48 protein-coding genes and 2 pseudogenes (1 of these 50 running past the window's edge) are annotated in these 57,671 nt (G+C 70.3%); 22 read left to right on the top strand and 28 right to left on the bottom strand.

The features are described from left to right. Nucleotides 1-340: 340 nt before the first annotated feature. Both ACIRQP_RS20950 and ACIRQP_RS20955 read right to left on the bottom strand, forming a co-directional pair. A complete protein-coding gene (locus tag ACIRQP_RS20950; protein WP_403892157.1) occupies nt 341-1,237 on the bottom strand; it encodes a DUF5655 domain-containing protein in 897 nt (298 codons plus the stop codon). A 368-nt stretch (nt 1,238-1,605) separates the two neighbouring features. Further along, the gene (locus ACIRQP_RS20955; protein WP_403892160.1) at nt 1,606-2,436 is read right to left on the bottom strand and encodes an SDR family NAD(P)-dependent oxidoreductase; all 831 of its coding nucleotides are present in this window, start codon (nt 2,434-2,436) and stop codon (nt 1,606-1,608) included. A 129-nt stretch (nt 2,437-2,565) separates the two neighbouring features. Here ACIRQP_RS20955 and ACIRQP_RS20960 point away from each other — a divergent pair, with 129 nt between their 5' ends. Then, on the top strand, nt 2,566-3,228 hold the full coding sequence (locus ACIRQP_RS20960) for a TetR family transcriptional regulator (RefSeq protein WP_403892163.1): 663 nt from the start codon (nt 2,566-2,568) through the stop codon (nt 3,226-3,228). 557 nt (nt 3,229-3,785) lie between these two features. On the opposite strand, the pseudogene ACIRQP_RS20965 reads toward ACIRQP_RS20960, so the two are convergent. The 5 genes and pseudogenes from ACIRQP_RS20965 to ACIRQP_RS20985 all read right to left on the bottom strand — a co-directional run. Next, nucleotides 3,786-3,988 (bottom strand): annotated as a pseudogene (locus ACIRQP_RS20965) (transporter); the annotation flags it as partial. A gap of 406 nt (nt 3,989-4,394) precedes the next feature. Continuing rightward, nucleotides 4,395-4,802: a peptide-methionine (R)-S-oxide reductase MsrB gene (msrB, locus tag ACIRQP_RS20970; protein WP_403892166.1), complete on the bottom strand. Its 408-nt coding sequence runs from the start codon at nt 4,800-4,802 to the stop codon at nt 4,395-4,397. Nucleotides 4,803-4,847: 45 nt separating this feature from the next. Then, on the bottom strand, nt 4,848-6,251 hold the full coding sequence (murC, locus tag ACIRQP_RS20975) for a UDP-N-acetylmuramate--L-alanine ligase (protein WP_403892169.1): 1,404 nt from the start codon (nt 6,249-6,251) through the stop codon (nt 4,848-4,850). A gap of 58 nt (nt 6,252-6,309) precedes the next feature. Beyond that, a complete protein-coding gene (locus ACIRQP_RS20980; RefSeq protein ID WP_403892172.1) occupies nt 6,310-6,780 on the bottom strand; it encodes an indole-3-glycerol phosphate synthase in 471 nt (156 codons plus the stop codon). 153 nt (nt 6,781-6,933) lie between these two features. Then, complete coding sequence (locus ACIRQP_RS20985; protein ID WP_403892174.1) at nt 6,934-7,764, bottom strand: pyrimidine reductase family protein; 831 nt, start codon at nt 7,762-7,764, stop codon at nt 6,934-6,936. Between the two features lie 37 nt (nt 7,765-7,801). On the opposite strand from ACIRQP_RS20985, the gene zapE reads away from it, so the two are divergent. The 4 genes from zapE to ACIRQP_RS21005 all read left to right on the top strand — a co-directional run bounded on the left by zapE (nt 7,802) and on the right by ACIRQP_RS21005 (nt 11,533). Next, a complete protein-coding gene (zapE, locus tag ACIRQP_RS20990) occupies nt 7,802-8,899 on the top strand; it encodes a cell division protein ZapE (RefSeq protein WP_403892177.1) in 1,098 nt (365 codons plus the stop codon). Nucleotides 8,900-9,079: 180 nt separating this feature from the next. Continuing rightward, nucleotides 9,080-9,505 (top strand): OsmC family protein, encoded by a 426-nt coding sequence (locus ACIRQP_RS20995; RefSeq protein ID WP_403892180.1) that lies wholly within the window; start codon nt 9,080-9,082, stop codon nt 9,503-9,505. A gap of 194 nt (nt 9,506-9,699) precedes the next feature. Beyond that, nucleotides 9,700-10,584, top strand: a complete 885-nt coding sequence (locus tag ACIRQP_RS21000; protein WP_403892183.1) for a PPK2 family polyphosphate kinase — start codon at nt 9,700-9,702, stop codon at nt 10,582-10,584. A 103-nt stretch (nt 10,585-10,687) separates the two neighbouring features. Then, the gene (locus ACIRQP_RS21005) at nt 10,688-11,533 is read left to right on the top strand and encodes a polysaccharide deacetylase family protein (protein WP_403892186.1); all 846 of its coding nucleotides are present in this window, start codon (nt 10,688-10,690) and stop codon (nt 11,531-11,533) included. 84 nt (nt 11,534-11,617) lie between these two features. Here the strand turns inward: ACIRQP_RS21005 and ACIRQP_RS21010 are convergent, their stop codons facing one another. Genes ACIRQP_RS21010 through ACIRQP_RS21020 form a run of 3 tightly spaced genes read right to left on the bottom strand, consistent with a single transcriptional unit; the run spans nt 11,618 to nt 13,457 of the window. Next, nucleotides 11,618-11,812: a hypothetical protein gene (locus tag ACIRQP_RS21010; RefSeq protein ID WP_403892557.1), complete on the bottom strand. Its 195-nt coding sequence runs from the start codon at nt 11,810-11,812 to the stop codon at nt 11,618-11,620. Nucleotides 11,813-11,826: 14 nt separating this feature from the next. Beyond that, the gene (locus ACIRQP_RS21015) at nt 11,827-12,756 is read right to left on the bottom strand and encodes an ATP-binding cassette domain-containing protein (RefSeq protein ID WP_403892541.1); all 930 of its coding nucleotides are present in this window, start codon (nt 12,754-12,756) and stop codon (nt 11,827-11,829) included. Between the two features lie 23 nt (nt 12,757-12,779). Then, complete coding sequence (locus ACIRQP_RS21020) at nt 12,780-13,457, bottom strand: AIM24 family protein (protein ID WP_403892190.1); 678 nt, start codon at nt 13,455-13,457, stop codon at nt 12,780-12,782. 87 nt (nt 13,458-13,544) lie between these two features. Between ACIRQP_RS21020 and ACIRQP_RS21025 the strand changes: the two genes are divergently transcribed. Next, nucleotides 13,545-14,291 (top strand): peptidyl-tRNA hydrolase, encoded by a 747-nt coding sequence (locus ACIRQP_RS21025; protein ID WP_403892193.1) that lies wholly within the window; start codon nt 13,545-13,547, stop codon nt 14,289-14,291. Between the two features lie 46 nt (nt 14,292-14,337). After that, the gene (locus ACIRQP_RS21030; protein ID WP_403892196.1) at nt 14,338-15,120 is read left to right on the top strand and encodes a hypothetical protein; all 783 of its coding nucleotides are present in this window, start codon (nt 14,338-14,340) and stop codon (nt 15,118-15,120) included. 144 nt (nt 15,121-15,264) lie between these two features. Here the strand turns inward: ACIRQP_RS21030 and ACIRQP_RS21035 are convergent, their stop codons facing one another. Continuing rightward, complete coding sequence (locus tag ACIRQP_RS21035; protein WP_403892199.1) at nt 15,265-15,843, bottom strand: hypothetical protein; 579 nt, start codon at nt 15,841-15,843, stop codon at nt 15,265-15,267. Nucleotides 15,844-16,098: 255 nt separating this feature from the next. Between ACIRQP_RS21035 and ACIRQP_RS21040 the strand changes: the two genes are divergently transcribed. Next, on the top strand, nt 16,099-17,187 hold the full coding sequence (locus ACIRQP_RS21040; protein WP_403892202.1) for a TRM11 family SAM-dependent methyltransferase: 1,089 nt from the start codon (nt 16,099-16,101) through the stop codon (nt 17,185-17,187). Between the two features lie 65 nt (nt 17,188-17,252). On the opposite strand, the gene ACIRQP_RS21045 is transcribed toward ACIRQP_RS21040, so the two are convergent. After that, nucleotides 17,253-17,804, bottom strand: coding sequence for an EF-hand domain-containing protein (locus ACIRQP_RS21045; protein ID WP_403892205.1), 552 nt, complete (start codon nt 17,802-17,804; stop codon nt 17,253-17,255). Nucleotides 17,805-18,063: 259 nt separating this feature from the next. Next, nucleotides 18,064-19,254, bottom strand: a complete 1,191-nt coding sequence (locus ACIRQP_RS21050) for a cytochrome P450 (RefSeq protein ID WP_403892208.1) — start codon at nt 19,252-19,254, stop codon at nt 18,064-18,066. 198 nt (nt 19,255-19,452) lie between these two features. On the opposite strand from ACIRQP_RS21050, the gene ACIRQP_RS21055 reads away from it, so the two are divergent. The 5 genes from ACIRQP_RS21055 (at nt 19,453) to ACIRQP_RS21075 (ending at nt 25,602) form a co-directional block, all read left to right on the top strand. Then, nucleotides 19,453-20,112: a MarR family transcriptional regulator gene (locus ACIRQP_RS21055; protein ID WP_403892211.1), complete on the top strand. Its 660-nt coding sequence runs from the start codon at nt 19,453-19,455 to the stop codon at nt 20,110-20,112. Between the two features lie 286 nt (nt 20,113-20,398). Further along, nucleotides 20,399-21,178, top strand: coding sequence for a DUF4142 domain-containing protein (locus ACIRQP_RS21060; RefSeq protein ID WP_403892214.1), 780 nt, complete (start codon nt 20,399-20,401; stop codon nt 21,176-21,178). A gap of 280 nt (nt 21,179-21,458) precedes the next feature. Next, entirely contained in the window at nt 21,459-22,814 is a 1,356-nt protein-coding gene (locus tag ACIRQP_RS21065) for a DUF692 domain-containing protein (RefSeq protein WP_403892217.1), read from the top strand. A 6-nt stretch (nt 22,815-22,820) separates the two neighbouring features. Continuing rightward, entirely contained in the window at nt 22,821-23,777 is a 957-nt protein-coding gene (locus ACIRQP_RS21070) for a TIGR04222 domain-containing membrane protein (protein ID WP_403892220.1), read from the top strand. A 190-nt stretch (nt 23,778-23,967) separates the two neighbouring features. Next, complete coding sequence (locus tag ACIRQP_RS21075; protein ID WP_403892223.1) at nt 23,968-25,602, top strand: alpha/beta hydrolase; 1,635 nt, start codon at nt 23,968-23,970, stop codon at nt 25,600-25,602. A gap of 141 nt (nt 25,603-25,743) precedes the next feature. On the opposite strand, the gene ACIRQP_RS21080 is transcribed toward ACIRQP_RS21075, so the two are convergent. Then, nucleotides 25,744-26,136, bottom strand: coding sequence for a hypothetical protein (locus ACIRQP_RS21080; RefSeq protein WP_403892226.1), 393 nt, complete (start codon nt 26,134-26,136; stop codon nt 25,744-25,746). 47 nt (nt 26,137-26,183) lie between these two features. Beyond that, nucleotides 26,184-26,390 (bottom strand): hypothetical protein, encoded by a 207-nt coding sequence (locus ACIRQP_RS21085; RefSeq protein WP_403892229.1) that lies wholly within the window; start codon nt 26,388-26,390, stop codon nt 26,184-26,186. Between the two features lie 323 nt (nt 26,391-26,713). On the opposite strand from ACIRQP_RS21085, the gene ACIRQP_RS21090 reads away from it, so the two are divergent. Then, entirely contained in the window at nt 26,714-30,193 is a 3,480-nt protein-coding gene (locus tag ACIRQP_RS21090) for a phosphodiester glycosidase family protein (protein ID WP_403892232.1), read from the top strand. A 98-nt stretch (nt 30,194-30,291) separates the two neighbouring features. On the opposite strand, the gene ACIRQP_RS21095 is transcribed toward ACIRQP_RS21090, so the two are convergent. From ACIRQP_RS21095 to hemG, 3 genes are all read right to left on the bottom strand, one after another. Continuing rightward, a complete protein-coding gene (locus tag ACIRQP_RS21095) occupies nt 30,292-31,344 on the bottom strand; it encodes a sodium:calcium antiporter (RefSeq protein WP_403892235.1) in 1,053 nt (350 codons plus the stop codon). A gap of 426 nt (nt 31,345-31,770) precedes the next feature. Beyond that, entirely contained in the window at nt 31,771-32,487 is a 717-nt protein-coding gene (gene hemQ, locus ACIRQP_RS21100) for a hydrogen peroxide-dependent heme synthase (RefSeq protein WP_403892238.1), read from the bottom strand. Between the two features lie 4 nt (nt 32,488-32,491). Continuing rightward, nucleotides 32,492-33,946 (bottom strand): protoporphyrinogen oxidase, encoded by a 1,455-nt coding sequence (gene hemG / locus ACIRQP_RS21105; RefSeq protein ID WP_403892241.1) that lies wholly within the window; start codon nt 33,944-33,946, stop codon nt 32,492-32,494. A gap of 151 nt (nt 33,947-34,097) precedes the next feature. On the opposite strand from hemG, the gene ACIRQP_RS21110 reads away from it, so the two are divergent. Beyond that, a complete protein-coding gene (locus tag ACIRQP_RS21110; RefSeq protein WP_403892244.1) occupies nt 34,098-35,093 on the top strand; it encodes a DUF4349 domain-containing protein in 996 nt (331 codons plus the stop codon). Nucleotides 35,094-35,149: 56 nt separating this feature from the next. Then, complete coding sequence (locus ACIRQP_RS21115) at nt 35,150-36,529, top strand: FAD-dependent oxidoreductase (protein ID WP_403892247.1); 1,380 nt, start codon at nt 35,150-35,152, stop codon at nt 36,527-36,529. Between the two features lie 86 nt (nt 36,530-36,615). Here ACIRQP_RS21115 and hemE read toward each other — a convergent pair whose 3' ends face one another. Beyond that, nucleotides 36,616-37,680 (bottom strand): uroporphyrinogen decarboxylase, encoded by a 1,065-nt coding sequence (gene hemE, locus ACIRQP_RS21120; RefSeq protein ID WP_403892250.1) that lies wholly within the window; start codon nt 37,678-37,680, stop codon nt 36,616-36,618. Between the two features lie 91 nt (nt 37,681-37,771). On the opposite strand from hemE, the gene ACIRQP_RS21125 reads away from it, so the two are divergent. From ACIRQP_RS21125 to ACIRQP_RS21145, 5 genes are all read left to right on the top strand, one after another. Beyond that, nucleotides 37,772-38,461 carry a DUF3000 domain-containing protein gene (locus ACIRQP_RS21125; protein ID WP_403892253.1) on the top strand — a complete coding sequence of 230 codons (690 nt, stop codon included), beginning with the start codon at nt 37,772-37,774 and terminating at the stop codon, nt 38,459-38,461. A 322-nt stretch (nt 38,462-38,783) separates the two neighbouring features. Next, on the top strand, nt 38,784-39,443 hold the full coding sequence (locus tag ACIRQP_RS21130) for a response regulator transcription factor (RefSeq protein ID WP_030350743.1): 660 nt from the start codon (nt 38,784-38,786) through the stop codon (nt 39,441-39,443). Between the two features lie 76 nt (nt 39,444-39,519). Continuing rightward, nucleotides 39,520-40,818 (top strand): HRDC domain-containing protein, encoded by a 1,299-nt coding sequence (locus ACIRQP_RS21135; RefSeq protein ID WP_403892256.1) that lies wholly within the window; start codon nt 39,520-39,522, stop codon nt 40,816-40,818. Between the two features lie 337 nt (nt 40,819-41,155). After that, nucleotides 41,156-42,376: a thiolase family protein gene (locus ACIRQP_RS21140; protein WP_403892259.1), complete on the top strand. Its 1,221-nt coding sequence runs from the start codon at nt 41,156-41,158 to the stop codon at nt 42,374-42,376. Next, nucleotides 42,373-44,514, top strand: a complete 2,142-nt coding sequence (locus tag ACIRQP_RS21145; protein WP_403892262.1) for a 3-hydroxyacyl-CoA dehydrogenase NAD-binding domain-containing protein — start codon at nt 42,373-42,375, stop codon at nt 44,512-44,514. Before ACIRQP_RS21140 ends, ACIRQP_RS21145 begins: the two co-directional genes overlap by 4 nt. A 123-nt stretch (nt 44,515-44,637) precedes the next feature. Here ACIRQP_RS21145 and ACIRQP_RS21150 read toward each other — a convergent pair whose 3' ends face one another. After that, nucleotides 44,638-45,798: a hypothetical protein gene (locus ACIRQP_RS21150; RefSeq protein WP_403892265.1), complete on the bottom strand. Its 1,161-nt coding sequence runs from the start codon at nt 45,796-45,798 to the stop codon at nt 44,638-44,640. 117 nt (nt 45,799-45,915) lie between these two features. Here ACIRQP_RS21150 and ACIRQP_RS21155 point away from each other — a divergent pair. Continuing rightward, nucleotides 45,916-46,287 (top strand): annotated as a pseudogene (locus ACIRQP_RS21155) (NTP pyrophosphohydrolase); the annotation flags it as partial. Nucleotides 46,288-46,322: 35 nt separating this feature from the next. On the opposite strand, the gene ACIRQP_RS21160 reads toward ACIRQP_RS21155, so the two are convergent. The 8 genes from ACIRQP_RS21160 to ACIRQP_RS21195 all read right to left on the bottom strand — a co-directional run. Beyond that, nucleotides 46,323-47,963: a glycosyltransferase family 39 protein gene (locus tag ACIRQP_RS21160; RefSeq protein WP_403892268.1), complete on the bottom strand. Its 1,641-nt coding sequence runs from the start codon at nt 47,961-47,963 to the stop codon at nt 46,323-46,325. A 92-nt stretch (nt 47,964-48,055) separates the two neighbouring features. Next, complete coding sequence (locus ACIRQP_RS21165) at nt 48,056-49,555, bottom strand: amino acid permease (protein WP_403892271.1); 1,500 nt, start codon at nt 49,553-49,555, stop codon at nt 48,056-48,058. 184 nt (nt 49,556-49,739) lie between these two features. Then, the gene (gene dxs / locus ACIRQP_RS21170; protein WP_403892274.1) at nt 49,740-51,653 is read right to left on the bottom strand and encodes a 1-deoxy-D-xylulose-5-phosphate synthase; all 1,914 of its coding nucleotides are present in this window, start codon (nt 51,651-51,653) and stop codon (nt 49,740-49,742) included. A gap of 198 nt (nt 51,654-51,851) precedes the next feature. Continuing rightward, on the bottom strand, nt 51,852-53,177 hold the full coding sequence (locus ACIRQP_RS21175; protein WP_403892277.1) for a sugar ABC transporter permease: 1,326 nt from the start codon (nt 53,175-53,177) through the stop codon (nt 51,852-51,854). Beyond that, complete coding sequence (locus ACIRQP_RS21180; protein ID WP_030350753.1) at nt 53,174-53,962, bottom strand: ATP-binding cassette domain-containing protein; 789 nt, start codon at nt 53,960-53,962, stop codon at nt 53,174-53,176. Before ACIRQP_RS21180 ends, ACIRQP_RS21175 begins: the two co-directional genes overlap by 4 nt. Before the next feature lie 244 nt (nt 53,963-54,206). Further along, nucleotides 54,207-55,319: a substrate-binding domain-containing protein gene (locus tag ACIRQP_RS21185; RefSeq protein ID WP_403892280.1), complete on the bottom strand. Its 1,113-nt coding sequence runs from the start codon at nt 55,317-55,319 to the stop codon at nt 54,207-54,209. A gap of 121 nt (nt 55,320-55,440) precedes the next feature. Further along, complete coding sequence (locus tag ACIRQP_RS21190; protein WP_403892283.1) at nt 55,441-56,640, bottom strand: ROK family protein; 1,200 nt, start codon at nt 56,638-56,640, stop codon at nt 55,441-55,443. Between the two features lie 215 nt (nt 56,641-56,855). Next, nucleotides 56,856-57,671, bottom strand: partial view of a carbohydrate ABC transporter permease gene (locus ACIRQP_RS21195; RefSeq protein WP_403892286.1) — the 3' portion only. The gene runs 120 nt beyond the window's last position; 816 of the gene's 936 nt are visible here — the last part of the coding sequence; its start codon lies beyond the right edge, outside the window — the gene reads right to left on this strand; the stop codon is at nt 56,856-56,858.

Genomic DNA, 57,671 nt, shown 5'->3' on the forward strand with positions numbered 1-57,671 from the left:
CGTGCTCAGCGCCTGCGACCGGCCCAGTCGAGTGCCGCTGGGAGAGTTCCGCAGCACCTTCCCGAAGTACACGTCCGCGTCAGCGGGCTCCATGTACGGGCTGCGCAGAGGCTCGATCACCAGCCAGCGACCACGGTGTGCAGCCAACGCTCCCGCCGGTGCACGAGCGCGAGCGGCGTCGCGCCGGGCAACATAGCGTGGGATCGCCGGTTCACCAAACCGGCGATCCCGCGCATCATTGATAGTCCACCGCCACGACCTGCCCGTACGTCGAAAGGCACCACCCGACGACCACAGACCAACCGCGAGACGCCCACGGCCGAAGAGTGCCATCGAGCGATCAGGCCGCCGCGTAGCTCGCCCGGAACAGACCCTGCGCCCGCTCCACGTCCCTCGACGTGCGGAGCTGCACCTCCAGGTCGCCCGTCCCGTGGTGGCCGAGCCCGGACACGTCCCGGGTGAACCCGGGAACGAGTTCGACCTCCTTGGGATCGGCCTTCAGGTAGACCAGGAGCTTGCTCCGCTGCGGCGGGCAGACGCAGGCGAAGTTCCGCAGCCGCTGATACGCCCGGTACTGCTTGCGCTCGACGCGGTTCACGCCGTCCCCGAGACCGAGCAACGCCTCGTCGACAGCGCCCGCAAGTTCGGCCAATGGCGCGCCCTGCGCGGCGGCTGCCGACCGTGCGACCGCCAGTCGGCGTACACGCCGCGGTGCCTGCGTCCCGCCGCTCACGGACGCCACGGTCTCCAGGCCGAGCAGGTCTTCGCCGAAGAACCGGTAGCGGACCAGATCGATCGACCTCCGGCGCTCGCGTACGGCGTGCACGTCGTAGCGCGTGAAGTCGTCGGCGATACAGATCAGACACGGTCCGCTCCACAGCACCTGGGACGCCGCCGTACCCCCGAGCCGGTCGCGGACCAGATGCTCGAACTCGACCCGGTGGTCCATCAGCCACGCCAGGTAGAACAAGCCCTGGTTGATGACCCCGGCGTCGACGCCCCGCTTGTACTCAACGATGACCGGCGACCCGTTCTCGTCCAACCCGAGCGAGTCGATCCGGCCCCCGTGAACCGGCCCCGTGCCGTACTCGCCCGCAAGGAAACGCACACCCAGCAGCCTCTCCATGTGCGCCTCGACAAGACCCTGCACATCCGCCTCGAACTCAGCAAGACGCGGCACGACCTCGACCACGCCGCTTTTCGTTGTGTCCGTACGGAACAGCTTCAAGCCGACCACCCCCGTCATCGCATCGGAAATCAACAACGTCGGGCGGGCAGCGATTTGTTTCCGCAACGGTCGTTAAGTCCGTGAAGAACATGTGCCGAAGGGGCGACTGTCCGGGTCAGTGGCCCCCTGCGCGCGACCACGACCCCCCACCGGTTGGCGCGCGGCGTCGGCATCCAGCACGAATCCGCCTGCAAACGCAGACGCACAGTCGGTGGTCTCGGCACCGTAACAGTATCGGAGATTTCCAACGCCGAGGCGCCTTGCTGATTGCGCGTGCTGGAGGCGTCAGAACTCCCAACACCGCAGGTCAGCACGCACCCCTTCCTGATTCCTGGTAAACAGAGCGCCGGTCGGTCGGTGGATCAAGGCTCAGGGGTTCAGGAGAAGTCGACAGAGCGGCCAAGGCCGGCCCAGCGGGCGTCGGCCGCAGTGCGTTCCCGCATGTCGTCGGCGACCATGTCCACCGCGTCGCCACCCAGGACCAGGTGGAGGGGAGGCTCCTGCATACGGGCGATGTCCAGGAAGACGCGGGCGACCTTGTCCGGGTCGATGGGCTCCCGGCCAAGGGTCGACCGCAGCAGCGTGGCGACCTCGCCGACGCTGTCCGCGTAGTACGCGGCGTGGGCCGGGATGTTCATGGACGATCCGGCGTAGTCGGTGCGCATCGAGCCGGGCTCGGCGATGGTCACCTTCACTCCCAGGCTCGCGGTTTCCTTGGCCAGGACCTTGGAGAAGCCCTCCACCGCGAACTTCGCCGAGTGGTAGGCACTGGCTCCGGGGAAGGCCACCCTGCCTCCGAGAGAGGTGACCTGAATGAAGTGTCCCGCTCCCTGTCGGCGGAAGACGGGCAGAGCTGCCTTGGTGACGTGAACGGTGCCGAAGAAGACCGTCTCGACCTGGGCACGGAAGTCGTCCGGGTCGATCTCCTCGATGGGAACGAGGTTCGCGTAACCCGCGTTGTTGACGACCACGTCGAGGCGGCCGAAGGCGTCCAGGCCGGCCTGGACCGTGTGCGCGGCCTGCCCGGCATCCGACACGTCCAGTGCGAGCGCGCACACCCGGTCGCCGTACTTCTCCTCCAGATCGGCCAGCGCCTCGCGGCGCCGGGCTGTCGCCACCACCCGGTGCCCCGCCGCCAGGGCCTCCTCCGCTACCGCACGCCCCAGACCACGTGAACTGCCCGTGACAAACCACACCTGCTCAGACATGACTCTCCACTCCTCCATGACTACGACAAACTCCATGCCACCGATCGGCCACCGGCAACACAACCGAAGCTAACGCAATGCCCTTGCGTTGTCCAACGCAAGGGCATTGCGTTGCGGTATGGTGGGGACATGCTAGAAGCGAACACGTTCCAGCGCGCCTACACCCCGCAGCACAAGGAGCAGCGGGCTGCCGATCTCATGGAGGCGGCACGGACCCTCGCCTCCCGGGACGGGGTTCGCGGCGTGACCTTGACCGCCATAGCCACCCAGGCCGGCGTCCACGCCTCGGCCGTGCGCCGCTACTACGCCTCACGCGAGGAGATCCTGCTCACCCTCGCCGAGGAGGGCTACCGCGACTGGTCGCACGCCGTCACCACGCTGCTGGACGGCCCCGGCACCACCGCCTCCGCGGAACTGGCGCACGCCCTGGCCGACACCCTCGCCGAGCGCCCGCTCTTCTGCGACCTGCTGACCCACGTCACCCTCAACCTCGAACGCGAGGTCACCTACGACCGCGTCCGCGCCTTCAAGACCGCCGCTGTCGGCGCCATGGACGACCTCGCGCGCTCCATCGTCGCCGCCGGCGTCCTGGACCGGGCCCAGGCGTGGGACCTCATCACCGCCGTCATCGCGATGACCGCGCCGCTGTGGCAGGCCGCCCACCCAGCCGAAACCCTCACCCGCCTCTACGCGGAAGAACCAGCCATGGCCCATGTCAGCGTCGACTTCGCACCCACCCTCACCCGCCTACTCACCGCCCTTGTCGACGGCATGACCGCCTCACGCACCTGAGAGTGCGGTACGTGACAGGCTGGAAGTTCACCGGCGTCTGAACCACCACAAGCTGGCGCAGCCCCTCTCTGGGAGTCCTCGGGCCCCGGTGACCCGCCGTCCGGAAGCCCGCAGATCCCACATACGTCCCACAAAACCCCCGACGTCCCGTCAGGAAGGCGCATAAACAAAGACCAGAGGCACTGCCAAGCAAATACACCAGGCGCCTTCTTAAGCGCTCATTCCAGACGGCAATCCCTCAGCAACCGAACACCCGGGGCATTCCCTGACGGTGACTCATGGTTGTTCTCCCGCAGAAACGTGCGACCACCCAAGAGTGGCCGCGGAAGGACTTCCGCTGAGTATGTGAACCGCAAGAGTGGTCCCCTTGACGCCAACGGCAAAGACCCAGGTGATCGCATGGCATACCGATTCGAAACGACGCTGACGGCGGGTGCGCTGAGTTGCAGTAGCCCCGAAAGGTGACCGCCACCGTCGGTCATGGGGAACCGCTGCACGCTCCACGAGTTGCGATCCTCGGCCGCCCCGGAGGCCGACCGCCACAGCAGGTCGCCGTGCCCGACCTCGGCCGGGTCGAGCGAGTCGATCCGGCCCCCTGGACCGGCCTCGTGCCGTACTCGCTCGCCAGGAACCGGACGCCCAGCAGCGTCTCCATGTGCGCCTCGACCATGCCCTGCACATCCGCCTCGACCTCAGCAAGACGCGGCAAGACCTCGGTCACGCCGCTTTTCGTCCTGTGGAACAGCTTCAGGCCCGGCACCTTCCCCTCCTCGGCTCAGAGATCATCGACGCCGAGTGGGCACGGATTTGTTTCCGTGAACCGGCTTCGGAGCCGTTAAAGAAGTGTGTGAATGGGCTCGACCGCGCCCACTTGCCCTTCCATAGGACGGCCCGCCGCAGGGCTCCGCCGGGGCCTCGCCGGTATCCAGCACAAATCCAGCACGGTGCGGGTGACGAGGGGTGATGACAGGTGACGTGGGATCAGGTTATCCAGCACCTATCCAGCACGGGAAAATACTAGGGGCCCGATCCCGGAGGATCGGACCCCTATTTACCTGCATGTTTGCCAGATCAGTGACGTGGTGCTAAGTCACCCGCTACACGTTGAAGCGGAACTCGACGACTTCGCGAGTCGACGGATTCGCAGGGGCGCCATGCACCACGTTTCAGCTCTCGTCCGGGGCCAGCCGCAGCGAGACGCTGTTGATGCAGTACCGCTGGTCCGTCGGGGTCGGGTACCCCTCGCCCTCGAAGACATGGCCGAGGTGCGAGCCGCAGCGTGCGCAGCGGACCTCGACCCGGACCATGCCGTGGGAGCGGTCCTCGATGAGTTCGACCGCGTCCGAGTCCTTCGGGTCGTAGAAGGACGGCCAGCCGCAGTGCGACTCGAACTTCGTGTCGGAACGGAAGAGATCGGCGCCGCACGCGCGGCAGGAGTAGACGCCGGTCGTCTTGGTGTCCGTGTATTCGCCGGTGAAGGCGGGCTCGGTGCCGGCCTTGCGGAGTACCTGGTACTCGGCGTCGGTCAGCTCCGCGCGCCACTGCTCGTCCGGCTTGTCGATGTCGTACGGCATGCGCTCTCCTCAGTCGGTCGGGAGGGCCCGGCCCGCCCGGCGGGCTCAGTCCCCCAGCCGGGTCAGAATGTCAGGACCGAGGTCCGTGACATCGCCCGCGCCCATGGTAAGAACGAGATCACCGGGGTGCGCCATTCCCGCGACCGCCTCCGGGACGGCTCCCTTGTCGTGAACGGCCGCGACATCGGCGCCCGCCTCCTCGGCCGCGTCGATGATCAGAGCGCTCGTCACGCCGGGCAGCGGGTCCTCGCGGGCCGGATAGATGTCCAGCACCAGCGAGGCGTCGGCGAGGGCCAGGGCCTGGCCCATCTCCGTGGCCAGCTGCTGCGTACGGGAGAACAGATGCGGCTGGAACACCACCAGCAGCCGGGAGCCGGGAGCCGCCGCGGCCCGCATCGCCTCCAGGTCGGCGGTCATCTCGGTGGGGTGGTGCGCGTACGAGTCGATCACCTGCACGCCCGCTGCCTCGCCCTTGAGCTGGAGGCGGCGCTTGACCCCGGTGTACGCGCCGAGGGCCGAGGCCAGATTGTGCGCCGGAATACCGAGGGCGATACCGGCGGCGAGGGCGGCGACCGCGTTGTGGGCGTAGTGCCGGCCGGGGACCGAGACGGTGAAGGTCAGGAAGCGGCCGTCGAGCAGTACGGTGACCTCGCTGGTCAGACCGCGTGCGGTGACCTTGTGGACGCGTACGTCGGCGCCCTCGGCCTCCCCGTAGGTGACAACCTTGAGCGTACGGAGACCCCGGACCCGGGAGGCCAGCTCGACGGCGCCGGGCTGGTCGGCGGCGATCACCAGCGTGCCACCGGGGACGATCTTGGCGGTGAACGCCTCGAACGACTCGTAGATCTCGTCCATCGACGCGTAGTTCGCGTGGTGGTCCAGCTCGACATTGAGGACGATCGCGACCTCGGGGTCGTACTTCTGGAAGCTGCGGTCGCTCTCGTCGGCCTCGGCGACGAAGATCCCGCCCGCGCCGTGCCGGGCGTTCGTGCCGGGCCCCGCGAGGTCGCCGCCGATGGCGTACGAGGGGTCGAGGCCCAGTTCGGTGAGGGCCACGGCCAGCATGGAGGTCGTGGTGGTCTTGCCGTGGGTGCCCGCGACGGCGATCGCGCGCAGCCCGCCCATCAGCGAGGCCAGCGCGTCGGAGCGGTGCACGACGGGTACGGAGAGCTCGGCGGCTCGTGCCAGCTCGGGGTTGTCGGCCCGGATCGCGCTGGAGACGACCACGCACGAGGCGTCGTCCGCGAGGTGCTCCGTGGCATGGCCGATATGCACGGTGGCCCCCAGCGCCCGCAGCGCCTCGGCGGTCTCCGACTCCTTCGCGTCGCTGCCCGTGACCTTGGCGCCGCGCTGGGCGAGGATCTTGGCGATACCCGACATTCCGGCGCCGCCGATACCGATGAAGTGCGGCCGTTCCATGGCCGCGGGGATACCGGGTGCCGGTGCCATACGTGTTCTCTCCCAAAGTGCGGGCGGGGTACAGCGTGCAGCTGTAGGGAACCCCAGCTTATTCGCTGTGCGCGAAGAGTTTGAGCACCGGTACGCCGACCTTGTGGCGCGCCCGGGACGCCCAGTCCCGGTGGAAGAACTCCTCCACGTAGTGCGGCTCGGTGAGCACGATCACCTCATCGGCCGCGGCTTCGTCCACGACCGCCTTGAGCCGGTCGAGCGGATGCTCCTCCACGACCTGGCCGGTGGCGGCGGATCCCTGGGAGCGCAGCGCCGCCAGTGAGTGTTCGAGAGCGAGTTCGGCGGGCTGTCTGGCTTCCTTGCCCTCCGGCACCTCGTCCTCCCTGGCCGCGTCCCGCAGTTCGCCGATCGCGATGTCGTCGATGGCGCGCAGCAGCAGATCCGCCTGGTCGCCACGCGGCTGCATGAGCACCACGAACGAGATCTCCTCGTCGCCGTGGAGGGTGGTGACGAACTCCACGTCCTCCCGCGACAAGGGCTTCTCGATCATCAATACGCTTGTGAACACGACAGGCGCCCTTCTTCTTCCAGGGCCGTGCGGCCCACTGCTGAAACCATCCTTCCCCGTACCCGCACGGGGTCTGTGACAGTAAGTCTGCCCAGCGGAAGCTAACCGGAACGACAAATTCCGCTGATTGTCGGATACGCGGACCCGGGTGGATCAGACGCGCCGGTACCGGGTGAAAAGGAACCCGTCCTGCTCCAGCAGCGACGCCAGCGCGAACCGTTCGGGCACGGCGGGAGCCGGCCCGTCCGCGATGCGCTGCGCGTACCCGGAAGTGAGCATCGGAGACACGGTCAGACAGAGTTCGTCCAGAACTCCCGCCGCCACGAACTGCCCGAGCAGCCGCGGACCGCCCTCGGTGAGCAGCCGGACCAGTCCGCGGTCCGCCAGAGCCTGTACGACCCGCTCCGGGTCCGCCCCGGGGCCGTCCCCGGCGATCACCACTCGCACGCCCGCCTTCTCCGCGGCGAGGATCCGCTCCCGAGGCGCCGTGGCGCCGGTCAGAACGAGGGTGGGGACGAGGGGGGCGGTGAACAGCGGCAGCGTGAAGTCCAGCTCCAGACTCGCGCTGACCACGGCGATCACCGGCGCGGGCGCCTGACCGGCCGCCGCCCGGCGCGCGGCGAAGGCGTCGCGGGCGCGGGCCGGGCGGTACCGCTCAAGGCGAACCGTTTCCGCACCCACCACCACCGCGTCGGCGAGCGCCCGCAGGGTGCCGAAGACGCGCATGTCGGCGGCGGAGGAGATGGACTGCGAACGGCCCTCGTGGTGGGCGGCGCCGTCCAGCGTGGACACCATGTTGGCGCGCAGCCAGGGCCGTGCGGTGCCCCCCGCGCCGGTGCCACGGGGGTACGCGTAGGCGTCCGCCAGTTCGTCGAGCGTCCAGTCACGGTCGACGCCGGGCCCCACCCCGGAATCAGCTCCGGAATCCGTTCCGGAATCAGCGGCGGAGTGTGTCTGATCGGTCACAGGGAACAGGCGTCGCATGCGAAGCAGTCTGGCATGGCGCATAGAGTTACGAACTGTGTCGTCCTCCACCGCGGCGTCCGGCCGTCAGTCGATAACCGAAGCGGCCCCGCTCTCCCTTTGCGCACGTGAGCCACGTGTCCCCGCCGACCGGCTGGTCGCGGAGATGGTGCCGCCGCCGCGCTTCGACTCCGTACGGTTCGCCACGTACGTACCCGACCCCCAGCAGCCCGGCCAGACCGAGGCGGTCTCGGTCCTGAGCGCGTTCGCGGAGGGGCTGGGCGGAGCGCATCTTGCCGACGGCGGGCACGGCAAGCGGCGCTGGTTCGCCAGAAAGCCCACTGCGCCCACGGGTCCGCGCGGTGTCTATCTGGACGGCGGTTACGGCGTCGGCAAGACACATCTGCTGGCGTCGCTCTGGCACGCCACTCCGGCCGCGCCGGGACAGAAAGCTTTCGGCACATTCGTGGAGCTGACGAACCTGGTCGGCGCGCTGGGCTTCCAGGAGACCGTGCGGACGCTCAGTGGCCATCGGCTGCTCTGCATCGACGAGTTCGAGCTGGACGATCCGGGCGACACCGTCCTCGTCTCCACCCTGCTCGGCAAGCTGGTCGACGCGGGGGTGGCACTGGCCGCGACCTCGAACACCCTGCCGGGCAAGCTCGGCGAGGGCCGGTTCGCCGCCGCCGACTTCCTCCGCGAGATCCAGGGCCTGTCGGCGCGCTTCCGCCCGCTGCGCATCGACGGTGAGGACTACCGGCACCGCGGACTGCCCGCGGCTCCCGCTCCTTACTCCGAGGAACAGGTGACCCGGGCCGCGTACGCGACCGAGGGCGCCAGCCTGGACGACTTCCCCGGGCTGCTCGACCATCTCTCCCGGGTCCATCCGAGCCGGTACGGAGCGCTCACGGACGGGGTGCGGGCCGTCTGTCTCACGGATGTCGCGCCGGTGCCCGACCAGTCGACCGCGCTGCGGCTGGTCGTCCTCGCGGACCGGCTGTACGACCGGGAGGTGCCCGTGCTCGCCTCCGGGCTCCCCTTCGACCGTCTGTTCAGCGAAGAGATGCTGAACGGCGGCTACCGGAAGAAATACTTCCGGGCAATCTCGCGGCTGACGGCCCTGGCGCGGGACGCGAAGGGGCTGGTCCCCGAGTAGGTTCGGTGCCGTAACTCCCGCAACTCCGTTAACTCCGTAACTCCGTAGCAGCGCAACGCCGTAGGCACCGTAGGGCCGCTACAGCTCGAAGCCGTAACACCCCGACGCGGTAACACCCGCGTCATCGCATCTGCTGTACTCACACCCGTATCACCAAGAACCAAGCAGAAGGGTTCCACCATGGCCACCACGCGCCAGGCGCACACGGTCTGGGAGGGCAACCTCCTCCAGGGCACGGGCACCGTCACCTTCGACTCCTCCGGCATCGCCGACCAGGCGGTCTCCTGGCCCTCCCGCGCGGAGGCGGCGAACGGCAAGACCAGCCCGGAGGAGCTGATCGCCGCGGCCCACTCCAGTTGCTTCTCGATGGCGCTCTCCAACGGTCTCGCGAAGGGCGGCACGCCGCCGACCAGGCTGACCACCCAGGCCGACGTCACCTTCCAGCCCGGCACCGGCATCACCGGTATCCACCTCACCGTTCAGGGCGAGGTCCCGGGCATGGACGCGGCGGACTTCGAGAAGGCGGCCGAGGACGCCAAGGCGAACTGCCCGGTCAGCCAGGCGCTCACCGGCACGACCATCACGCTCAGCGCGTCGCTGGTCTGACGCGACACCTGAGGCCAGACCCTGTCCTGGGGCGTGTTGCGAAAGTCCGGCCCGGCCCGCGATGTCCTTCGGGCGGACGGCGCCACTTTCGCGGCACGCCCCAGGTCCTGTCCGGCCCCTGGCAGGAGTAGTCAGCGGTCGCGGAACGCGCCGATCCGACGCACCCTCTAAGGAGCCGACTCAAGGGGTGCGCAGTGGCCAAGAAAGACAGAAAAGCCGGAAAGCGGAACCAGCCACCACCGGCGCTCCGTGAACTGCTCCGCATCCCGGAGGACGAGCCCGTCGACCTCTCCTCGTACGACTCCCGGGCCACCCCGGGCGGCCCGCCGGACAAGGCGGCCGCGCTCGCCGCCGTCCCTCCGCTGGCGCAGCGCCTGGCCGGTCTCCAGGAGCGGCTGTACGCGGCCAGCACGGCGGGCGACCGGCGCCGGGTGCTGCTGATCCTCCAGGGCATGGACACCAGCGGCAAGGGCGGCACGATCAAGCATGTGATCGGTCATTTCAACCCGGCGGGCTGCCGGATCAGGGCCTTCAAGACCCCGACCGCGGAGGAGCGGAGCCACCCCTTCCTGTGGCGCGTCAGACAAGCGCTCCCCGAGCCGGGCGAGGTCGGGATCTTCGACCGTTCGCAGTACGAGGACATCTTGATCGCCCGCGTACGGGAACTGGTCCCCCGCCGCGATCTGAGCCGTCGCTACGGCCAGATCAACCGCTTCGAACAGGGCCTCGCCGACAACGGCGTGACGATCGTGAAGGTCTACCTCCACCTCGGCCACGACGAGCAGCGCGACCGTCTTCTGGCCCGGCTCGACAACCCGGACAAACACTGGAAGTTCAGCCCGTCCGACATCGAGGACCGCGAGCTGTGGCCCGCCTACCAGGAGGCCTACGAGCTGGCCCTGCACCGCTGCTCGACGGCGGCCGCCCCCTGGTACCTCGTCCCGGCAGACCGCAAGTGGTACCGCAACTGGGCGATCAGCACACTGCTGCTCGAACATCTGGAAGCGCTGGATCCGGCCTATCCGGAGGCCGACTTCGACGTCGAGGAGAGCCGCCGGGAGCTGCTGGCGGCGGACTGATCCCGGGCGTGACCGTGATCCCGGACGTGACCGTACGGGGCGACTTCGGCGCGGGCGAGTGCCGTGCGACTGTTCCGGGCGGATCATCATATATTTTCCGTGAGTGACCACATATGTACGCATTCTCGCCACCGTCGCCGTTCTGGGCGCCGCGCTCGCCGGCTGCGCCGACGGCGCCGGCAAGGCCGTGACCTCCGGCTCCGCCGGCGCGCGCGCCGCCGCGACGTCCAGTGCCGCGGCGGTGAAGGGGCCGCCGACCCTGGCCCCCGGCCCCGGCGGGCTGACCCCCGTCTTCAAGCGCGGGAACCCGGCCGCGGGCAAGACCGTGGCACTCACCTTCGACGCCGATATGACGGCCGATCAGGGAACCCGCGCGGCGCGCGGCGAGCGGTTCGACAACCCTTCGCTGATCGCCCTGCTGCGCCGGCTGGAGGTGCCCTCGACGGTCTTCATGACGGGCCGCTGGGCCGAGGAGTACCCGACGCAGGCGAAGGCGATCGGCGAGGACCCGCTCTTCGAGATCGCCAACCACTCCTACAGCCACTACGCCTTCACGGCCGACTGCTACGGGCTGCCGCCGGTCGGCGAGACGAAGATGAACGACGACGTGCAGCGGGCGTTCACCGCGTTCCGCGACGCCGGGGCGCGCAATGTGGTGCCGTACTTCCGCTTCCCGGGCGGCTGCTACGACGACGCGGCGCTCCGGGCGCTGGCGCCCTCCAAGGTGACCGCGGTCCAGTGGGATGTCGTCAGCGGCGACGCCTTCGCCACGGACGCGGAGGCGGTCGCGCAGCAGGTGCTGGAGGGTGTGAAGCCCGGGTCGCTGGTGGTGATGCACTGCACGCGCAGCGCGGCGCCGGTGACGGAGGACGCCGTGGAGCAGATCGTCCCCGAGCTACGGAAGCAGGGCTACCGGTTCGTCAAGGTCTCCGAGCTGATGAGCCACTGACCGGGCGCGATCCGGGGGCGGCGGAAAGGCGGGACGACGGGAGGGCTGGCGGAAAGGCGGGACGAAGGGAGGCCGGGAAGGCGGTCAGCCCGAGCACGCCGTCCGCTGGGCTTCCTGCCACTCACAGACGGGACAGAGCGTCGCGCCCTTGACCGTTTCCGGGTACTCGGTGGGCTTCGCGCACAGCACGCAGTCGGCGTACGCGACCTCTACCGCCGTCTCCCGGGCTTCCGCCATGTCCGCGACGTCCGCCACGTCTGCCACCGCTTCTTCCGCCATACCCACGAGCGTACTCAGCTCCGCCGCGTCGCGACCGCACAGGCCACCGCGCCCGCCGCCGCGGCCATCAGCGCGGCGGCGGCCAAGGGCAGCCCCGGCACCTGCACGACGCCCGTCCGCGAGCCCGTCACCAGCCCGGTGATCGCGTATTTCGCCGGTGATCCATTGCCGACCAGGGCCGGCAGGACGACCAGCAGCGTGGCGATCAGCGGCCAGCCCCGGCCGCGCAGCAGCGGTCTCCCGCACGGCGCCCCCACGGCCGCCCCGAGCAGCAGACAGACCGCTGCGGCGACCAGCCCGGCGACACGAGCGGCGAGCAGGGACCCCTCGACCGTGTGGTCCGTGTTCCTCGGCTCGCTGATCACCGTGACGGCCAGCGTGCCCGCCGTCCCGAGCACCCCCGCGAAGACCACGGCGGCCAGCAGCGCGGCGAGATGGGCCCGGGATGTGCCCTTCGCGGCGGCGACGGTACGGGCGGCCGGCGGTTCCTGGGTGACGCAGATCTGGTCGAGCACCAGCAGTTCGGGACCGGCGAGCAGCGCCTGCGCGACCGCGACCTTCTGGCTGGTCCCTTTGGACAGTTCGGACATGGGCGTACGGGAGTGGCCGGCCGCCCCGAACCGCTCCAGCCATTCGGCGGCGCGGGCCTCGGCGACCGTGCGCCGCAGCACGTGGATCCGGCCCAGATGCACCAGATAGCCGCCGGCCGTGAAGGGCAGCGAGACCGGGAAGCGCTCGGGAACACTGGCGGTCCGGGGGCGGCCGGTGAGCCGGCCCTCGGTCGGTCTGTCGATGCCGGCGAGCAGCCGCAGCAGGGTCGACTTCCCGCTGCCGTTGGCGCCTTCGACACGGACCAGGGTGCGCGCTGCCAGATCGAGATCGACCCCACGCACCACCCAGGGTCCGCGGAAGCCGTAACGGCGGCCCACGCCCCGGAGATTCATCATCGTGGAGGGGCCTGTCCCGGTCAGTGCGCGGCGGCCTTCTGCGGGGTGGCCTCGCTCGGCCGGACGATGACGAAGCCCTCGCCCTGGAGCATCAGCTGGACGGCCTCGCCCGAGCCGCCGCGGATCATCGAGCCGACGGACTGCGAGCGGTGCAGCGAGGTGGAGAGGTGCGCGCTCCATCCGACGACCGCGTCGGTGTCGACGTACACCGGGGCCTGGCCCGTGACGGGGATCACGATGGGGTTGCCCTCGCATATGACGCCGAGCTTCCCGTAGCCGGTGAAGAGGCTGTTGAAGAGCCCGCCACCGGTCATCCCCGCGCCCTTCACGGTCTTGATCTCGTAGGAGAGGGTCGGGTCGAAACAGAGCACGTTGCGGCCGTTGATGGTGAGCGCGTCGCCCTGCTCGATATCGACGATGAAGCAGTTGGCGGCCTCCTGCGCGAACCATGCCTCGCCCTGGCCCCTGACGGTCATCAGCGGCAGGCCCTCGCCCGTGACGGCCCGCTTGAGCATGCCGCCGATGCCCTGGCCCTTGCGTTCGAACTGGAGACTGCCTCGGAAGGCGATCATGGATCCCTGCCGCGCGTACATCTCGCCATTGACGGCGTACTTGATCGATTTGGCGTTCTGCAGTGTCATCCCGGGGGCGGTGGCCGGCTGCGCCAGGTATTCGGCGGAGAACAGATCACTCTTCATGCCGTGCATACTCGCCCGGACGCACCCATTCCGCCAAGAAGGGTTTGCCCGGGAAAGCGGGACCGGCGCTGCTGGCAGACTGGACCCGTGAGCAGTGACATAAGCGACCGCGTAGCCGACCGGACCTCGCGCGACGAGGCTCCCCAGTTCGTACTGCCACTGGTGGTCCGGATCGAGAAGGCCGCGCCGCCCGCCCGCACCGACGCCCTGGAGACGGCCGCCCGCGCGGTGCTCGTCATCCTCTCCGACGAGCGGTCGGCAGGAGAGGGCGAGTGGGCGAGGGCCATGCGGGACTGGCAGGACGCCCGCATCCGCAAGGTGGTACGGAGGGCGCGCGGCGCGGAGTGGCGCCGCGCCTCCGCGCTCCCCGGGATCACGGTCCTGGGCGCGGGACCCACGACGGAGACGGCGTCCGCCGCCGAGGTACGGGTCTTCCCGCCCATCCCGCTCGACGGCTGGCCCAAGGAACTGGCCAAGCTCCAGGTCTCCGGCACCGAGCTGGACGACACCGAGGCACCGCCCGCACCGGACCCGGCCCTGCCCGTTCTCTGGCTCAACCCCGATCTGGACATGTCGGCGGGCAAGGCCATGGCCCAGGCCGGGCACGGCGCCCAACTCGCCTGGTGGGAGCTGTCGGACACGGAGCGCAAGGCATGGCGCGAGGCCGGCTTCCCGCTCGCCGTACGTACGCCCGACGCCGCGCGCTGGCGCGAACTCACCGCCAGTGGGCTGCCGGTGGTCCATGACGCCGGATTCACCGAGATCGCCCCCGGGAAAACCGTCGTAGCCGAGGGGGGTAGTCGCTTCTGCCCCCTCCAGCGCGGACTCGGGTGACCGAAAGGCCGGGAAGCCGGACGCGAATGCCTGTCAGGATCGGTGCATGCACACCTCTCTTGAGCCCGCCGTCGGACGAGCGGGCGAACTCGCTACGAGACTTTTCACCACGGCCGAGATTGAGCTCCAGATATTGCAGGCGGGGCTCAGCCGCTTCCAACCGGCACCGCAGGCCGGAAAACAGCGGTACGCGAAGACATCGTTGGTGGCGAGCACCCTGCACACTGCCCAGAAGGCGGTGGCCAGCGGCGACAGCGAGGCCGAGGAGGGGCTCAGGCAGTTCCTGCGCCTGGTGGCCGTGCGCGCCATGGACCAGGATTTCACGTGGTTGCGGGAGGCCGTGCGCGCGGCGGGCTTCGATCTCGTCGCCGATCCAGGTCCGGTGCGTCTGCTCCCCCTTGAGGACCCGAGGGCGCCTCTCAGCGAGGCGGCGACCGCTCTCGAAGCCGACTTCGATCGACTCGGTTGGGTCACGGCCAAGGCGCTGTACCAGCAGGCGCTGCGGAACCTCGTGGACCAGCGCTATGAGACGGCCAACGGGGGCATGCGCTCCATGTTCGAGGAAGTGATCGCCCAAGTCGCCGTGCGGCACGGGTTCGTTCGTCCCCAGCAGGGAGCCGCAGGTCCGGCACTCAACTACCTCATCGAGCGGCAAGAGCTGCTGCCCATGGATGATGGCGGCGGCTACGTTCGCGGCTTGTGGAAGATCGTTCAGACGAACGGCCCCCATCCCGGAACGTCCACCGCGGGCGAGGCGCGCTTCCGGGTCCAAGCCATGACAGCGAGTGCCCGCTATCTCATCGACCGCTTCGCGCCCGCTGCTCCGTAGGAAGAGCGGGGCGGCGGCTCGGGCGTAGGTGGCCGCCTCGTGGACGTCCAGCCCGGGTTACCCGCGGTGAGACGGGAGGCCGCGGTCGTTGCCGTCGACGTCCTTCGCCGGACTGGTCCGCCCCGGCGTCGGGCGCCCGTGCTGTCAGCCGGACACGATGTGGAGGAGTGCCGTACCGTCCTCGCCCGTCGCCGCCTGGATCACCACGACATGGGCCTGGGGACGCGGCCGGGCGGCGTCCCCCAGACGACCGCAGGAGTTGCCGCTACCGTTGCCGCGCAGGACCGTGATGCACCCTTGTCCCGGGCCGGTCGCCCCGCCCTTGGACTGGCCGTTGTCCGACTTCACCGTGTATGCGACCTTGTTCGGGCCGACCTCGGTCACGGACAGGGTCGCCGGACCGGCCGGGCCCTTGAAAGGGAACGTCACCGGCTCGGTCACCGCGATCTCGCAGTTGCCGTCCGCACAGGCGCCGACGTCATGCCCGTCCGCCGCCGACACGGACGGCTTCACCGACGGCTGCGCGGAAGAGGGCTGCGCGGAGGAGGGCTGCACGGAAGGGGACTTCGAGGTCCGCCCATGGGGTGAGGGCACCCCGTCGGTTTGGTCCGAACCGCCGCAGCCGGCCACCGTCAGGGTGGCCAGCGCGGCGAGTACGACGCCCGTCCCCCACCGATACGCACGTCCTGCTCGCAGCCGGCGTGCCGATGCCGTCGTGGCCATGGTGTCCCCTCGTTCTCCCGCGCCTCCAAGGGCGCGGTGTTCGGCAGCCAGTCTTCCCCCTTGTCACCGTCGTCACGCGCTACGTGCGTCCTCATGCGGGTGTGAGCCGGGGACCTCGTCGTGAGAGTATCGACGCATGTTTACGTTCTTCCGTCTCGGCTAGCACTCCGCTAGCCAGTTCGCGGCTGTGCCCGTGGCTAGCGCTGCGGGAGTCGGCCAGTTGGCCGCTCCCGACCGCTACCGGGAGAAACAAACATGCCCTCTGCGCGCCCCGGCGCGGCAGAGTCGATCACTCACGCGCTCACCACCGGTGCCCGGCCGCGCGTGCTGGTACGCACCGTTACCGGCCTGGAGCACCTGGCCGCTGCCCCACTGGCAGCGGCCGGTCACCACGTGATCGACATGTCCAAACGCCAGCTCATCGTCGAACCCACCTCGGCGAGCATCGTCACCGACCCGCCGCGGCTGGCCGACGATCTCTTCCTCATCGGTGCCACGCTCGCCGATCCCGGCCGAACCAAGGCCGACCTGACAGCACTGGCCCGAGCAGCCCGCCACCGGCTCACCGTCCCTCTGCGTCATCACCCCGGCGAGGGGTTCGCGGTGAGCGCGTCGTTCCTCGGCAGGCGCACCTACAGCCGGTTCGACATCGAAGACGTCATCGGCACCGTCATCGCCGAGCGCACCGGCGCGACCTACCATTCCCGCCGCGGCGCCCCACCACCACAGCCAAGGCTCGATTGGCGCGTCGTCCTCGACGGCACGACGGCGCACATCGCGCTGCGGCCCTTCGACGCGCCGCTGCACCGCCGCGACTGGCGACACAGCACCGTGACGGGGAGCCTGCACCCGCCGGTGGCCGCCGCGATCGCGCGACTGGCTCGCGTCGAACCCGGGCATCGGGTGCTCGACCCCTTCTGTGGGTCCGGGACGATCCTGCTCGAAACCGCGCAGATCGAGCCCGATGCCGTCTACACAGGTATCGACCGCGACCCCGGCGCGATCGCCGCGGCCCGAACGAACACGCCCGGAGGCGCACTCGTCGAGTGGCGTGTCGACGACGGCGCACATCTCGATCTGCTGCGCACCCCGGTGGACCGGATCGTCACCAACCCGCCATGGGGGGTGCGGCTCGACATCGGCGACATCGCGGTCCACCTGGACCGGTGGCGACGGGTGTTGCGTCGGGACGGGCTGGCGGTGGCGATCGTGAACCACCGTCAGGCGAACGCCCTGATCGAGGACCCGTGGTGGAGAACCATCGATGTCCGCGAGGTGAGTGTCGCCGGCCGGCACCCTCGTATCGTGGTGGCCCAGCCGGTCACCCGGCGTCACAACCCGTAGACCCCACGGCAGTCGGCAGCGGAGCGGATGCGGAGGACGCCGCCTGGGCGTCCTCCGCGACCGTGTCACTTGGTGAGGTGCCCGAAGAGCAGGCTGCCCGCGGCGTCGAGGTCCGGGGAGTAGAAGAACTCCCGGACCGCGCGGATGAACTCGTGGCGGCTGATGACTCCGTCGCCGTCGGTGTCCAGCCGCATGAACGTGTCCATGGCGTCCGGGTCGCTGACGCCCCACACGTCCAGGTACTTCTGGAACTCCGCCTTGTTGATGGTGTTGTCACCGTCGACGTCCATGACGTCGAAGACGGCGTGCGGGACGCCCTCGACCATGTTGAAGCGGCTCGTGTCGACGCTCGTCGCTCGGTTCGCGTGGTGGTACTGCTCCTTGTTCAGCCGGTCGTTGCCGTCCGCGTGGCGCAGCAACTCCATCCAGTACATCTGGTACGCGGCCGTCAGCGCGTGCGCCCGGCGGTCCTTCCTGTCGATCTTGTAGGCGCTGAGGTAGCGGTCGATGAGCCGCTGGTAGTCGGTCCAGTCCACGTAACCGTCGGTGTCGGTGTCGGTGGCATCGAACATCTGCTCAAGCTTTGCGGTGATCGGATCGATGGTGGCGGTAGCCATAGCCGTCCCCTCCGGGGAGTTACGGTTGGTTCACTGCGGCAGGCCGAGCGTAGCCATGAGATCACCATTAAATGCGATAAATGGTGCGCGGCGCCGACATGATCACTCGATGCAATGAACTGCCCCGGCCGAAGTGTTTCAGGGCGGATCGGGCGCGGATGGGACCGCCCGCCAAGGCTGCGTTGTGTATGGGGCGTCGGTCAGATGAACGCGATCCACTCGGGCGACCGTACGCGACCTCACCGTCACTGGCTCGCGGTCACACGTCCCAGGTGACCGGGAGGCTCTTCACCCCGTAGATGTCCGCGGTCTCCGCACGCAGGTCGACTTCTTCGGCCGGTACGGCCAGGCGCAGCGTGGGGAAGCGGTTGACCAGCGCGGGGAACGCGACCCGCATCTCGACGCGGGCCAGCTGCTGGCCCAGGCACTGGTGGATGCCGTGGCCGAAGGCCACGTGCCCGCCGTGCTGCCTCCGGAGGTCGAGCACGTGAGGATCGGCGAAGCGCTCGGGGTCGCGGTTGGCCATGTTGTACGACAGGACGACCGTCGTACCTGCCTCGATGGTCTGGCCGCCCAACTCGACGTCCACCAGCGCCGTCCTCATGAACGACTTGGCGACGCTCAGATACCGCAGCAGCTCCTCCACAGCCTGGTCGGCGAGCGCGGGATCGGCGCGCAGCGCGGCCAGTTGCGCCGGGTTCTGCAGCAGCGCGAAGGTGCCCAGGGCCAGCGTGTTCGCGGTGGTGTCGAACCCGGCCGAGAGCAGGATCAGGGCGACCCCCTGCAGTTCCTCGGCGGTCAGATCGCTGTCGGTGAGGTCGCTGAGTACGTCGTCGGTGGGGTTCGCGCGCTTGGCGGCCACCAGCTGTGCGAGGTATTCCTGGGTCGCGGTGTAGGCCGCCATCAGCTCCTCTTCGTCTGTCTCCCCGTTCAGGAACGTCTCGATCTGTGCCTGGAAGGAGCCCCGCTCCTCGTACGGAACCCCCAGCAGCTCGCAGATGATGATGGCGGGGATGGGTTTGGCGAACGCGGTCACCAGGTCCGCCGACGGCCCGGCCTGATCCATGGCGTCCAGACAATCGGCGGTGACCTGCTCGACGCGCTCGGTGAGCAGCCGCATCCGCCGTGCGGTGAACCTGCCCACCAGCGGCTTGCGGTAGCGCCCGTGCTGCGGCTCGTCCATGAGCAGGAACTCGCCGGGTGGCGCCGGAGGCAGCTCGAAGTCGACCACGTTCATCAGCTCCTTGCGCGAGCTGAACCGCGAGTCGGCCAGGACCGACCTGACCAGGTCGTATCCGGTGATCAGCCAGCCGGGCTTTCCGCCGAGGTGGGTGAAGCGGCTGATGGGGCCGTGCCGGCGGGCGTCGATCAGCCCTGCCGGCGGGTCGAAGGGGCAGCCGGGCCGACGGGCCGTCGGCAGCGTCGTGACGGTGTGCGGGGACTCACCCATGACTCTTCCTCATCTCGCGATAGTACGCGTTTGAATATGCTCGAAAGCTACGTTGCACGCATGCCGGCGTCAATCGGCGAGAATGCGTTTTCCCAGGTAGACGGCGGTAAATTGATGCAATGACGCTGTGCTCGAATGCAATGTCGCGTTGCAATGAATGGCGTCGAAGGCAATACTGACGACATGCCAGGAGGACGCTTGACCCAGCAGGACCGCCAGCGCGTCGCGGCCGGACTCGCCGACGGGCTCTCCTACGCCGAGATCGCCAGGCGGCTGGAGAGGCCGACCTCGACGATCAGCCGGGAGATCGCACGCAACGGCGGCCCCGCCAACTACCGGCCCCAGCAGGCGCACCAGGCGACGTCCCGGCGGGCGCGGCGCGGCACACCGGCACCCCCCCGCGAGGCCACACCGCCCGTCGACGCGATGGCGGAGGAGGTCATCGAGATGGCGGTCAGGACGGGGCTGCCGAGAATGACAGCGCGCGTGCGTGTCGACCTGTTGCTGTCCGAGGACGGCCGGCGCACCGCGGCCGAGCTGACCCGCAGGCTGCAGGTCAGCCCGGCCTCCGTCTCCGTGGCCGTGAACTACCTGGTCCAGAACGGGTATGTCCGCCGCGAGCGCGATCCGCAGCGGCGCCGCGACGTCTATGTGCTCGACGACGAGGCCTTGTACCGCTCGATCGTGATCGGCTCGCAGCCGACGCTGGAGATGGCGAAGGCCGCGACGGCGGAGGCGGAGGCCTTCGGGCCCGAAAGCCCCGTGGGGCAACGGCTGGCCAAGGCGGGCATGTTCCTGGAGCGGGTCATCCAGGACACGATCGAGTCGGCCGACCGCTGGCGCGCCCTCCTGGCGTGATGGGTCTCGTGGCCCTTCTCCTGGAGCGCCTTCGTCGCGCCGGCGCTCGGCGCTACTGAGCCGCTGTCCCCGCGCCCCCGGTGGTCGGCGGTCGCGGCGGCGACGATGGCGGCGACGATGCTCCCGCCGGGCTCCTGCGCCGTGGCCGCTGATCATCCGGCGCCGCGGAGCTGAACACTCCGGCCGGGCCGTACGTATCTCCCGGTACCGCGAAGCGGGTTGAACAGCCGATCGGTCGGCGGTTGGTTCAAGGGTGTCGGCATTCGGTTCGGGAGGCAGCACATTGTTGCGACGCATCAACGGTACGGCGCTCATCATCGCGGCGCTGGTCGTCACGGTCGGGGCCCTGGCCTTCCCCGTCTGGTCGTATGCCGACCGCTCCGGCACCGGTCAGGCGAACCTCAACGCGTCCAGTGTGGCCACCCAGTGGGGCCCGCTCTCCGCGACCGATCGCGACCTCCTGGTGAAGGTGCGGCTCGCGGGACTCTGGGAGCTGCCGGCCGGACAGCAGGCCATCGAACGCGCCCCCAGCCAGGCGATCAAGGAGTGCGGTGACCATCTGGTCGTCGGCCACACCGATCTCGACAAGCGCGCCCGCGATGTGGCCGCGAAGCTCGGGGTCGAGCTGCCGAACCAGCCGAACGAGCAGCAGCAGGGCTGGCTCAGGGAGTTGTCGGCGGCCACCGGCCAGGAGTACGAGCGCAAGTTCGCCAATCTGCTGCGCAATGCCCACGGCAAGGTCTTCTCGCTGATCGCGCAGGTCCGGCACACCACCAGAAACACGCTGATACGGCAGCTGGCGAGTGACGCCAACCAGACAGTCCTGGACCACATCACCATGCTGGAGGCCACCGGCATGGTCGACTTCGACGCTCTCGCCAACGAGGCGGCGGGCACCCTGACGGCCAGCCCGACCGGACCGCCGCCCCCGAACGGGAATCTGCCGCCCGCGCCGGACGCCGTGGCGCCCACTGGCAACGACACCTTCACCTCCCGGCCCTCCACCCAGCCGGGCGCTCCGACGGCGATCAACACCGACCGGCCCGCGCCGGGGATCGACCCGTAGAGACCCGCCCCATGGGGGCCCGCCCCATGGGGGCCCGACCCATGGGGGCCCGACCCATGGGGGCCCGACCCATGGGGGCCCGACCCATGGGGGCCCGACCCATGGGGGCGCGTGGGTGGCGTTCCGTTCCCTACCCGGGAAACCCGGCGCCGCCGTGGAACCTCAAATCATCCTCTGAACGTCCCCCTCTGCGGATTCACGGGCGCGCCGCGGGGTCATTACCTCTGCACCGCGCCCGTCGCGGACGGGGGAAGACCTCGGGCACCGAGGAGGGGGAGCCGTGAACGACACACCACAGCTGGGGATCGGCATAGGCTGGCGCCCGGAGATCGCGGACACGGTCGAGGCGCTGTCCGGTGTCGACTGGGTCGAGGCCGTCGCGGAGAATCTCTGCCCCGGCCATCTGCCCGACTCGCTGGTACGCCTGCGGGAACGCGGCGTCACCGTCGTACCGCACGGGGTCTCGCTCGGCCTCGGCGGAGCGGACCGTCCGGACGCGCGGCGGCTCGCGGATCTCGCGGAGCGCGCCGAGGCCCTCGGCTCCCCTCTGGTCACCGAACACATCGCGTTCGTACGGGCCGGCGGGGCGCTCACCGCGTCCCCGGTCCTGGAAGCCGGTCATCTGCTGCCGGTCCCGCGCACCCGGGACGCCCTGCGTGTGCTGTGCGAGAACATACGCGTCGCCCAGGACTCGCTGCCCGTGCCGCTCGCCGTGGAGAACATCGCCGCGCTGATCTGCTGGCCCGACGAGGAGATGAGCGAGGGGCAGTTCCTCGCGGAGCTGGTCGAGCGCACAGGCGTGCGGCTGCTGATCGACGTCGCCAATCTGCACACCAACCAGGTGAACCGGGGCGAGGACCCCGCGAAGGCCCTGGACGAACTGCCGGTCGAGGCCATCGCGTACGTCCATGTCGCGGGCGGGATCGAGCGCGACGGCGTCTGGCACGACACACACGCGCACCCGGTCACCGCGCCGGTACTGGACGTACTGGCCGAGCTGCGCGCCCGGGTCGCCCCGCCGGGCGTCCTGCTGGAACGGGACGACGACTTCCCGCCCGCGGCGGAGCTGGCCGGTGAACTCACCACGATCCGGGAGACCATCACGGCCGCGGCGGCCATCGCCTCGCCGCGCCCGGCAACGCGCCCGGCAACGCGTGCGGGGGCGGGCGCCGGGACGCAGGCGAGAGAAGGCGTTACGGAGGAGGAGCGGGAGGCGAGCGACACCGACGCCGCCCGCGGCCGGCTCGCGCTCAGTGAGGCCGCCCTGCTCTCCTCGCTGGTCGCCGGTACGCCCGTACCCGAGGGGTTCGATCCGCGGCGGCTGCGCGTCCAGAGCCGCGCCCTCGCCGCCAAACGCGCCGGGGTCGTCGCCAAGATCGCCCCCGAACTGCCGGAGATCCTCGGCAAGGGCTTCCGCCCGGCGTTCCTCGCGTACGCCGCGCACACGCCCATGCGCGCCGGATACCGCCGCGACGCGCTCGACTTTGCCGAGAAGCTGCTGGTCGAGGGGCGCCCCGAGGACTCCGCCGCCCGGCGGCGGCTGACCCTCTGGTGGCGCGAGCGGGCCTCCGCGCGGCCACCGCGCCGGGCGACCCGTCTCCTCCGCGTGGCCCGCGCCGCACTGGCCGGGAGGTGAGGCGCGGTGACGACGTTCCTCCTCACCGCGGTCCATCTCGCGGTCGCCGTCTCCTCGGTCCTGCTGATCGCCGGGGTGATCCGCTCGCGCGGCGGGGTGACGGGCGCACCCGCCGTCCATGACGTGTGGGAGGCCGCGTTCCTCGGCGGCGGTCCGGGCAGGGTCGTGGACGCCGCGCTCGCCGGGATGCGGGCGGACGGCCGACTGGCCATCGGCGGCCCCGGCATCGTCGCCGTGCTCCAGCCTGTCGCCCGTCACCCGGTGGAGCAGGCCGTGCTCCAGGAACACGCGATGGCGCCCAGCGGCGCCCTGCACGCGCTGCGCCTCGCGGTGATGCGCGCCCCGGCCGTACAGCTGGTGGGCGACGCACTCGCGGCGCGCGGGCTGGTGGTGCCCCGCGCGCGGACGCGCCCGTGGCGGACCTGGGGCGTCACCCAGGGGGCGCTCTGCTTCGCCGCCCTGCCTGTGTCGTTCATCGCGGGCGCGCTGGTGACCTTCGGTTCCCTGGAGTTCGGTCCCAGCGGGATGTGGGCGTTCTCGCTGCTGCCGGTCCTGTTCGGGGGCATGATCACGGGGTTCGTCTGCGCGGCCTTCGCCGGGCGGCGGATCACCGGAGCGGGACGGCGGGCGCTGCGCGACTTCGTCGCGGGGCTCACTTACTCGGCGGCGGACCAGGTCGCAGCGCACGGGGTGACGGGGGTGCCGGACCCGGAGTTGCGGGGGCAGTTGCGCACCGCCGCGCGGATGCGCCCGGGGCATGACTTCGCACCGGCCGAGCATCTGTCCGCGGCCGTGGTGGCCTGGTGCTACGGCGCCGAGCCCGGCTCGGGGACGGGATGCGGCGGTTCGGGGTCGGGCTGTGGCGCGAGCTCCTGCGGAGGCGGCGGTTCCGACGGGGGCGGAGGAGGCGGCAGCAGTTGTGGTGGGGGCGGGGGCTGCGGGGGTGGCGGCGGGGGCACGTAAGAGGGTTCCTGAGTTCCGCGCGGCACATCCCGTACCGTACGGCCACTCCGCAGACCCTTCGGAGTGGCCGTACGACGCATCGGGGTCATCGCGACCGACACCGCGCGCGGATACTTGTCCGGCTCCGCCGCGCTGCTGACTCTCTGTTCTGCGGATCATCCTCCGATCCGCACGCACGGAAGGGAACGCGATGAGAGCAGTAGCGAAATACGGGGCTCTGGCCACCCTCGGCTCCGTGGTCCTGTCGGCCCTCGTCGCCGCCCCCGCGGACGGCGCCGACGCCACCGGCGCTCACGCCACCACCGGCGCGGCCCGTGGTGTCGTCCGCGCCGCCCAGCGCGCCGCCACCACCGGTATCACGTTCGGCGCCTGTCCCGAGGCCGAGCGGCTGCCCGACCCCATCGTCTGCGGCACGGTCGAGGTCCCGCTCGACTACGCCGAGCCCGACGGCCGGACGATCAGCCTCACCGTCAGCCGTGTGCCCGCGAGCGGGAGTCCGGAGCGGCGGCAGGGCGCGCTCGTCTTCAACCCCGGCGGCCCCGGCGCCTCCGGCATGTACTTCCCGATGGCCGCCGAGGTGCCCCACTGGAAGCGGATCGCCGAGGCGTACGACCTCATCGGCTACGCGCCTCGCGGAGTGGGCCGCTCCGCCCCGCTCTCCTGCGAGGATCCGGCGGACTTCGTCAAGGCCCCGACGCAGTCCCCGGTCCACCCCTCCGAGTCGTACAAGCGGGAGCGGATCGCCGAGGCCAAGGCGCACGCGCAGGGCTGCGCACGCGCCGCCGGCCCCGCGCTCCGCCACTACAACTCGCTGAACAACGCGCGCGATCTGGATGTGCTGCGCGCGGCGCTCGGCGAGCAGAAGCTGACCTTCATGGGCGCCTCGTACGGGACCTACTTCGGCGCGCTCTACGCGACCCTCTTCCCCTCGCACGTGGGCCGGATGGTCTTCGACTCCGCCGTGAACCCGGCCCCCGAGCAGGTCTGGTACCGCAACAACCTCGACCAGTCGGTCGCGTTCGAGCGGCGCTGGGAGGACTTTCGTACCTGGGTGGCCAAACATGACGCGACGTACCACCTGGGCACCAACGCCGAGGAGGTGCGGCAGAGTTACGAGAAAGTACGCGCCGGGGTCGCGCACAAGCCGGCCGGCGGGAAGGTCGGGCCGGGACAGCTCCAGGCGGCGATGCTCGGGGCGGGCTACTACGACGACTACTGGCCGACGCGCGCCTCGGCCCTCTCCGAGTATCTGAAGGGCAATCCGCGGCCGCTGATCGCACAGGCCGCGCCCCGTCCGGCCGGCGCCGCGGAGAGCGAGAACGCCAACGCGGTCTATTCCGCGGTCGAGTGCAATGACGCGCCCTGGCCCACGGACTTCGCGGTGTGGGACCGCGACAACACCGCGCTGGCACAGCGCGCGCCGTTCGAGACCTGGGACAACGCCTGGATGAATCTGCCGTGCGCCTACTGGTCGGCGCCCCGGCAGCGGCCGGCCGACGTCCGCGCTCGGCCCGGCCAGTTGCCCCCGACGCTCATCCTGGCAGCGGAGCGGGACGCGGCGACGCCGTACGAGGGTGCGGTGGAGTTGCACAAGCGGCTGGCCGGTTCGGCCCTGGTGACCGAACGGGACGCCGGTACGCACGGGGTGGCGGGCGGTGGCAACGCCTGCGTCACCGCGATTGTCGAGGACTACCTGCTGCGTGGAAGAGCGCCGGCGCGAAGCGCTGAGTGCGCGCCCCACGCGGAGCCGGACCCGACGTCGCCGAGACCGACCGACAGGCTTGTCGACCCGCACGGGAGGCACAGTCCGGGTGCTCGATTCTGAGCGCGCGGAAGCGCCACGGGCGCACGGGGCCGTCATTCCTTTTCCTGGCATACATCGCGTGAAAGGAACAATCCCGCCGGTACCGCGACCAGTTACCAGGTGACGTGGCGCCCCGCGCGCCGGCCCAGGACGTTCAGGCGCTCAGGTCTGGCATTGCTTCGTGGACGCGGAGGACCAGCCGCTCCAGGCAGCGCCGTCGGCCCGAGCATGTACGCGGATCTCGACCTTCACGGGGGCGCATACTCGGGTCGTGCTTCCCACTTCGACCGGGCCAATGGTCTCGCCCGCCCTGACATAGGCGCGACCGGTGCCCACCTTCTCCCAGGAACCGCCATCGGGGCGGGAAAACGCCTCGTAGGAGATATTCAGCGCCTTTGTCCCCGTGTTGCGCGCCTTGATGTGCGCCGTGATCTCCCGGGACGGGAAGGGGCCGGCGGTCCCCCGCTGGGCGCTGATGCAGCCATTGACGGCCACACGGCCGGTCGACACACCGCCGCCACAGGCGATCGCCGCGGCATGAGCGTTGGCCGGCATTGTCAGCATGGTGAGCGCGGCTGCGCCCAGAATCGTTCCGATACGCCTCAAACGCACTGTCCCGTTCCCTTCTTGAGCTTCTGTTCCCTGAAGAGACCATGGCTCGCCTTTGAGGCGTTACGAGCAGTCTCATCGAGTTTTTCACCCAAATAGGTGCAGGCGACCCGTAATAGGACGGTCACGTTCGCGCTCGACGACGGCACGCCGCTTGCCACCGACTCCACTGACCGGTTGTCAGCCGCCGTGTCGATCACGGTCGCCGACCGTACCGGGTGGCCGTTCCCCCGTCCGTCGGGTCACCACGCGGGCATCGGACGTCGGCCTGCCTGATGGATACGTGCTGAACAGAGGGCGGCACTCCCGTCTCGTGATCTCCTGGCCGACCGCGCCGACCGCGCCGACCGCGCCGACCGCCAAGTGGTCCGCCTCTTCAGCCAGGGTTCACCGCTTCCTCGTGTTGGCGCCTTCCACGCTTCTTGGTTGATCCCCTTAATCGGGTGCGCGCCTCGATCGAATTGGGCGTAAGGGAGGCGTTTGCCTCCGTGTCATCTCTTGAGCGAAGGTTCCAATGAAATTGATGGTCTTGAACCATCGGTGTACGAGACCACTGCTGGTCGGGCTTGTGGCGGCGAGCACGCTGGCGGTCGTACCTGCCGCCGCGTACGCGGACAGCGGTCAGCCCGCGCCGGTCACCGGCGGAATACCCTTGATCAACACGGCCGAGAAGATCGGTCCGGGGATCAACCTGCAGCACGTGAAGGCGCTCGACCAGAAGGGCTGGTACGACGCGCAGTACTTGACCGTGGACCTGTCCAACAGCGCGGTCGGCACGGACCTGCTGACCTCCGGACCGGTGGCATCCGGCGGGCCGCTCAGCGAGGCCGCCAACAAGGCCGGCGCCGTCGCGGGCATCAATGGCGAGTTCTTCGACATCGGCAACTCCAACGCGGCGCTCGGTGGCGAGCTCCAGGACGGGAAGCTCGTCAAGACCGCCGACATCAATGGCCGACAGCACGTCGGCGTCAGCAAAGATGGCATCGCCCAGCTTGTGGACCTCACGGTCAACTCGACCGCGAAGTTCGCGGGCGCGGACCACAAGGTCCTGTCGATCAACGCCGCGAACGGCGGCGGCATCCCGGCGGACGGCCTCGTCGCGTTCACGTCCGCCTGGGGCGACTACAGCCGCAACCGCGGCCTGACGGGCGTGGCCAACGACCAGATCGCCGAGGTCCTGGTCGAGAACGGCAAGGTCGTGTCGGTCACGCCGAACGGTCCCGCGGGCTCGGGGACGATCCCGGACGACGGCTTCGTGCTCGTCGGGCGCGGCGCCGCGGCGACCGCGATCCGCGCGCTGCAGCCCGGCGACCCGGCGGCGCTCAGCTACGCGCTCGCTGACAACGTTGCCAAGACGATGAAGTTCGCGCTCGGCCACGGCGGCACCGTCGTCTCCGGGGGCCAGGTCGTCAAGGGCCTCGACACCTCGATAGCCCCGCGTACCGCGCTCGGCTTCAAGGACAGCGGCAAGACGCTCGTGCTCGCCACCTGGGACGGCCCGGGCGGCACCGGCTCGGGCGGCGTCGGCATCGACAAGGAGGCGCGCGACCTCGCCGCGATGGGTGTGGAGACCGCGGTCAACCTCGACGGCGGCGGCTCGACCACGATGGTCGCCCGCGCGCTCGGCGAGGACGAGGCGACCGTCCGCAACGTCCCGTCCGACGGCCACGAGCGCGACGACCCGAACGGCGTCGGGGTGTTCGTCGCGAAGGGCGACGGCAAGCTGCATCAGCTCCTCATCAAGCCCGCGCCGGGTGCGGCGTCGGCCGACGGCGGGCTGAAGGTCTTCCCGGGGCTGCACCGTAAGCTCGTCACGGAGGGCGTCGACGACCATGAGACGCCGGTGGCGGTCGCCTCGAAGTCGGTGCACTGGAACGCGCCCGGAGGGCCCGTCAAGGACGGTACGCTCACGGCCTCGTCCAAGAAGGCGCACAGCACGATCACGGTCACGGCGCATGCGGGTCCCCGGAAGGCGCAGGAGAAGGTCGCCGTCCTCGGCCCGCTCAACAGCGTGGAGCTGTCGTCCCAGCTCCTGTCGATCCCCGACGCGAAGCCCGACGCCGCGGCCACCGTCTCCGTGACCGGCCGCGACGCCCAGGGCTACACGGCCCCGATCGACCCGCAGGACGTCTCACTGGACTACGACCACAGCGTCGTCGACATCCAGCCCGTGGACGGCGAGCTGAAGATCACCCCGCTCGCCAACTCGAGCACGACCCTCAAGGTCTCGGTCGGCGGCACGTCGGTTCAGCTCCCGATCACGGTCGGCGTCCAGACCAAAACGGTCTACGACTTCGACGACGACGTGCTGGCCCGCTGGCGCAACAACAGCACCGCGGCCACGACGTTCTCGGCGGACCCCGACGGTCTGAAGATCGACTTCAACGCCATGCGCAACGTGGGCATCTCGGCGACGTCGTCGGCGCAGCGCATCCAGGTGTCCGGCCAGCCGCTGCGCGTGCGGGTGCGGATCAAGTCCAGCATCAGCGTGCCGGAGGGTCTGACCTACCTGGGCTACGTCGACGGGGCCGGCCAGAGCGGCGGCATCTACGGCACCAGCCTGACCGCGAGCGACGACTGGCAGTACGCGACGTTCACACTGCCGGCGAACACGGCGTTCCCGATAGCGATCTCGGGCTTCCAGGGCATCAACACGAACGTCGCCGCTCAGAAGGCGGGCACGTTCGTCCTGGACCGCGTCGAGGCCGACATCCCGACGCCGATCGATCTGCCTGCCGAGCCCGCCCCGCAGCCCGATGCGCTCGTCTCCGACGACGGCTCGCTGCCCCAGGGCCGCGACACATGGCGGTTCGCCACGCTGTCGGACGTGCAGTTCACGGCCGACAACCCGGCGCTGTCCCAGGTCGCGACGGCCGCCATCGAGCGGATCCGCACGACCAAGCCGGACCTGATCGTCCTCAACGGTGACATCACCGACCGTGGCCTGCCGCAGGACCTCGCGTTTGCCCGCCAGGTGCTCACCGACGCCGGGTGCGACCTCATCCCGGTCGGCCAGGAGCCGTCGGAGAACAGCACGCCGAACCCGAAGGCCGACTCGATCCCGTGCTACTACGTGCCGGGCAACCACGAGTCGTACGGCCTCAACAACGTCCAGTCCGACATGACGAACTTCAGTAAGGAGTTCGGCCGACCGTACCGGACGTTCGACCACAAGGGCACGCGGTTCATCCTCCTCGCCAGCTCCCTCGGGTCGCTGCGCGGAACCGCGTGGGACCAGCTCCCGATGATGCAGAAGGCGCTCGCCGACGCCAAGAAGGACCGGTCGGTGCAGAACGTCATGGTGTTCGCCCACCACCCGGTGGACGACCCGGCCGACACGAAGTCCAGCCAGCTCGGTGACCGCGACGAGGTCTCGCTCGTCGAGAACATGCTCACGGACTTCCGGGACTCCACGGGCAAGGGCGCCGCGATGGTCGGATCCCACGCCCAGATCGCAGACGTCCACCGCGTCGAGGGCGTTCCGTACATGGTGCTGCCGTCCTCGGGCAAGGACCCGTACGGCACACCGGACCGCGGCGGTTTCACCGGGTGGGTCAACTGGTCTGTCGACTCGCGGCAGAAGGCGGACCAGCAGTGGCTGGAGGCCGACGTGCGCGCCTTCGCGCAGTCCGTCACGCTCAACACCCCGGACTCGCTCGAGGTGAGCGGGACGGCGCAGCTCTCGGGCAGCATCGTGCAGCCGCAGGGCGTGTCGACGGGCACGCGTGTGGTGCCGCTCCGGTACCCGATGTCGGTCGACTGGAGCGGCTCGTCCAGCCTGGCGATCGGCAGCGGGAAGGCGGCGATCGACGCCGCCCGCCACAAGGGCAAGGTCGCGATCCTCGACCCGGGGACCCGGACGCTCACCGCGCTGCGCGCCGGCTCGGTGAGCGTATCGGTGACGAACGACTCGATGCGCGCCTACACCGACGACAGCTCGCTCGCGCCGATCACGACCTCGAAGACCATCAAGGTCGTGCCGTCCACGGGCGGAAAGAAGTAACCGTCACCAACACCGGCACGCGGCCGCTGTGGACCGGCTCCTGAGCGGTCCGACGCGCGGGGCGGCCTGACTGAGGGCGAGCACGTACGTGCTCGCCCTCAGTGCTGCCAGAGGATCGGGACGAGTCCGATGGCGAAGACGAGATAGAAGCCGGCCGCGACGGTGAGGCGGGCCGGTGTGAGTCTGTGGGCGCGCATGGTCAGCAGGAGGTAGACGATCGCGGCCATGGTGATCAGACCGGACCACAACAGCGCGCTGTCGAATTTCCAGGTGGTGAACAGCAGGCCCAGGCCGCTCGGTACGGTCGCCTGGATCATCATGGCACCGGAGATATTGGCCAGCGCGAGCTGTGTCTTCCCCTGCCGTACCCAGATGACCGCGTTCATGATTTCCGGGAGTTCCGTCGCGATGGGCGAGAGCAGGAGCGCGGTCACCGCGGACGACAGTCCGAGCATCGGGCCGATGGCGTCCAGTTGCTTCACGAACAGCTGCGACGCGAAGAAGATCACGGCGAGCGTGGCCAGGGTCTGGGCCACCACCGCCCAGGTGGCCGGGGAGGCGGCCTTGGGCTGGAACTTCAGCGGTTCCAGTTCCTCGTGCTCTCCGTCCGCCTCCCGTCCGCCGCGCATCTCGCGCCAGAAGTACACGGCGTACGCGGCGAAGAACACAAGGCCCAGGGTGGGCTTGAAGGCGAAGGCGACCAGACCGAGCGCGACCTTCACGATGAAGATCGGCAGGAACCACTTCTGGTCCTTGGCCAGCCGCTTCATGTCCTTCGCATCGCCCAGCGCCTCGGTGTCCGGGCCACTGGGCGGCATGCCGGTGTCGGCCAGGACCTGCCGGCGTTCCCGGCGGCGCTTGAGGAGCAGCATTCCGCCGGTGACGCCGTAGGCGACGGTGGCCAGCGCGAGGGGGCCGCCCATCGCCGCCCCGACACCGATGTTCTTGGCTTCCTCGGTGGCGCCGGTGGTCACCGCGACCAGCGTGACGACGGATTCGGGCAGTGCGGTACCGAAGGCGGCCAGAATCGTGCCGACCGCCATCTTCCCGACGTTCAGGCGTGCGCCCAGCCACTCCACCGCGTTGACGAACCACTCACAGGAGAGATAGATCGCCACCGCGCACACAATGAGCAGTACGAAATGGATCACAGGTATCGTCCGGCTTCCCCGCACCGGCGGGGGCCTTCGAGGACGATCGGCGCGGGGAGCGGCGGAACGGCTTCGACCCCGCCGACGCGCTGTTGTACGTCGTCGACATTGGGCCGAAGGTCTCGCCCGCCCGCATCCTCACGGATACGGGCCCGGCCACCGGGAACCCGAAGGTTCCAGTGTGTCGACGACCGGTTCGCGGGGCTACTCCCCTTCGCAACAATCCACTGTAGCCCAACGCTCTCCCGGACTGGATCGACCCCGAGCCGTCCACGATCCGAGTGCCTCCACGGCCCGAGTGCCTCCACGGCGTCCCGCCGGGATGGTCGACCGGTGCGGAGGCGATCAACCCCCGGAGGGCGGCCGGCCGGCCCGACAGCGTGCCGGGCCGGCCACCACATCCAACATCGCTTCCGGAGGCCGGAGTTACGCGAGTCCCGCCACGAGGTCCGCGACCGACTTGCGGCGGCCCGTGTAGAACGGGACCTCTTCCCGGACGTGCATCCTGGCCTCGGAGCCGCGCAGATGACGCATCAGGTCGACGATCCGGTAGAGCTCATCGGCCTCGAAGGCCAGCACCCACTCGTAGTCGCCGAGCGAGAACGAGGCGACCGTGTTGGCGCGCACGTCGGGGTAGCCGCGGGCCATCTTCCCGTGGTCGGCGAGCATCCTGCGGCGGTCCTCGTCGGGCAGCAGGTACCAGTCGTAGGACCGTACGAAGGGGTAGACGCTCACATAGTCGCGGGGCGTCTCGTCGGCCAGGAAGGCCGGGACGTGCGACTTGTTGAACTCGGCGGGGCGGTGCAGCGCCATGTTCGACCAGACCGGCTCCAGCTGCCGTCCGAGCCGGGTGCGGCGGAAGCGGTTGTACGCGTCCTGGAGTTCGTCCGAGGTCTCCGCGTGCCACCAGATCATGACATCGGCGTCCGCGCGCAGCCCGGACACGTCGTAGGTGCCGCGTACGGTGACGTCCTTGGCACCGAGCTGGTCGAACAGCTCCTGGACCTCGTCCGCGAGACCGGTCCGGTCCTCGGGCAGCACGTCGCGCAGTTTGAAGACGGACCACAGCGTGTAGCGGATGACCTCGTTGAGGTCCTTGGCCTTCTTGCCCGCGTTCGGGGTCTTCTCTGGTGCAGCAGTCATGCGGCTATTCTCCCGCGCCCCGCCCCGTGCCCCGCGCCAGGGTCGACGTGGCGATGATCTCGTCGGCGGCGCGCCGGGCGGACGCGACGCACGCGGGGATGCCGACACCGTCGTACGCCGCGCCGCACAGCCGCAGCCCCGGGAGCTTGGCGACGGCCTCGCGGATCCGGGCGGTCCTGGCCTGGTGGCCTACGGGGTACTGCGGCAGGCCGCCGGTCCAGCGGGTCACTTCGGTGGCCACCGGCTTCGCGGTGAGCCCGACCGCGTCGCCGAGGTCATGCAGCGAGACGTTGACGAGTTCGGGGTCCTCGCGCTCCAGCTGCTCCTCCTCGCCGTACCGTCCGATGGAGGTGCGCAGGACGAAGAGGCCGGGCGCGGCGTCCGCGACCCACCCCCATTTCCGGGTGGAGAAGGTGGACGCCTTGATCGTGCGGCCGTCCACGGGCGGTACGAGAAAGCCGCTGCCGGACGGCATCGAGCCGAGATCGGCGCGCCGGAACGCCATCGTGACCAGCGCCATCGAGGCGTACTCGACCCCGGCGAGTTCGGCGGCCGCGGCCGGTGACTCGTCGGAGAGCAGCGCCGAGGCGGACCAGGCGGGGGTGGCGAGCACCACGCCGTCGGCGTCCAGGGTGCGCCGCTCGGTACGGATCCGCCAGCCTTCGGGGGTGCGCCGGAGGCCGAGGACGGGCGTCTCCATCAGGATCTCCCCGCCGCCCGCCCGTACGGCGTCCGCGACGGCGCCCGGCAGTCTGCCCACACCGCCGGCGATGCCCGCGAAGACCGCGCCCGGCGCCGCACCGTCACGCCGCTCGGCCGCGGCGGCGGTCTGGAAGTCGCGCACACCCGCGAGCAGGGAGTCATGGGTTCTGGCGATGTCGAAGAGCTGCGGGACGGCCGCCTTCATGGAGATGCGGTACGCGTCGCCCGCGTAGACCCCGCCGAGCAGCGGTTCCACCAGCCGGTCGACGACCTCGCGGCCGAGCCGCTCGGCGACGTACTCGCCGACCGGGACATCGTCGCCGACCTCGGTGGGCGGCAGGTCCGGCTCACGGGCGATCCTGGCGAGCCCTTCGTCGGAGAGCAGCCCCGCGAGCGCGGCGGGGTCGCCCGGCACGCCCATCACATGGCCCTTGGGCATGGGCCGCAGCTTCCCGCGCGTCCATACCGAGGCGGTGGTGGCGGTGGGCGGCTGGAGCAGCTCCCCGAGCCCGACGGCCTCGGCCAGATCGACGGCCTCGGGCCGGCGCGCGAGCATGGACTCGGCCCCGAGGTCGACGGGCGCGCCCTCGATCTCGCCGGTCCGCAGCTTGCCGCCGAGCCGGTCGGTGGCCTCCAGCAGGGTCACCCGGACCCCGGCGCCCAGCAGGCGGTGCGCGGCGGCGAGACCGGCGATACCGCCCCCGATGACGACGACATGACCCGTATGCGTGTCCACGTGCTGCGCGCTCGACTCCATGCCCCCACTCTCTCAAACCGTCATGGACGTTCTATAACGAGTCCCGACCGTGACCGCTTCGGAACCGTGAACGAGCATCCGTGCACGGGCCTCGCGCGTCGAACGAGCATCAACTCTCATCAACTGTCCCTGGGGGGCCGATATGCGCGCGATGCCAGCATTCGCGGCAGCACTACTCACCGTCTCACTCGCTCTCGCCGGATGCGGCGCCGGTGGCGATGACAACACGTCGGCGGCGGACAGCGGCACGAAACCGGTTCAGGCGGGGCGCGCGGACGCGGCGGACGCCGGGTCCGGGGCCGGTGCGCCGGCGTCCGGCAGCGAGGGGACGGGCGCCGAGCAGCGGCCCGCGACGGCCGGTACGCATGTGATCCGCACCGCCGAACTCACCGTGCGCGTCAAGAACACGGAGAAGGCACTCGCCACGGCGCGGTCCGCGGCCGTGAACTCCGGTGGTCTCGTCGAGGACGAGTCCACCGAGCGGATCGAGGGCGGCCATGTCGGCTCGCGCATCGTGCTGCGGGTGCCGCAGGACGCGTACGACGACGTCCTGGCCGAACTGGCGGGCACCGGCACGCTGGTGGCGCGCAAGGCCAACGCCAAGGACGTCACCGACCAGGTGGTCGACGTGAACAGCAGGATCGCCTCGCAGCGCGCGAGCGTCGCGCGCGTACGGGAGTTGATGGACCAGGCGACGAGCCTCAGCGATGTGGTGTCGCTGGAGGGCGAGTTGAGCAGGCGTCAGGCCGACCTGGAATCGCTGCTCGCGCAGCAGGCGTCGCTCAAGGACCGCACATCCCTGGCCACCATCACGCTGGAGCTCACCGAGGCTCCGGTCGTCAAGAAGGAGAAGAAGGAAGAGGACGGTCCCGGGTTCCTGGACGCGCTGGGCGGCGGCTGGGACGCGCTGACCGCGACGGTGCGGTGGATCGGGGTGGTGATCGGCGCGGTGGCGCCGTTCGCCGCCGTGCTCGGCGTGCTCTATCTGCTGTGGCGGCTGGTACGCGGCCGGCTGATACGCGGGCCGGAGCCCGTACCCGCGCCCTGGCCCACCCCCGCCCCCTCGCCCACGGCCTCGCCCACGCCCTCGGCCGAGCCCTCGCCGACTCCCGACGGGCCGGTCGCCGAGGGGACGCGCGAGCACTGATCCGGAGCCGCCCGCGTAGCGTTCCCCGGGAACAGCGGAAACGAGAGGGGCGCGCAATGGCGGCGGAACGCATGGTGGTCATCGGCGGCGATGCGGCGGGCATGTCCGCCGCATCGCAGGCCCGCAGGATGAAGGGCCCGGAGGAGCTGGAGATCGTCGCGTTCGAGCGCGGCCACTTCACCTCGTACTCCGCGTGCGGCATTCCGTACTGGGTGGGCGGGGACGTGTCCGGGCCCGATGACCTGATCGCCCGTACGCCCGAGGAGCACCGCGCACGCGCCATCGATCTGCGGATGCGCACGGAGGCCATGGAGATCGACGTGGCCGGGCAGCGGGTGCGCGTACGCGATCTCTCCGACGGTACGGAGAGCTGGACCGGCTTCGACAAGCTCGTCATCGGGACGGGCGCCCGCCCGGTGCGCCCGGCGCTGCCCGGGATAAACGCGCCGGGCGTGCACGGCGTGCAGACCCTCGACGACGGCCGGGCGCTGCTGGACACCCTCGGCGGTACGGAGGGCCGGCGCGCGGTCGTCGTCGGCGCGGGCTACATCGGTGTGGAGATGGCGGAGGCGCTGCTGAACCGCGGCTATCAGGTCACCGTGGTGTACGACGGCGAGCAGCCGATGGCGACGCTCGACCCCGACATGGGCCGGCTGGTCCATGAGGCGATGGACGGCATGGGCATCACCACGGTGGGCGGCACGGCGGTCACCGGCATCCGCACCGGCGCGGACGGCCGGGTGCGGGCCGTGGTCACCGACGCCGCCGAGCACCCGGCCGATGTGGTCGTGCTCGGCATCGGCGTGGAGCCGGAGACCACCCTCGCCCGCGCCGCCGGGCTACCCCTCGGGCCGCACGGAGGGCTGCTCACCGATCTGGCGATGCGGGTGCGCGGCCACGAGAACATCTGGGCGGGCGGGGACTGCGTGGAGGTCCTCGACCTGATCTCGGGCTCGACCCGGCACATCCCGCTGGGCACCCACGCGAACAAGCACGGCCAGATCATCGGCGCGAACGTCGGCGGCGGCTACGCGATCTTCCCCGGGGTGGTCGGTACGGCCGTCAGCAAGGTCTGCGACCTGGAGATCGCCCGGACCGGGCTGCGGGAGAAGGACGCCCACCGGGCGGGCCTCCAGTTCGTCACCGCGACCATCGAGTCCACCAACAGCGCCGGTTACTACCCCGGCGCCGCCTTCATGACGGTGAAGATGCTCGCGGAGCGCCGTACGGGCCGGCTGCTGGGCACACAGATCGTCGGCCGCGAGGGCGCGGCGAAGCGGGTGGACATCGCGGCGGTGGCGCTGACGGCCGGGATGACGGTGGAGGCGATGACCACCCTGGACCTGGGCTACGCCCCGCCGTTCTCCCCGGTCTGGGACCCGGTGCTGGTCGCCGCGCGCAAGGCGACGACGGCGGTACGGAAGGCGGGGGTGTAGCCCCGGCTCCAGGTCCGGTCCAGGCCCGGTCCGACCGGACAGGACCTGGACAGGGCCTGGACCGGACCTGGGTCAGGGCAGAACACCTAGCCGGCGGTCTGGGTGTGCACGTACTCCACGAGCCGGGTCAGGGCGTCCGGGTCCATGCTCGGCAGCACACCGTGGCCCAGATTGAAGACATGGCCCTCCAGACCGGCCGCCGCGTCCAGCACCTCGCGGGTCTTGGTCTCCACCGCCGCCGTCGGGGCGAAGAGCACGGCCGGGTCGAGGTTGCCCTGGAGCGCCTTGCCGGGGCCGACCCGGCGGGCCGCCTCGTCCAGCGGGACCCGCCAGTCGACGCCGACGACATCCGCGCCGGCCTCGCTCATCAGGCCGAGCAGCTCGCCCGTTCCGACGCCGAAGTGGATGCGCGGGACGCCGTACGGGGCGACGGCGTCGAAGACCTTCGCCGAGGCGGGCAGCACGGAACGGCGGTAGTCGGCGGGGGCCAGGGCGCCCACCCATGAGTCGAAGAGCTGCACGGCGCTCGCGCCCGCCTCGATCTGCACCGTGAGGAAGGCGGAGGTGATGTCCGCGAGCCGGTCGAGCAGATCGGCCCACAGCTCCGGGTCGCCGTACATCATCGCTTTGGTGTGCTCGTGGTTACGGGACGGGCCGCCCTCCACGAGATAGCTGGCGAGCGTGAACGGCGCGCCGGCGAAGCCGATGAGCGGCGTGGCGCCCAGCTCGCCCGTGAGTATGCCGATCGCTTCGGTGACATACGAGACGTCGTCCGGGGTGAGATCGCGCAGCCGGGCGAGATCGGCGCGGGTCCGGATCGGCTCGGCGACGACGGGGCCGATCCCGGGCTCGATGTCGAGATCGAGGCCGATGGCCTTGAGGGGGACGACGATGTCGCTGAAGTAGATCGCGGCGTCGACCTTGTGGCGCCGTACCGGCTGGAGGGTGATCTCGGTGACCAGCTCGGGCCGCATACAGGACTCCAGCATCGGAATCCCCTCGCGCACCTTCAGATACTCCGGCAGCGAGCGCCCCGCCTGCCGCATGAACCAGACCGGCGTATGCGGCACGGGTTCACGCCTGCACGCCTTCATAAAGGGCGATTCGTACGTCTTCGTCTGCTGGCCCCAGGGGCGGTCAATGGCGCTCACGACCAGAATCTTCGCATGTACGGGGAAGCCGCTGCCCCGGCCCGGGTGTCCTTCCCTGCGCGAGGCGCGCGTTCCGCCTACTCTTCCCCGCATGGCTGCGGCTCAGGGACAGTTTTCCGATCATTCCAACGGCACCGAGGGAACGGGGGGCGCGGAGGGGGATTCCGGTCCGGCCACGTTCCGTTCGGCGGTCGAAGCACTGCGAACGGCGCGGCCGCGTCCCGAGATCGAGGTCGACCCGACACCGCCGCCCAAGCGGCTGGCACCGTACGCGTACGCCCTGGAGGCGGCGGTCGTCGACGGCGACGACGATCTGGCGGACGGCCGGCTCATCCTGCTCCACGACCCGGCCGGACACGACGCCTGGCAGGGCACCTTCCGGCTGGTGACGCTCGTACGGGCGGAGCTGGAGCCGGAGATGGCCGCGGACCCGTTGCTGCCCGAGGTGTGCTGGTCCTGGCTGACCGGTGCGCTGGAGGCGCGCGGACTGTCGTACGGGGAGGCCAGCGGCACGGTCACACGCGCCGGGTCGCACTACTTCGGCGGTCTCGCCGAGCGCCGGCCCGCCACCCAGATCGAGATCCGCGCGTCCTGGACTCCGCGCGAGGGCCGGGGAGGGGTGCCCGACGCGGCGGCGCATCTGGCGGCCTGGTGCGATCTGCTCTGCCAGATCGCCGGGCTGCCGCCCGCCGCGACGGGACCGGTCGTGGGCGCGGCGGACCCGGGCGCCGGCGCGGGTGTGGTCTCACTGCCCCAGCGGCGCGGACCGCAGGTGTCCTGACAGCCCTCCGCCCTCAGCTCCCTCAGCTCCCTCAGCTCCCTTTGATCCCGGCGACCGCGCCGATCGCGTTGATCGCGTTGATCGCGTTGATCGCGTTGATCGCGACGGCCCTGACGGCCCCTCACCGCGCTGCCGCGGGTGGGGCCAGTCGTAGGATGATCGATCACGCGTCCGAATTGCCCGAATTGTTACTCACCAAATCGTGATCATTCTCTAAAGGCGGGCGGGATTGCTGCCGAAGAGGTCAATGACCCTTCAAGCACGGATCGCCCCGGCTTCATCCCCAGAGCCGGCCCCGTCCCGCACCTTCCCAGGAGGCCTGGTGTCCGTTCTCCTCGAGCAGCCCGCAAGCCTGGTCGCCTACCGCCCGAACAAGCCGACGGCCATGGTCGTCGTGGCCGACCCACGCGTCCGCTCCACCGTCACCCGCCACTTGTGGGCCCTTGGAGTACGTGACGTCATCGAGGCGTCGTCCATCGCGGAGGCCCGCCCCCGCGTCGGCAACCCACGCGACATCTGCGTTGCCGACGTCCATCTGCCCGACGGTTCCGGGCTGACCCTGCTGTCCGAGACCCGAGCCGCGGGCTGGCCCAACGGCCTCGCCCTCTCCGCCGCCGATGACATCGGCGCGGTGCGCAACGCCCTCGCGGGCGGTGTCAAGGGCTATGTCGTCACCGGTACCCGCACGAACATCGGCCACCCGGGCCGGCCCGGCGCCGCCCCCATCGGCGCCGGGCAGCGGATGCACCGCCGCCCTCCGGGCGCCCCGAGCCACCCGGGCGGTTACCGGGAGCTCTCCGGCCGTGAGGTCGAGGTGCTCCGGCTGGTCGCCGAAGGCCAGTCCAACAAGGCCATCGGCGTCTCGATGGGCCTGTCCGCACTCACCGTCAAGAGCCATCTCGCCCGGATCGCGCGCAAGCTCGGCACGGGCGACCGGGCGGGGATGGTCGCCGTGGCCCTCCGTACCGGAATCATCCACTGACCACTTCTCGCCCCCACCGCCCGTCGACGGAACGTTCCGTCGACGGGCGCCTTCCGTTCACGGATACCCTTGACAGGTGACCGACGCCCAAGAGACCGCAGCAGAGCCAGCACTGCGAACCACCGGGGGCCAGCGACGGCAGCCGCTCATGTCGCTGCCCCCGGACGACGTCGAATCGGCGCCGATCCCCTTGCTGGAGCCCCGCGAGGGCATTCCGCCGGTGGTCGCCACCGATGAGGCGCTCGCCGAGGTGATCGCGGCCTTCGCCGCGGGCACCGGCCCCGTGGCCGTCGACGCCGAACGTGCGTCCGGTTACCGCTACGGCCAGCGCGCCTATCTCGTCCAGCTGCGCCGCGAGGGCGCGGGCACGGCGCTTGTCGATCCCGTCGGCTGCCCCGATCTCTCCGGTCTCGGCGAGGTGCTCGCCGGGACGGAGTGGATCCTGCACGCGGCGACTCAGGATCTCCCCTGCCTGCGCGAAATAGGCATGATGCCCACCCGGCTGTTCGACACGGAACTGGCAGGCCGGCTGGCGGGCTTTCCCCGGGTCGGCCTCGGGGCGATGGTCGAGAACGTCCTCGGCTACGCCCTGGAGAAGGGCCACTCCGCCGTCGACTGGTCGACCCGTCCGCTCCCCGAGCCGTGGCTGCGCTACGCCGCGCTCGATGTGGAGCTGCTCGTCGATCTGCGGGACGCGCTGGAGAAGGAGCTGGACCGCCAGGGCAAGCTGGACTGGGCGCACCAGGAGTTCGAGGCGATCGCCTCGGCCCCGCCACCGCCCCCGCGCAAGGATCCGTGGCGCCGTACGTCGGGGATGCACAAGGTGCGCCGCCGCCGCCAGATGGCGGTCGTACGGGAGCTGTGGACCACCCGCGACCGGGTCGCGCAGCGGCGCGACGTCTCCCCCGGCAAGGTACTGAGCGACGCCGCGATCATCGAGGCGGCACTGGCGCTGCCGGTGAACGTGCACGCGCTGACCGCCCTGCCCGGCTTCGGCCACCGGATGGGACGCCGGCAGCTGGAGCAGTGGCAGGCGGCGGTCGACCGGGCCAGGGCGCTGTCCGACGCGGAGCTGCCCCAGCCGGGGCAGCAGATGGCGGGACCGCCGCCGCCGCGCTCCTGGGCGGACAAGGACCCGGAGGCGGCGGCCCGGCTGTCGGCCGCCCGCGCGGCGGTCTCGGAGCTGGCCGAGCGGCTGAACATGCCGCAGGAGAACCTGATCACGCCGGACACGGTGCGCCGGGTCTGCTGGGAGCCGCCGCACGAGCCGACGGTGGAGAGGGTGGCGGAGGCGCTCGCGGGCCATGGGGCGCGGGCCTGGCAGGTCGAACAGGTGGCGCCGCTGCTGACGGGCGCGCTGTCGGTGTCGGACTGACCGGCCGTGTCGTACTGACGGTGCGCCTCGCCTCCCGGCGGGGGCGGCCGGCCGGTGGTCCGCGACGCCTGGACGCCCGGGGCGTGCACGTCCGTCGGCGAGTGAGCCAAAGGGGCGCGCCGACGTCGAAAGGAAGAGCGCGCGGAGGTTCGCGAGGAACGAGCGAATCGAGCACGGTCGACCGTCGACGTTGGCACAAAGCGCCCCGGAGGCGAACCGAGCCCGCAAAAAGGAGGAGGGGGCTGGGCAGCATGGTTACCCACAAGTAGCATAGAAGTGGAAGCGCGCCTCAAGCGCGCCCCGCAGTGCCACCCCGCACCCCTGGAGGAGAGCCATCGTGCCTCGTACCGTCAGGGATGTCGTCTTCGTCGACGGCGTCCGCACCCCGTTCGGCAAGGCGGGCCCGAAGGGCATGTACCACGAGACCCGTGCCGACGATCTCGTCGTGAAGGCGATCCGGGAGCTGCTGCGCCGCAACCCGGACCTCGACCCGGCCCGGATCGACGAGGTCGCCATCGCCGCCACCACCCAGATCGGCGACCAGGGCCTCACGCTCGGCCGCACCGCGGGGATCCTGGCCGGGCTGCCGCAGTCCGTGCCCGGCTACTCGATCGACCGTATGTGCGCGGGCGCGCTGACCGCGGTGACCAGCACCGCGGGCTCCATCGCGTTCGGCGCGTACGACATCGTCGTGGCCGGCGGAGTCGAGCACATGGGCCGCCACCCCATGGGCGAGGGCGTCGACCCGAACCCGCGCTTCGTCTCCGAGAAGCTGGTGGACGACTCCGCGCTCTTCATGGGGATGACCGCCGAGAATCTGCACGACCGCTTCCCGCGGCTGACCAAGGCGCGCGCCGACGAGTACGCGGTGCGTTCGCAGGAGAAGGCCGCCAAGGCGTACGCCAACGGCACGATCCAGCAGGACCTGGTGCCGATCTCCATCCGCCGCACCACCCCTGAGGCGGGGGAGACCGGCTGGGGACTCGCGACCGCCGACGAGCCGATGCGGCCGGGGACGACGCTGGAGATGCTGGCCGGGCTGAAGACCCCGTTCCGGCCGCACGGCCGGGTCACCGCGGGCAACGCCGCGGGACTCAACGACGGCGCGACCGCCTCGCTGATCGCAGCCGAGGACTTCGCCCGCGAGCAGGGCCTTCCGGTCAGGATGCGGCTGGTCTCGTACGCGTTCGCGGGCGTCGAGCCGGAGGTCATGGGGTACGGCCCCATCCCGTCGACGGAGAAGGCGCTCGCCAAGGCGGGGCTGTCGATCTCCGACATCGGTCTGTTCGAGATCAACGAGGCCTTCGCCGTACAGGTGCTGGCCTTCCTGGAGCACTACGGCATCGCGGACGACGACGAGCGCGTCAACCAGTACGGCGGCGCCATCGCGTTCGGCCACCCGCTGGCCTCCTCCGGTGTCCGGCTGATGACGCAGCTGGCGCGGCAGTTCGAGTCGCACCCGCATGTCCGTTACGGGCTGACCACCATGTGCGTCGGCTTCGGCATGGGCGCGTCGGTCATCTGGGAGAACCCGCACTTCGACGGAGGCACCAAGTGAGCACCGGCACCACTGAACTCCTGAAGGGCGCGGCCGAACTGTTCCCCGGCGAGGTCGTCACGCAGGCGCACGTACGCCATCTCGACCTCCCCGCGGGCGCCGGGCGCTTCGCGCTCGTCACGCTGGACAACGGCCTGGACCACACCAAGCCGACCACCTTCGGGCCCCAGTCGCTGGCGAACCTCGACGTCGCGATCGACCAGGTCGAGAAGGAGGCGGCCGACGGCACTATCGTCGGTGTCGGGATCACCGGCAAGCCGTTCATCTTCGCGGTCGGCGCCGACCTCAAGGGCCTGGAGCTGCTGGGGCGCCACGAGGACGCGCTGGCGATCGGCAGGGGCGGCCACGAGGTCTTCAAGCGGCTCGCCGCGCTGGCGGTGCCGACCTTCGCGTACTACAACGGGGCGGCGATGGGCGGCGGTGTCGAGGTCGGTCTGCACTGCCGGTACCGCACCGTCTCGGCCGCGCTGCCCGCGTTCTCGCTGCCGGAGGTCTTCCTCGGTCTCGTCCCCGGCTGGGGCGGCTGCACGCTGCTGCCGAACCTGATCGGTGCGGACCGCGCGGTCTCGGTCGTCATCGAGAACTCGCTCAACCAGAACAAGCAGCTCAAGGGCGCCCAGGTGCATGAACTGGGCATCGCGGACGCGATCTTCGAGGGCGCCGACTTCCTGGAGCAGTCGCTGATCTGGACCGCGTCCGTACTGAAGGGCGAACTGACGGTCGCGCGCCCCGAGGTGGACCGCGGCGAGGCATGGGACCGCGCGGTGGAGCGCGGCCGGCAGATCGCCGACTCCAAGGTGCACGGCGCGGCCCCGGCCGCCTACCGCGCGCTGGACATCATCGCCGCCGCCAAGGACGGCGACCTCCAGGCCGGCTTCGACGCCGAGGACAAGGCCCTCGCTGACCTGATCATGGGCGGCGAACTGCGCTCCGGCGTCTACGCGTTCAATCTGGTGCAGCGGCGCGCCAAGCGGCCCGCCGGGGCTCCCGACAAGTCGCTGGCGCGGCCGGTCACCAAGGTCGGCGTGGTCGGCGCGGGGCTGATGGCCTCTCAGCTGGCGCTGCTCTTCCTGCGCCGCCTCGAAGTCCCGGTCGTCCTGACGGACATCGACCAGGAGCGGGTCGACAAGGGCGTCGGTTATGTCCACGGCGAGATCGACAAGCTGCTGCTGAAGTCCCGTATCAACCAGGACAAGGCCAACAGGCTCAAGGGCCTGGTCTCGGGTGTGCTGGACAAGGCCGAGGGCTTCTCGGACGCGGACTTCATCATCGAGGCCGTCTTCGAGGAGATGGGCGTCAAGCAGAAGGTGTTCGCGGAGGTCGAGGCGGTCGCCCCGGCACACGCGATCCTCGCCACCAACACCTCGTCGCTGTCGGTCTCCGAGATGGCGTCGAAGCTGAAGAACCCCGAGCGGGTCGTCGGCTTCCACTTCTTCAACCCGGTCGCGATCCTCCCGCTGCTGGAGATCGTGCGCGGGGAACGGACCGACGACGCGTCGCTCGCCACGGCGTTCGGGGTGGCGAAGAAGCTGAAGAAGACCGCGGTGCTGGTGAAGGACGCCCCCGCGTTCGTCGTCAACCGCATCCTCACCCGCTTCATGGGCGAGATCCAGAACGTCATCGACGAGGGCACTCCGGTCGAGGTGGCGGAGCGCGCGGTCGAGCCGCTGGGGCTGCCGATGTCCCCGCTGGTGCTGCTCGAACTGGTCGGCCCCGCCATCGGTCTGCATGTCTCGGAGACCCTGCACAGCGCGTTCCCCGACCGCTTCACGGTCTCCGGGAACCTCGCGGCGGTCGTCAAGGCGGGCAAGCGCGGCTTCTACGTCCATGCCGCCGACAGCGCCGCTGAGCCGGAGCTGGACCCGGAGGTGGCCGCGCTTCTCCAGCAGGGTGACGTCGTCCTCACCGAGGAGCAGACGCGTGAGCGCGTGCTGGACGCGGTGGCCCAGGAGATCGGTCTGATGCTGGACGAGGGCGTCGTGGCCGAGGCGCAGGACATCGATCTCTGTCTGCTCACGGGTGCGGGCTGGCCCTTCCATCTGGGCGGCATCACCCCGTATCTGGACAGGGAAGGCGTCTCGGAGCGGGTGAACGGGAAGCGGTTCCTGGCGCCGGGCGTGGCAAGCGTCCCGGCGTAGCGCTCACGGGCGTGGCGCTCACGGGCGTACGGCGACCGGGCCGGTACGGAAGGGGACTTCCGTACCGGCCCGGTCCGTTGTGACGTCCGTGCGTGCCGGTGAGACGCGACCTCCGTACGCCGCTCAGATCCGGCTCCAGGCCTCCAGCGCCAGGCCCGGTTCCGCCTTCTGACGGGCCGTCCGCAGGGCGCCGTCCTCGCCGATCACCGCCAGGATCACCCGTCCCCGGCCGTCCAGCGCCAGCGCGGGCGCGCCGGCGCAGGGCTCCCCGGTCGGGGTCCAGTGGAGCCCCGCCGACTCGTTCTCCGTCGGATAGGCGGCGATGTTGGGGCGGCCGTCGGTACCGCGCTGGGCGAGGATCGTGCAGTCGTGGCCGTCCACGGGCGTACGCAGCAGGGCGAGCGGGCCGGTGCCCGGACCGCCGAGCCGGGCGGGTTCCGTCCCGGGGCGCCAGGCGCGTACGGTGCCGTCGCCGGCGTCGCGCCAGAAGTGGGTGAGCCGTCCCCCGCCGGTGCGCCAGGCGGTGATGGTGCCGGGCTCGACCCCGGCCACCGGTTCGTCCTCGGCGCGCTCCAGCTTCGCGTCGGGTTTCCGGCGCAGCCAGCGCACCACGGTGTCCGGGGCCGGGACGAGGACGTCGATCAGTCCGCGGTCGGTGACGGCGGCGGCCGTCTCGCCGGTCAGCTCCGTGTCCTCGGCGTTGGCGCCGCCCCAGGGCTGCCAGCGGCCGGTGGGCGACTGGTGCTTGGCCGAGAGTCCGCCGTTCGCGTTGCGGAGGAACAGATGCACCGAGCCGGTGGTGTCCAGCACCGCGGACGGCAGTCCGATGTCCACGGCCTTCTCGCGGTCCTTCCCGTGCGGGTTCCCCAGCGACTGCCAGTCCCTCAGCGGACGGCCCGTCTGGTACTGGACGGCGTGGACGAGATCGGTGTCGGCGGGCCCGTCGGCGCGCGGACGTTTCCGTACCCCCACCAGATGGACGAAGCCCTCGGCGCTCTGCGCGACCGACAGATACGGCAGCAGGCCCGGGGCGGCCAGCGGCTCGGGCCCCGACCAGTCGGGGCCGCCGGGCCGGGTCTCCGTCCAGCGGAGCACGCCGTCGGTGGTCGGCGCGTACGCCGTGAGCCTGCCGTCCTTGCCGCGCAGCAGCCAGCCGGTGGTCGCGGGGACGGTGCCGTCCATGCCGGGGGCGGGGGGCGTGCGGCGTGGTTCCGCGCCCCGGTAAGGAGCCTGGCTCGCGCTGTCCCCCGACCGCTTCGACATCCGTCCGGACCGCGGTGTCATGGCCCACTGCCACCTTCCCGAGCGCGGAAAACCCAGAGCTCGATAGTACTCAGGGGCAGCGGCGGGGGCTCCGGGAGGCCGTACCGGCCCGTGCTGTGCGAGGCTGCGGAGGTGCTGATGCGGTTGATCGTCGACGCGGCGAATGTGGTCGGTTCCGTTCCCGACGGGTGGTGGCGGGACCGGCGCGGTGCCACCGAGCGGATGCGCGACTCGCTGGTGCCGTACGCCGCGCGGGGCGCTGCCGGGCATCCGGGTCCCGTCGAGGTGGTGCTCGTCGTGGAGGGCGCCGCGCGGGGCGTGGAGTCCGTACCGGGGGTACGGGTGGCGGCCGCGGCCGGTGGCGGCGACGACCTGATCGTGGAACTGGCCGCGCGGGCGGCGGCGGACGGCGTGGGCTGTGTCGTGGTCACGGCCGACCGTGAACTGCGCCGGCGGGTGGGGGCGCACGGGGCGGAGTGCGCCGGGCCCAGGACCGTACGCCGGCCACCGGAGCGTCAGCCGTCGGAGGCTCGGCCGCCGGACGATCAGCCGTCGGGGGCCCGGCCGCCGGACGCGGCCCCGGACCAGAGCGGGGACCGGACCGCGGACCGGAGCACGGACGCGCCGCCGGACGGGCCGCCCGGCGGGGTCTCGGACGGGTCGCCGGGCGAGGGTACGTAGAGCACCGCTCCGTCGACCGTCCCCGGCAGCGGTTCGTAGCCCCGGGCGAGCAGCCCGCGCAGCGTGGGCAGCCGGTCGGCGGCGAACGGCTTGCCGCGTGAGTCGTCGACCACCAGGGCGGGCGGGCGCGCGCTCAGCTCGTCGACGAGTACCGGCCAGGTGCCCGCCATCGCGTACTTCTCGCCGACCCGGGGACCGTCCCTGCCGCCGCTGTAGTTCGTCAGCAGACCGGCCGTCAGATAGCGGCTGGCCGGGGCGCGGTCGGCGAGCCAGTAGACCTCCGGGTGTATCCCCCAGACGAGGACCCGGTCCGTGGGCGCCGTACGGGCCCGTACGGCGTCCGCGAGGCGCTGGGCGTGGGCGAGTTCCGGCCGGGGCGCGAGGATGCCCCAGGTGAGGAACAGCGCGCACGCGCAGGCCGAGGTGAGCAGCGCGGAGGCGAGCCGGTCGCGGGGCAGCAGGCGCAGCGCGGCGGTCGCCAGGAGCACCAGTGGCGGCAGGACTTGCAGGAAGTAGTGGCCGAAGAAGTGGAACCCGAGCAGGACGGCGGCGGACGAGGACGCGAGCCATACCCAGAGGTCGGCGCCCGGCCCGCCGGTGCCGCCGCGGGTGCGCAGGGCGCGGACGACGGGTGGCAGCAGTCCGGCGCAGGCGAGGCAGAGCAGGGCGGTGTTCGCCAAGGCCCGGGAGAACACATGGAGTTCGGAGCCGGTGAGGGTGGCGTACGCGCCCGATCCGGTCACCGCCCAGAAGAGGAAGCCGGACGGTGAGGTGAGCAAAGCCACGGCGAGTACGGGCAGCACGAGCCCGGCGGAGAGCCGCCCGAGGGCGGCCCGTACGGGAGGGGCGGGCGCGGTGCGCGCGGTGTTCCAGAGCAGCCACAGGACCGGGGCGAGGACGGCGCCGCCCGTCTGTTTGGTCAGCAGCGCCCCGGCGACGGCGAGCCCGGCGGCGCCCCAGCGGCCCCGGCCCGCGCACCACACCGCCGCGACGGTGAACGGCAGTATGAAGACCTCGAAGGTGGCCGACTGGGCGTCCTCGGGGTTGAGTCCGATGGAGACCAGCGGGAAGAGGACCCCGGCGGTACGGCCCGCCCGGTCGCCCCAGCGCTCCCGGGCGACGGCGGCGAGCAGCGCCGCGGTGGCCAGTTGGGCGAGAACCGCGAGCGCCTTCACCGCGTACAGCGATTCGTCGCCGAAGAGCGCGAAGGCCGATTCGTAGAGCCAGGGCAGCAGCGGCGGCTTCCGGTCGACGACGGTGTCGTACAGCGCTCCCCCGGCGGCCAGTATCCGTGCCTGGACGGCGAGATAGCCCTCGTCGGGGCTCCACATCGGCGGGCGGAAGGAGGGCAGCCGGGTGACGAGCGTCAGCAGGGCCAGAACGGGGAGCAGCCGGCGCCAGTAACCGGTGACGGGGCGGACCGGCCGGGCGGGGGCCGGTGCGGGGTGCGGGGCGGTACGCCGCGGGGGCGTGACATACCGGAGGGCGGGCGGCTCGACGACCATGCGCGGCACAGTAACCGGCCCCGCCGTCCGTGCCGGAGCAGGACATTCGGGGCCGGGCCGCGTGGCGGACCTCCGCGCGGGATGACGGGACGTCAGCCGGCCGCGCCGAGGCGGCTGTGCGCGCGTCCGTACCCGACGTACACGACGATGCCGACGGCCATCCAGATGCCGAAGCGGAGCCAGGTCTCGGCGGGCAGGTTGAGCATCAGCCAGAAGGAGGCGAGCACGGACGCGATCGGCAGATACGGCACCAGCGGGGTGCGGAACGAGCGCGGCAGGTCGGGGCGGTTCCTGCGCAGGATGATGACGCCGAGCGCCACCACGACGAAGGCGAAGAGGGTGCCGATGTTGACCAGTTCGGCCAGTTCCTCGATGGAGGTCAGACCGGCGACGATCGCGACGACGAACCCGAGCAGGACGGTGGAGCGGTACGGCGTGCCGAACCGGTGGTGGACTTGGGAGAACGTACGCGGCAGCAGTCCGTCACGGCTCATCGCGAAGAACACCCGGGTCTGGCCGAGCAGCAGGATCATGCAGACCGAGGTGAGTCCGACGGCCGCGCCGAAACTGATCAGCCCGGCCCAGAAGGGATGGCCGACCGACTTGAAGGCGTCGGCGAGCGGGGCGTCCACCGACAGCTCGCTGTAATGCTGCATTCCGGTGACGACGAGCGAGACGGCGACATAGAGCACGGTGCAGAGGAAGAGGGAGCCGAGGATGCCGCGGGGGACGTCGCGCTGCGGGTTGACGGTCTCCTCGGCGGTGGTCGCGACGATGTCGAAGCCGATGAAGGCGAAGAAGACGACGGCCGCGGCGGTGAAGATGCCCAGGACGCCGAAGTTGGTGGGGGTGTAGCCGGCCATCAGCTGGATGATCGGGGCCCTGAGCCCGCCGCCGCCACCGGTCGCCTCGGACGGCGGGATGAACGGCTGGTAGTTGGCGCCGTTGATGAAGAACGCTCCGACGATGATCACGAGCAGGACGACGGTGACCTTGACGCCGACGATGACGCTGGTGATGCGCGAGGAGAGCTTGACCCCGATGACGAGGATGCAGGTCAGGACGAGGACGAGCAGGAACGCGAGCAGATCGAAGCCGAACTTCCCGTCCTGCGTGCCGGAGAGGAAGTCCGGCAGACTCGCCCCGGCGTTGCCCAGCAGCGAGCGCACATAGCCGGACCAGCCGACCGCGACGACCGCGCAGCCCAGCGCCAGTTCCAGCACGAGGTCCCAGCCGATGATCCAGGCGGGCAGCTCACCGAGCGAGGCGTACGAGAAGGTGTACGCGGATCCGGCGACCGGCACCGTCGAGGCGAACTCGGCGTAGCAGAGGGCGGCCAGCGCGCAGACGATCCCGGCGACGACGAAGGCGATGGAGGTGGCGGGCCCGGCCGTCTGCCTGGCGACGACACCGGTCAGGACGAAGATGCCGGTACCGATGATCACACCGACGCCGAAGACCGTCAGATCGAGCGCGGAGAGCGACTTTCTGAGCGCGAACTCGGGGTCCTCGGTGTCGCGGATCGACTGCTCGACGTTCTTGGTGCGGAACACGCCGTTTCCGGCTGGTCCCGAGTCGTGCTGCGTACTCACCGGCGTACCTCCGTCTGCGCGTTCATCCGGCCATGATCGAGAGGCGTACTGCCGCCAACCACTCGAATGAACAGATTTCACACGGACGGGCCGATTGGACCACCCTTACAGGGCGGCCCCACCGGCCCGTCGGTACGTCGGTACGTCGGACGCCTGCGCGTCAGCGTGTCACTGTGACAACGGATCAGTCGCGGGCGGCCTCGGTCGGTGAGTCCACCAGCCGGCCGTCCAGCTTCGCGACCAGGCCGGTGACCTGGCGCGCGATGTCCGGCGCGGTCAGTCCGATCTCGGCCATGACCTCCTTGCGGGAGGCGTGGTCGAGGAAGCGCGGCGGAATACCGAAGTCCCGCAGCGGTACGTCGACCCCGGCGTCGCGCAGCGCCTGGGCGACCGCCGAGCCGACGCCGCCGACCCGGCTGTTGTCCTCGACGGTGACGACCACGCGGTGCTGCTCGGCGAGCGGGGCGAGCGCCTCGTCGACCGGCTTGACCCAGCGGGGGTCGACAACCGTGGCCGTGATGCCCTGTTTGTCGAGAAGGTCGGCGATGTCCAGGCACATCGGGGCGAGCGCGCCGACGGAGACCAGCAGGACGTCCGCCGTACCCTCCTCGGTCCTGCGCAGTACGTCCATGCCGCCGACCCGGCCGACGGCGGCGACCGCCGGGCCGACCGCGCCCTTGGAGTAACGGACCACGGTCGGGGCGTCCTCCACCGCGACGGCCTCGCGCAGTTGGGAGCGGACCTGGTCGGCGTCGCGCGGGGCGGCGATCCGCAGCCCCGGCACGCACTGGAGCATCGACAGATCCCACATGCCGTTGTGCGAGGCGCCGTCGGTACCGGTGATCCCGGCCCGGTCCAGCACGAACGTCACCCCGCAGCGGTGCAGGGCGACATCCATCAGCAGCTGGTCGAACGCGCGGTTGAGGAAGGTCGCGTAGAGCGCGAACACCGGGTGCACCCCGCCGGTGGCGAGGCCCGCGGCGGAGACCGCGCCGTGCTGCTCCGCGATCCCGACGTCGTACACCCGGTCCGGGAACGCCTTCGCGAACTTTTCGAGACCGACCGGCTGGAGCATGGCCGCCGTGATGGCGACGATGTCCTCGCGCTCGTGCCCGAGCTTGACCATCTCCTCGCCGAACACCGAGGTCCAGTCCACGCCGGCGGCGGCGACGGGCAGTCCGGTGTCGGGGTGGATGGGACCGATGCCGTGGAAGTGGTCGGCCTCGTCCTGCTCGGCGGGCTTGTAGCCGCGGCCCTTCTCGGTGATGCAGTGCACGATGACCGGGCCGCCGAAGCGCTTCGCGCGCAGCAGCGCGGACTCCAGGGCCTCGATGTCATGGCCGTCGATCGGGCCCACGTACTTCAGACCGAGGTCCTCGAACATGCCCTGCGGGGCGATGAAGTCCTTCAGGCCCTTCTTGGCGCCGTGCAGGGTGTCGTAGAGGGGCCTGCCGACGACCGGCGTGCGGTCCAGGATCTCCTTGCCGCGGGCCAGGAAGCGTTCGTAGCCGTCGGTGGTCCGCAGGGTCGCGAGATGGTTCGCGAGACCGCCGATGGTCGGCGCGTACGAACGCTCGTTGTCGTTGACGACGATGACGAGCGGACGGTCCTTGGCCGCGGCGATGTTGTTCAGCGCCTCCCAGGCCATACCACCGGTCAGCGCGCCGTCACCGATCACCGCGACGACCTGGTCGTCCTTGTTCAGGACCTCGTTGGCCTTCGCGAGACCGTCGGCCCAGCCGAGCACGGTGGAGGCGTGGGAGTTCTCGATGATGTCGTGGTCGGACTCGGCACGGGACGGATAGCCGGAGAGTCCGTTCCTGCTCCTGAGTTTCGAGAAGTCCTGACGGCCGGTGAGCAGCTTGTGGACGTACGACTGGTGTCCCGTGTCGAAGAGGACCTTGTCCTTGGGGGAGTCGTACACACGGTGCAGGGCGATGGTCAGCTCGACGACACCGAGGTTGGGACCGAGGTGGCCGCCTGTCTTGGAGACCGCGTCCACGAGGAAGGACCGGATCTCTCCGGCCAGCTGCTCCAGCTGCTCCGGGCCGAGCCGGTCCAGATCGCGCGGTCCCCTGATGCGGGTCAGCAACGCCACCCGTGCCTCCTTGCGTATGAGCTGTCGAGGATGCCGATCTGGTGAGTCTAATGTTCCACTCGCGCGAGTGGTCGGCGGGCGGTGCTTCCTACGTCACTCGATCGACGGTATGTACGTCATATCGCCCACCCCCGGAGTACGGCCGTGCCCGGCATCCCGTGAGTGAGGAGATGCCGGGCACGGTTCGCGGGACCGCGGTCAGGCGCGACCCGCGGTCTTCTGGGTCTTGCGGGTGACGGAGTCGATGACGACCGTGGCCAGCAGCACCCCACCGGTGATCATGTACTGGATCGGGGTGGCGATGCCCTGCAGCGCCAGTCCGTACTGGATCGACGTGATGACCATGACACCGAGCAGCGCGTTCCAGGTGCGGCCGCGGCCACCGAAGAGGCTGGTGCCGCCGATGACGGCCGCCGCGATCGCGTTCATCAGCAGGTCGCCGGTGCCGGCGCCCTGGTTGGCCGCGGCGATCTTGGAGGCGATGAAGAGGCCGCCGATGGCCGCGAACGTACCGGCGATCGAGTAGACCGAGACCCGGATCAGCGTGACGTTGATACCCGCGCGGCGGGACGCCTCGACACTGCCACCGAGCGCGAAGACCTTGCGGCCGTACGTGGTGCGGCGCAGCACGAAGTCCGTCGCCACCAGGATCAGCAGGAAGATGACCGGTGCGAGGGGCAGACCCTTGTACTGGTTGAACATGAACGCCGCGGCGAAGGCCACGATCGCGAGGACGACCGTGCGCAGCACGGTCTCGCTGGCCGGCCTCGACGGGACTCCGGCCGCCTCGCGGCGGCGGTTCTCCAGGAAGGAGGTCAGGAAGAATGCCACGACCGCGACGAGGGCGAGGCCGTAGGCGGCCGCGACATCGGTGAAGTAGTAGGTGGTGAGCTTGGCCACCAGACCGTCGGGGTCCAGGTTGATGGTGCCGTTGTCACCCAGGATCTGGAGCATGAAGCCGAGCCAGAAGAGCAGTCCGGCCAGGGTGACGGCGAACGCGGGCGCGCCGACGCGGGCGAAGAAGAAGCCGTGGATCGCGCCGATGACCGCGCCGCTGACAATGGCGATCACCAGAGCCAGCCACTCGTTCATGCCGTGGGTGACGCTCAGTACGGCGACGATGGCGCCGGACACACCGCTGACCGAGCCGACCGAGAGGTCGATCTCACCGAGCAGCAGGACGAAGACGATACCGACGGCGATCATGCCGGTGCCGACCATGGCCACGGAGATGTTGCTGAGGTTCTCCGCGGACAGGAAGTTCGAGTTCAGGCTCTGGAAGACCACGCAGATGATGAGCAGCCCGATGATGACCGGGAGGGAGCCCAGATCGCCGGCGCGTATCTTGCGCTGGAACTCGGAGATGTAGCCCGCGAATCCCTGCTCGCGCACCAGCAGTCGGGGGTCCACCGCGGTGACCGCGCCGTCCGCCGCGGCGGGGGCGTCGACCGGGGCGGGGATCTTGCCGCCCGGGGTCTCGCCCGGGGTCTTCTCGAGCGACGTGGAGGTCTTGTCCGTACTCACTTCTGAACCTCCACGGTGCGCGACGCGCGGCGGGTCACGGCGTTGTCCGTGGCGCCGGTGATGGCGGCGATGATCTCTTCCTGAGAGGTGGACGCGACGTCGAAGACGCCGTTGTTGCTGCCCAGCCTGAGCACCGCCACCTTGTCGGCGACGGCCTTGACGTCGGCCATGTTGTGGCTGATGAGCAGCACGGCGAGACCGCGCTCGCGCAGCCGCTCGACGAGGTCGAGCACCTGGGCCGTCTGCTCGACACCGAGGGCCGCCGTCGGCTCGTCGAGAATGACGAGCTTGGGGTCGCCGAGCATCGACCGGGCGATGGCCACGGTCTGCCGCTGGCCGCCGGAGAGCGAGGCGATCGGGATACGGACACTGGGAATCCGGATCGACAGTGTGGTGAGCAGCTCGCGCGAACGGCGCTCCATCTCGACCTCGTTGAGGACGCCCCAGCTGCGGAGCTCCCTGCCGAGGTAGAGATTGCCGACGACGTCGATGTTGTCGCAGAGCGCCAGGTCCTGGTAGACGGTCGCGATGCCCAGGTTCTGGGCATCGTGCGGCCGGCCGATCGAGACGGGGCTGCCCTCCCACTCGATGACGCCGTCATCGATGGGGTGTACGCCGGCGATGGTCTTCACCAGCGTTGATTTCCCGGCGCCGTTGTCGCCCACGAGGGCGACCACCTCACCGGAGTGGACCTCAAGCTCTACATCGGTGAGCGCCTGGACGGCACCGAATCGCTTGGAGACCCCTCGCAACGCCAGCACGGGCGTAGCGGTCACGTGAACCATCTCCTTCGCCGCCTGACCGGCGGGGATGCCGCGCCGGGGGGAGGCGCGGAGGTCGAGCAGAAGAGACAAGCAAGGGGCCGGCCGCGCGGGTCCGGTTCACGGACCTCGCGCGACACGGCGCGCGGGGCGCACCGGAGGGCCGAGGTGGTTCCGTCCGGCACCCCGCCCCAGCTGCGGGGCGTTGACGGGCAGGGTGCCGGACAGGCTTTCACCGGGGGCGGTCACCGGACGGTCCCGGAACGGACTACTTCAGACCGATCGCGTCACAGGCGGCCTTGTACTTGTCGGTGCAGATGTCGCCGACCGTGTAGATGCCCTCCTTGATGACCGTGTCCTTGATGTTGTCCTTGGTCAGCGAGACGACCGGGACGATCACGGACGGGACGGCCTTGGCGGTCGGGCTGTCCACGGTGTCCTTGGCGATGGAGTCCAGCTTCTCGCCCTTGGCGAGCGCGACGGCCATCTCGGCGGCCACGGCCGCCTCCTGCGGGTAGGACTTGTAGACGCTCATGAACTGCTCGCCCGTGACGATGCGCTGCACACCGGCGAGTTCGGCGTCCTGACCGGTGACCGGCGGGAGCTTGGCGAAGCCAGCGCCCTTGAGGGCGGTGATGATGCCGCCCGCCATGCCATCGTTGGCGGAGTAGACGCCGACGATCTTGTCCTTGCCGAGGGCGGAGATGGCGCCCTCCATGTTGGCGTTGGCGTTGACCGGCTTCCACTCCTTGGTGTCGTACTCCTTGCCGATGGTCACCTTGCCATCCAGCTGGGCGTGCGCGCCCTTCTTGAACAGAGCGGCGTTCGGGTCGGTGACGGCGCCGTTCATCATCACGATCTGACCGGACTTGGCCTTGTCGCCGAGCGCTTCGAGGAGCGCCTTGCCCTGGACCCGACCGACCTCTTCGTTGTCGAAGGAGGTGTAGGCGTCGATCGGTCCTTCGGCGAGACGGTCGTACGCCACGACCGGTATGCCCGTCTCCTTGGCCTTCTTCACCGAGCTGGCGATGGCCTTGGAGTCGACCGCGTCCACGACCAGCACATCGACCTTGTTGGTGATCATCGTGTCGACCTGCTGGTTCTGCAGCGTCGCGTCCTGCTTGGCGTTCGCGTAGACGACCTTGCCCGTGCCGTCGGTCAGCTCGCTGACCCTCTTCTCGATCAGCGGCTTGTCGAGCGTCTCGTACCGCGCGGTCTCGTTCTCCGGCAGCAGCAGGCCGACCGTGATCGGGCCCTTCTTGTCCGACGCGGACGCTTCGGCCTTGTCGCCGGACTCCTTCGCGCTGCCACAGGCGGCGAGGGAGACGGCCAGAGCGGTAGCGGCGGTGGCCACGGCAGCACGACGCATCTTTGCGTTCACTTCAAAAACCTCCCTGACGAGGCCGCGTCGTTGCGGCCGAGGTGCCAGGAAGTCAACTCCGGCGCGAGGCCAGCGTCAAGGAGTAAATCCTTAACGAGATGACAACGGTGCCATTCGTTATCTAAGTGAAGGCAGGAGTCCCTGCCGGGACGGCGTTCTCCAGAAGGGACGAATCACCCATCTCGCTCAGGACGAGGGCGAGTGCGCCAAGTACCTCGGCACGGGCGCCGAGCGCTCCGGGGAGCACCGACAACTGCCGCGCCGCACTGGGAATCGCGTACCGGGAGACGGACTCGCGGATGGGCCCGAGCACCAGTTCTCCAGCCTCCGCCAGATCCCCGCCGAGCACCACCCGGCTGGGGTTCAGGAGATTGCACAGATTCGCCACGCCGCTGCCGATGTGCCGGCCGACGTCGGCGACCACCCGGCGGCAGCCCGGATCGCCCTCCCTGGCGAGCTGGACGACGCGCTCCAGGGTGAGGTCCGCGCCGTGGCTGGAGTGGAGCAGCGGCAGTACGTAGCGGGCCGCCGTGAAGGTCTCCAGGCAGCCGCGGTTGCCGCAGCGGCAGACAGGGCCCGACTCGTCGAGCGTGATGTGCCCGATCTCACCGGCCGTACCGCCGGGACCGCGGTAGATCTGGCCGGCTATCACCAGCCCGGCGCCGACCCCGCTGGCGACCTTGATGTACGCGAGGTCCTGCACCCCGCGACCGCTCCCCCAGACCAGCTCGCCGAGGGCGCCGAGGTTGGCGTCGTTGTCGACGTACACCGGTACGCCGAGCCGCCCGGCGAGTTCGTCACTGGGGTTGATGCCGGTCCAGCCCGGGAGAATCGAGGTGGAGCCGAGCGTGCCCGACTCGACGTCTATCGGCCCGGGGACGCCGAGGCCGACTCCGATCACCTTCTGACGGCTGACGCCGGTGGTGACGATCAGCCGCTCGACGAGTTCCTCGGCCCGGCCGAAGCCCTGGGCGGACGAGGCGTCCACGTCGAGGGGCTCCGACTCCTCCGCGAGCACCTGGTGGGCGAGGTTGCCGATCGCCACCCGCAGATGCGTATGGCCGAAATCCACCCCGATGACAATGCCCGCGTCCCCGCTGAGCGAGACGCTGCGGGCCCGGCGGCCCCCCGCCGAGGTGGGCGTGACCTGGACCGTCCCGCCGTCCTTCAGCTCACGGACGATATTGGAGACCGTGGCCGCCGACAGTCCCGTGCTTCTGGCGATCTCCGCCTGGGTGAGCGAACCGGCCATACGCACCGCGCGCACGACCCGTTCGAGGTTGGCCCGGTGCAGAGACGACTGCGACCCCGGAGTCTCCACGACTCATCCACTCCTGCCCTTGGCAGGCGGCACGACCGCCGCCGCCGGCCGGGGCCGCGCCTATGAGACCCCGACGTATCTCCAACTTGTGAACCCTAAGCTCAGCCCTCGGGGCACCTCCCCGTCAAGACCTTGAGCGATGGGAACACGCCGAACCGCCCGCCGACCGGGGTCGACGGGCGGTTTGTCCGGATCTCTGTCCCGGATGGAACGGACTACTTCAGCGCTCCGGCCGTCAGTCCGGCCACCACCTGACGCTGGAAGATGATGTACGCGGCGAGCACGGGCAGCATCGCCATCACCAGGCCGGCGAAGAGACCGGACCAGTCCCCCTTGTACCCCTGGCTGACGGCGAGCTGCACCAGCCCCTGGGAGAGGACCTTGTTGTCCGGGTCGGTGTTGAGCACCGTGGGCAGCAGGTACTGGTTCCACTGGCCGAGGAAGTTGAAGATGCCGACGCTGATCAGACCCGGCTTGGCCATCGGCAGCATCACCTGGAAGAAGGTCCGGGTGTGCGAGGCCCCGTCGATGATCGCCGCTTCCGCCACCGAGGTCGGCAGCGTTCTGAAGAACGAGGTCAGGAAGAAGACCGTGAACGGCAGCGAGTACGCGATGTAGACCAGGATCAGACCGTGGATCGTGTTCAGCAGGCCCATGTTGTTCATGACATAGAACAACGGGACCAGCGCGAGGATGATCGGGAAGCTCATCCCGCCGATGAACAAGTAATAGATGAACCGGTTCCCGGGGAACTCGAAGCGGGCCAGTACGTACGCGGCCATCGAGCCGAGCAGCAGCGTACCGAGCAGCGAACCCGCCACCACCAGCACGGTGTTGAGGAAGTAGTCGCTCATATGCGCCTGGGTCCAGGCGCGCGACCAGTTCTCGAAGCGCAGCGAGTCCGGCAGCGACCACGGCGAGGTGAAGATCGACTTGTCGTCCTTGAAGGACGTCATGACCGCCCACAGCAGCGGCATCGCGACCAGGAAGGCCCAGACGACGAGCACGCCGTGGGAGAAGACGTTGAGGAC

Source organism: Streptomyces sp. NPDC102274, from assembly GCF_044766385.1.
Classification (GTDB): Bacteria; Actinomycetota; Actinomycetes; order Streptomycetales; family Streptomycetaceae; genus Streptomyces.

Excerpts from the sequence above, each read along its gene's own strand:
- ACIRQP_RS20955 (WP_403892160.1), bottom strand. The coding sequence starts at position 2,436 with ATGTCTGAGCAGGTGTGGTTTGTCACGGGCAGTTCACGTGGTCTGGGG.
- ACIRQP_RS20960 (WP_403892163.1), top strand. The coding sequence starts at position 2,566 with ATGCTAGAAGCGAACACGTTCCAGCGCGCCTACACCCCGCAGCACAAG.
- msrB (WP_403892166.1), bottom strand. The coding sequence starts at position 4,802 with ATGCCGTACGACATCGACAAGCCGGACGAGCAGTGGCGCGCGGAGCTG.
- murC (WP_403892169.1), bottom strand. The coding sequence starts at position 6,251 with ATGGCACCGGCACCCGGTATCCCCGCGGCCATGGAACGGCCGCACTTC.
- ACIRQP_RS20985 (WP_403892174.1), bottom strand. The coding sequence starts at position 7,764 with ATGCGACGCCTGTTCCCTGTGACCGATCAGACACACTCCGCCGCTGAT.
- ACIRQP_RS20995 (WP_403892180.1), top strand. The coding sequence starts at position 9,080 with ATGGCCACCACGCGCCAGGCGCACACGGTCTGGGAGGGCAACCTCCTC.
- ACIRQP_RS21010 (WP_403892557.1), bottom strand. The coding sequence starts at position 11,812 with ATGGCGGAAGAAGCGGTGGCAGACGTGGCGGACGTCGCGGACATGGCG.
- ACIRQP_RS21015 (WP_403892541.1), bottom strand. The coding sequence starts at position 12,756 with ATGAATCTCCGGGGCGTGGGCCGCCGTTACGGCTTCCGCGGACCCTGG.
- ACIRQP_RS21020 (WP_403892190.1), bottom strand. The coding sequence starts at position 13,457 with ATGAAGAGTGATCTGTTCTCCGCCGAATACCTGGCGCAGCCGGCCACC.
- ACIRQP_RS21030 (WP_403892196.1), top strand. The coding sequence starts at position 14,338 with ATGCACACCTCTCTTGAGCCCGCCGTCGGACGAGCGGGCGAACTCGCT.
- ACIRQP_RS21035 (WP_403892199.1), bottom strand. The coding sequence starts at position 15,843 with ATGGCCACGACGGCATCGGCACGCCGGCTGCGAGCAGGACGTGCGTAT.
- ACIRQP_RS21040 (WP_403892202.1), top strand. The coding sequence starts at position 16,099 with ATGCCCTCTGCGCGCCCCGGCGCGGCAGAGTCGATCACTCACGCGCTC.
- ACIRQP_RS21045 (WP_403892205.1), bottom strand. The coding sequence starts at position 17,804 with ATGGCTACCGCCACCATCGATCCGATCACCGCAAAGCTTGAGCAGATG.
- ACIRQP_RS21050 (WP_403892208.1), bottom strand. The coding sequence starts at position 19,254 with ATGGGTGAGTCCCCGCACACCGTCACGACGCTGCCGACGGCCCGTCGG.
- ACIRQP_RS21075 (WP_403892223.1), top strand. The coding sequence starts at position 23,968 with ATGAGAGCAGTAGCGAAATACGGGGCTCTGGCCACCCTCGGCTCCGTG.
- ACIRQP_RS21080 (WP_403892226.1), bottom strand. The coding sequence starts at position 26,136 with ATGCCGGCCAACGCTCATGCCGCGGCGATCGCCTGTGGCGGCGGTGTG.
- ACIRQP_RS21090 (WP_403892232.1), top strand. The coding sequence starts at position 26,714 with ATGGTCTTGAACCATCGGTGTACGAGACCACTGCTGGTCGGGCTTGTG.
- hemQ (WP_403892238.1), bottom strand. The coding sequence starts at position 32,487 with ATGACTGCTGCACCAGAGAAGACCCCGAACGCGGGCAAGAAGGCCAAG.
- hemG (WP_403892241.1), bottom strand. The coding sequence starts at position 33,946 with ATGGAGTCGAGCGCGCAGCACGTGGACACGCATACGGGTCATGTCGTC.
- ACIRQP_RS21110 (WP_403892244.1), top strand. The coding sequence starts at position 34,098 with ATGCCAGCATTCGCGGCAGCACTACTCACCGTCTCACTCGCTCTCGCC.
- ACIRQP_RS21115 (WP_403892247.1), top strand. The coding sequence starts at position 35,150 with ATGGCGGCGGAACGCATGGTGGTCATCGGCGGCGATGCGGCGGGCATG.
- ACIRQP_RS21125 (WP_403892253.1), top strand. The coding sequence starts at position 37,772 with ATGGCTGCGGCTCAGGGACAGTTTTCCGATCATTCCAACGGCACCGAG.
- ACIRQP_RS21150 (WP_403892265.1), bottom strand. The coding sequence starts at position 45,798 with ATGACACCGCGGTCCGGACGGATGTCGAAGCGGTCGGGGGACAGCGCG.
- ACIRQP_RS21160 (WP_403892268.1), bottom strand. The coding sequence starts at position 47,963 with ATGGTCGTCGAGCCGCCCGCCCTCCGGTATGTCACGCCCCCGCGGCGT.
- ACIRQP_RS21180 (WP_030350753.1), bottom strand. The coding sequence starts at position 53,962 with ATGGTTCACGTGACCGCTACGCCCGTGCTGGCGTTGCGAGGGGTCTCC.